58 protein-coding genes and 3 tRNA genes (1 of these 61 running past the window's edge) are annotated in these 55,342 nt (G+C 70.3%); 38 read left to right on the top strand and 23 right to left on the bottom strand.

Going from position 1 to position 55,342, the window contains the following annotated elements; genetic code table 11:
• Positions 1-45: 45 nt before the first annotated feature.
• Positions 46-1,224: a DNA polymerase III subunit delta' gene (locus tag Q9R08_RS20015; RefSeq protein WP_308869995.1), complete on the top strand. Its 1,179-nt coding sequence runs from the start codon at positions 46-48 to the stop codon at positions 1,222-1,224.
• Positions 1,221-2,807 (top strand): alpha/beta hydrolase, encoded by a 1,587-nt coding sequence (locus tag Q9R08_RS20010; RefSeq protein ID WP_308869959.1) that lies wholly within the window; start codon positions 1,221-1,223, stop codon positions 2,805-2,807. Before Q9R08_RS20015 ends, Q9R08_RS20010 begins: the two co-directional genes overlap by 4 nt.
• A gap of 82 nt (positions 2,808-2,889) precedes the next feature.
• On the opposite strand, the gene Q9R08_RS20005 is transcribed toward Q9R08_RS20010, so the two are convergent.
• The 3 genes from Q9R08_RS20005 to Q9R08_RS19995 all read right to left on the bottom strand — a co-directional run bounded on the left by Q9R08_RS20005 (position 2,890) and on the right by Q9R08_RS19995 (position 5,569).
• Complete coding sequence (locus tag Q9R08_RS20005; protein ID WP_308869958.1) at positions 2,890-3,549, bottom strand: methionine ABC transporter permease; 660 nt, start codon at positions 3,547-3,549, stop codon at positions 2,890-2,892.
• Entirely contained in the window at positions 3,542-4,579 is a 1,038-nt protein-coding gene (locus tag Q9R08_RS20000) for a methionine ABC transporter ATP-binding protein (RefSeq protein ID WP_308869957.1), read from the bottom strand. The genes Q9R08_RS20005 and Q9R08_RS20000 overlap by 8 nt, the downstream gene beginning before the upstream one ends.
• An 87-nt stretch (positions 4,580-4,666) precedes the next feature.
• Entirely contained in the window at positions 4,667-5,569 is a 903-nt protein-coding gene (locus Q9R08_RS19995) for a MetQ/NlpA family ABC transporter substrate-binding protein (RefSeq protein WP_308869956.1), read from the bottom strand.
• Between the two features lie 256 nt (positions 5,570-5,825).
• Here Q9R08_RS19995 and Q9R08_RS19990 point away from each other — a divergent pair.
• Positions 5,826-5,898: transfer RNA gene (locus tag Q9R08_RS19990), tRNA-Thr, on the top strand.
• Positions 5,899-5,957: 59 nt separating this feature from the next.
• On the top strand, positions 5,958-6,353 hold the full coding sequence (locus Q9R08_RS19985) for a hypothetical protein (protein ID WP_308869955.1): 396 nt from the start codon (positions 5,958-5,960) through the stop codon (positions 6,351-6,353).
• Between the two features lie 6 nt (positions 6,354-6,359).
• On the opposite strand, the gene Q9R08_RS19980 is transcribed toward Q9R08_RS19985, so the two are convergent.
• Complete coding sequence (locus Q9R08_RS19980; RefSeq protein WP_308869954.1) at positions 6,360-7,313, bottom strand: EamA family transporter; 954 nt, start codon at positions 7,311-7,313, stop codon at positions 6,360-6,362.
• A gap of 89 nt (positions 7,314-7,402) precedes the next feature.
• On the opposite strand from Q9R08_RS19980, the gene Q9R08_RS19975 reads away from it, so the two are divergent.
• The 5 genes from Q9R08_RS19975 to Q9R08_RS19955 are packed head-to-tail and all read left to right on the top strand — an operon-like array spanning position 7,403 to position 11,771.
• Positions 7,403-9,739, top strand: a complete 2,337-nt coding sequence (locus Q9R08_RS19975; protein ID WP_308869952.1) for an MMPL family transporter — start codon at positions 7,403-7,405, stop codon at positions 9,737-9,739.
• Entirely contained in the window at positions 9,736-10,326 is a 591-nt protein-coding gene (locus Q9R08_RS19970) for an isochorismatase family protein (RefSeq protein ID WP_308869951.1), read from the top strand. Before Q9R08_RS19975 ends, Q9R08_RS19970 begins: the two co-directional genes overlap by 4 nt.
• Positions 10,319-10,990, top strand: a complete 672-nt coding sequence (locus Q9R08_RS19965; protein WP_308869949.1) for a DNA alkylation repair protein — start codon at positions 10,319-10,321, stop codon at positions 10,988-10,990. The genes Q9R08_RS19970 and Q9R08_RS19965 overlap by 8 nt, the downstream gene beginning before the upstream one ends.
• Positions 10,991-11,019: 29 nt before the next feature.
• The gene (locus Q9R08_RS19960) at positions 11,020-11,469 is read left to right on the top strand and encodes a GNAT family N-acetyltransferase (protein WP_308869947.1); all 450 of its coding nucleotides are present in this window, start codon (positions 11,020-11,022) and stop codon (positions 11,467-11,469) included.
• A complete protein-coding gene (locus Q9R08_RS19955; RefSeq protein ID WP_308869945.1) occupies positions 11,466-11,771 on the top strand; it encodes a hypothetical protein in 306 nt (101 codons plus the stop codon). Before Q9R08_RS19960 ends, Q9R08_RS19955 begins: the two co-directional genes overlap by 4 nt.
• A 54-nt stretch (positions 11,772-11,825) precedes the next feature.
• Here Q9R08_RS19955 and Q9R08_RS19950 read toward each other — a convergent pair.
• From Q9R08_RS19950 to Q9R08_RS19940, 3 genes are all read right to left on the bottom strand, one after another.
• Positions 11,826-11,898: transfer RNA gene (locus Q9R08_RS19950), tRNA-Lys, on the bottom strand.
• A gap of 46 nt (positions 11,899-11,944) precedes the next feature.
• Positions 11,945-13,366 (bottom strand): serine/threonine-protein kinase, encoded by a 1,422-nt coding sequence (locus Q9R08_RS19945; protein WP_308869943.1) that lies wholly within the window; start codon positions 13,364-13,366, stop codon positions 11,945-11,947.
• A gap of 195 nt (positions 13,367-13,561) precedes the next feature.
• The gene (locus tag Q9R08_RS19940; RefSeq protein WP_308869941.1) at positions 13,562-14,224 is read right to left on the bottom strand and encodes a fasciclin domain-containing protein; all 663 of its coding nucleotides are present in this window, start codon (positions 14,222-14,224) and stop codon (positions 13,562-13,564) included.
• Positions 14,225-14,435: 211 nt separating this feature from the next.
• On the opposite strand from Q9R08_RS19940, the gene Q9R08_RS19935 reads away from it, so the two are divergent.
• The 7 genes from Q9R08_RS19935 (at position 14,436) to Q9R08_RS19905 (ending at position 20,441) form a co-directional block, all read left to right on the top strand.
• On the top strand, positions 14,436-16,166 hold the full coding sequence (locus Q9R08_RS19935) for a cytochrome c biogenesis protein DipZ (RefSeq protein WP_308869940.1): 1,731 nt from the start codon (positions 14,436-14,438) through the stop codon (positions 16,164-16,166).
• 37 nt (positions 16,167-16,203) lie between these two features.
• Positions 16,204-16,806: an ECF RNA polymerase sigma factor SigK gene (sigK, locus tag Q9R08_RS19930; protein WP_308869938.1), complete on the top strand. Its 603-nt coding sequence runs from the start codon at positions 16,204-16,206 to the stop codon at positions 16,804-16,806.
• Positions 16,806-17,615, top strand: coding sequence for an anti-sigma factor (locus tag Q9R08_RS19925; protein WP_308869993.1), 810 nt, complete (start codon positions 16,806-16,808; stop codon positions 17,613-17,615). The genes sigK and Q9R08_RS19925 overlap by 1 nt, the downstream gene beginning before the upstream one ends.
• Positions 17,616-17,663: 48 nt before the next feature.
• Positions 17,664-18,071 (top strand): helix-turn-helix domain-containing protein, encoded by a 408-nt coding sequence (locus tag Q9R08_RS19920; RefSeq protein WP_308869936.1) that lies wholly within the window; start codon positions 17,664-17,666, stop codon positions 18,069-18,071.
• A gap of 93 nt (positions 18,072-18,164) precedes the next feature.
• Positions 18,165-18,572 carry a VOC family protein gene (locus Q9R08_RS19915; RefSeq protein ID WP_308869935.1) on the top strand — a complete coding sequence of 136 codons (408 nt, stop codon included), beginning with the start codon at positions 18,165-18,167 and terminating at the stop codon, positions 18,570-18,572.
• A 79-nt stretch (positions 18,573-18,651) separates the two neighbouring features.
• Positions 18,652-19,290 (top strand): DNA-directed RNA polymerase subunit beta, encoded by a 639-nt coding sequence (locus Q9R08_RS19910; protein ID WP_308869934.1) that lies wholly within the window; start codon positions 18,652-18,654, stop codon positions 19,288-19,290.
• Between the two features lie 263 nt (positions 19,291-19,553).
• Positions 19,554-20,441: an aminodeoxychorismate lyase gene (locus Q9R08_RS19905; RefSeq protein ID WP_308869932.1), complete on the top strand. Its 888-nt coding sequence runs from the start codon at positions 19,554-19,556 to the stop codon at positions 20,439-20,441.
• A gap of 55 nt (positions 20,442-20,496) precedes the next feature.
• On the opposite strand, the gene pstB is transcribed toward Q9R08_RS19905, so the two are convergent.
• The 7 genes from pstB to Q9R08_RS19870 all read right to left on the bottom strand — a co-directional run bounded on the left by pstB (position 20,497) and on the right by Q9R08_RS19870 (position 28,656).
• Entirely contained in the window at positions 20,497-21,276 is a 780-nt protein-coding gene (gene pstB, locus Q9R08_RS19900) for a phosphate ABC transporter ATP-binding protein PstB (RefSeq protein ID WP_308869931.1), read from the bottom strand.
• Positions 21,277-21,308: 32 nt separating this feature from the next.
• The gene (pstA, locus tag Q9R08_RS19895; protein ID WP_308869930.1) at positions 21,309-22,415 is read right to left on the bottom strand and encodes a phosphate ABC transporter permease PstA; all 1,107 of its coding nucleotides are present in this window, start codon (positions 22,413-22,415) and stop codon (positions 21,309-21,311) included.
• Between the two features lies 1 nt (position 22,416).
• Entirely contained in the window at positions 22,417-23,361 is a 945-nt protein-coding gene (gene pstC, locus Q9R08_RS19890) for a phosphate ABC transporter permease subunit PstC (protein WP_308869929.1), read from the bottom strand.
• 75 nt (positions 23,362-23,436) lie between these two features.
• Positions 23,437-24,546, bottom strand: a complete 1,110-nt coding sequence (gene pstS / locus Q9R08_RS19885; protein ID WP_308869928.1) for a phosphate ABC transporter substrate-binding protein PstS — start codon at positions 24,544-24,546, stop codon at positions 23,437-23,439.
• A gap of 237 nt (positions 24,547-24,783) precedes the next feature.
• Entirely contained in the window at positions 24,784-25,722 is a 939-nt protein-coding gene (locus tag Q9R08_RS19880; RefSeq protein ID WP_308869926.1) for an NUDIX hydrolase, read from the bottom strand.
• Positions 25,719-27,881, bottom strand: a complete 2,163-nt coding sequence (locus tag Q9R08_RS19875; protein WP_308869925.1) for an RNA degradosome polyphosphate kinase — start codon at positions 27,879-27,881, stop codon at positions 25,719-25,721. The genes Q9R08_RS19880 and Q9R08_RS19875 overlap by 4 nt, the downstream gene beginning before the upstream one ends.
• Before the next feature lie 76 nt (positions 27,882-27,957).
• Positions 27,958-28,656, bottom strand: a complete 699-nt coding sequence (locus Q9R08_RS19870) for a response regulator transcription factor (RefSeq protein ID WP_308869924.1) — start codon at positions 28,654-28,656, stop codon at positions 27,958-27,960.
• Positions 28,657-28,795: 139 nt separating this feature from the next.
• Here Q9R08_RS19870 and Q9R08_RS19865 point away from each other — a divergent pair, with 139 nt between their 5' ends.
• The 4 genes from Q9R08_RS19865 (at position 28,796) to Q9R08_RS19850 (ending at position 32,097) form a co-directional block, all read left to right on the top strand.
• Positions 28,796-29,086 carry a hypothetical protein gene (locus Q9R08_RS19865; protein WP_308869922.1) on the top strand — a complete coding sequence of 97 codons (291 nt, stop codon included), beginning with the start codon at positions 28,796-28,798 and terminating at the stop codon, positions 29,084-29,086.
• Positions 29,087-29,221: 135 nt separating this feature from the next.
• Positions 29,222-29,824, top strand: a complete 603-nt coding sequence (locus Q9R08_RS19860) for a nitrobindin family protein (RefSeq protein WP_308869920.1) — start codon at positions 29,222-29,224, stop codon at positions 29,822-29,824.
• A gap of 42 nt (positions 29,825-29,866) precedes the next feature.
• Positions 29,867-30,973, top strand: coding sequence for a CAF17-like 4Fe-4S cluster assembly/insertion protein YgfZ (gene ygfZ / locus Q9R08_RS19855; RefSeq protein WP_308869919.1), 1,107 nt, complete (start codon positions 29,867-29,869; stop codon positions 30,971-30,973).
• An 11-nt stretch (positions 30,974-30,984) separates the two neighbouring features.
• Positions 30,985-32,097, top strand: a complete 1,113-nt coding sequence (locus Q9R08_RS19850; protein WP_308869918.1) for an FUSC family protein — start codon at positions 30,985-30,987, stop codon at positions 32,095-32,097.
• 8 nt (positions 32,098-32,105) lie between these two features.
• On the opposite strand, the gene Q9R08_RS19845 is transcribed toward Q9R08_RS19850, so the two are convergent.
• The gene (locus tag Q9R08_RS19845) at positions 32,106-32,924 is read right to left on the bottom strand and encodes a class I SAM-dependent methyltransferase (protein WP_308869917.1); all 819 of its coding nucleotides are present in this window, start codon (positions 32,922-32,924) and stop codon (positions 32,106-32,108) included.
• Positions 32,925-33,021: 97 nt separating this feature from the next.
• On the opposite strand from Q9R08_RS19845, the gene Q9R08_RS19840 reads away from it, so the two are divergent.
• Positions 33,022-33,771, top strand: coding sequence for a phosphoglyceromutase (locus Q9R08_RS19840; protein ID WP_308869916.1), 750 nt, complete (start codon positions 33,022-33,024; stop codon positions 33,769-33,771).
• Between the two features lie 79 nt (positions 33,772-33,850).
• Here Q9R08_RS19840 and phoU read toward each other — a convergent pair whose 3' ends face one another.
• Positions 33,851-34,528 (bottom strand): phosphate signaling complex protein PhoU, encoded by a 678-nt coding sequence (phoU, locus tag Q9R08_RS19835; RefSeq protein WP_308869915.1) that lies wholly within the window; start codon positions 34,526-34,528, stop codon positions 33,851-33,853.
• Between the two features lie 170 nt (positions 34,529-34,698).
• Between phoU and Q9R08_RS19830 the strand changes: the two genes are divergently transcribed.
• Positions 34,699-36,078, top strand: a complete 1,380-nt coding sequence (locus tag Q9R08_RS19830) for a sensor histidine kinase (RefSeq protein ID WP_308869914.1) — start codon at positions 34,699-34,701, stop codon at positions 36,076-36,078.
• Positions 36,075-36,758 (top strand): response regulator transcription factor, encoded by a 684-nt coding sequence (locus tag Q9R08_RS19825; protein ID WP_308869912.1) that lies wholly within the window; start codon positions 36,075-36,077, stop codon positions 36,756-36,758. Before Q9R08_RS19830 ends, Q9R08_RS19825 begins: the two co-directional genes overlap by 4 nt.
• Positions 36,759-36,827: 69 nt before the next feature.
• Here the strand turns inward: Q9R08_RS19825 and Q9R08_RS19820 are convergent, their stop codons facing one another.
• The gene (locus Q9R08_RS19820) at positions 36,828-37,358 is read right to left on the bottom strand and encodes a DNA modification methylase (protein ID WP_308869910.1); all 531 of its coding nucleotides are present in this window, start codon (positions 37,356-37,358) and stop codon (positions 36,828-36,830) included.
• 177 nt (positions 37,359-37,535) lie between these two features.
• Here Q9R08_RS19820 and Q9R08_RS19815 point away from each other — a divergent pair, with 177 nt between their 5' ends.
• Together Q9R08_RS19815 and ispD are read left to right on the top strand one after the other, a co-directional pair.
• Positions 37,536-38,018, top strand: coding sequence for a CarD family transcriptional regulator (locus Q9R08_RS19815; protein WP_045298114.1), 483 nt, complete (start codon positions 37,536-37,538; stop codon positions 38,016-38,018).
• Between the two features lie 105 nt (positions 38,019-38,123).
• Entirely contained in the window at positions 38,124-39,326 is a 1,203-nt protein-coding gene (gene ispD, locus Q9R08_RS19810; protein ID WP_308869909.1) for a 2-C-methyl-D-erythritol 4-phosphate cytidylyltransferase, read from the top strand.
• A 21-nt stretch (positions 39,327-39,347) separates the two neighbouring features.
• On the opposite strand, the gene Q9R08_RS19805 is transcribed toward ispD, so the two are convergent.
• Both Q9R08_RS19805 and Q9R08_RS19800 read right to left on the bottom strand, forming a co-directional pair.
• The gene (locus Q9R08_RS19805) at positions 39,348-39,815 is read right to left on the bottom strand and encodes a GNAT family N-acetyltransferase (RefSeq protein ID WP_308869908.1); all 468 of its coding nucleotides are present in this window, start codon (positions 39,813-39,815) and stop codon (positions 39,348-39,350) included.
• A gap of 49 nt (positions 39,816-39,864) precedes the next feature.
• Positions 39,865-40,815, bottom strand: coding sequence for a DMT family transporter (locus tag Q9R08_RS19800; protein WP_308869907.1), 951 nt, complete (start codon positions 40,813-40,815; stop codon positions 39,865-39,867).
• 58 nt (positions 40,816-40,873) lie between these two features.
• On the opposite strand from Q9R08_RS19800, the gene cysS reads away from it, so the two are divergent.
• From cysS to Q9R08_RS19785, 3 genes are all read left to right on the top strand, one after another.
• The gene (gene cysS, locus Q9R08_RS19795; RefSeq protein WP_308869906.1) at positions 40,874-42,331 is read left to right on the top strand and encodes a cysteine--tRNA ligase; all 1,458 of its coding nucleotides are present in this window, start codon (positions 40,874-40,876) and stop codon (positions 42,329-42,331) included.
• A 30-nt stretch (positions 42,332-42,361) separates the two neighbouring features.
• The gene (gene rlmB, locus Q9R08_RS19790) at positions 42,362-43,354 is read left to right on the top strand and encodes a 23S rRNA (guanosine(2251)-2'-O)-methyltransferase RlmB (protein WP_308869905.1); all 993 of its coding nucleotides are present in this window, start codon (positions 42,362-42,364) and stop codon (positions 43,352-43,354) included.
• Positions 43,355-43,456: 102 nt separating this feature from the next.
• Positions 43,457-44,098: an NAD(P)-dependent oxidoreductase gene (locus Q9R08_RS19785; RefSeq protein WP_308869904.1), complete on the top strand. Its 642-nt coding sequence runs from the start codon at positions 43,457-43,459 to the stop codon at positions 44,096-44,098.
• 78 nt (positions 44,099-44,176) lie between these two features.
• Here the strand turns inward: Q9R08_RS19785 and Q9R08_RS19780 are convergent, their stop codons facing one another.
• The gene (locus tag Q9R08_RS19780; RefSeq protein WP_308869903.1) at positions 44,177-45,484 is read right to left on the bottom strand and encodes a DUF4032 domain-containing protein; all 1,308 of its coding nucleotides are present in this window, start codon (positions 45,482-45,484) and stop codon (positions 44,177-44,179) included.
• A gap of 72 nt (positions 45,485-45,556) precedes the next feature.
• Positions 45,557-46,660 carry an ABC transporter ATP-binding protein gene (locus Q9R08_RS19775; protein ID WP_308869902.1) on the bottom strand — a complete coding sequence of 368 codons (1,104 nt, stop codon included), beginning with the start codon at positions 46,658-46,660 and terminating at the stop codon, positions 45,557-45,559.
• 222 nt (positions 46,661-46,882) lie between these two features.
• Here Q9R08_RS19775 and Q9R08_RS19770 point away from each other — a divergent pair, with 222 nt between their 5' ends.
• The 5 genes from Q9R08_RS19770 (at position 46,883) to bcp (ending at position 50,735) form a co-directional block, all read left to right on the top strand.
• Positions 46,883-47,833, top strand: a complete 951-nt coding sequence (locus Q9R08_RS19770; RefSeq protein ID WP_308869901.1) for a DsbA family protein — start codon at positions 46,883-46,885, stop codon at positions 47,831-47,833.
• Between the two features lie 38 nt (positions 47,834-47,871).
• Positions 47,872-47,947 (top strand) — tRNA-Thr (locus Q9R08_RS19765).
• Between the two features lie 103 nt (positions 47,948-48,050).
• Positions 48,051-49,007: a DMT family transporter gene (locus tag Q9R08_RS19760; RefSeq protein WP_418001383.1), complete on the top strand. Its 957-nt coding sequence runs from the start codon at positions 48,051-48,053 to the stop codon at positions 49,005-49,007.
• A gap of 301 nt (positions 49,008-49,308) precedes the next feature.
• On the top strand, positions 49,309-50,223 hold the full coding sequence (locus Q9R08_RS19755; protein WP_308869899.1) for an HpcH/HpaI aldolase/citrate lyase family protein: 915 nt from the start codon (positions 49,309-49,311) through the stop codon (positions 50,221-50,223).
• 38 nt (positions 50,224-50,261) lie between these two features.
• On the top strand, positions 50,262-50,735 hold the full coding sequence (gene bcp / locus Q9R08_RS19750; protein WP_308869898.1) for a thioredoxin-dependent thiol peroxidase: 474 nt from the start codon (positions 50,262-50,264) through the stop codon (positions 50,733-50,735).
• Positions 50,736-50,849: 114 nt separating this feature from the next.
• Here the strand turns inward: bcp and Q9R08_RS19745 are convergent, their stop codons facing one another.
• Both Q9R08_RS19745 and msrB read right to left on the bottom strand, forming a co-directional pair.
• Positions 50,850-51,386, bottom strand: coding sequence for a nitroreductase family protein (locus tag Q9R08_RS19745; RefSeq protein ID WP_308869897.1), 537 nt, complete (start codon positions 51,384-51,386; stop codon positions 50,850-50,852).
• Positions 51,386-51,802, bottom strand: coding sequence for a peptide-methionine (R)-S-oxide reductase MsrB (msrB, locus tag Q9R08_RS19740; protein WP_308869896.1), 417 nt, complete (start codon positions 51,800-51,802; stop codon positions 51,386-51,388). Before msrB ends, Q9R08_RS19745 begins: the two co-directional genes overlap by 1 nt.
• A gap of 191 nt (positions 51,803-51,993) precedes the next feature.
• On the opposite strand from msrB, the gene Q9R08_RS19735 reads away from it, so the two are divergent.
• From Q9R08_RS19735 to groL, 5 genes are all read left to right on the top strand, one after another.
• Positions 51,994-53,013: a DUF2332 domain-containing protein gene (locus Q9R08_RS19735; protein ID WP_308869895.1), complete on the top strand. Its 1,020-nt coding sequence runs from the start codon at positions 51,994-51,996 to the stop codon at positions 53,011-53,013.
• A 9-nt stretch (positions 53,014-53,022) separates the two neighbouring features.
• Entirely contained in the window at positions 53,023-53,271 is a 249-nt protein-coding gene (locus Q9R08_RS19730; RefSeq protein ID WP_308869894.1) for a DUF3263 domain-containing protein, read from the top strand.
• Positions 53,272-53,340: 69 nt separating this feature from the next.
• Entirely contained in the window at positions 53,341-53,910 is a 570-nt protein-coding gene (locus Q9R08_RS19725; protein WP_308869893.1) for a LytR C-terminal domain-containing protein, read from the top strand.
• A 130-nt stretch (positions 53,911-54,040) separates the two neighbouring features.
• The gene (locus tag Q9R08_RS19720) at positions 54,041-54,241 is read left to right on the top strand and encodes a cold-shock protein (protein WP_045298154.1); all 201 of its coding nucleotides are present in this window, start codon (positions 54,041-54,043) and stop codon (positions 54,239-54,241) included.
• 186 nt (positions 54,242-54,427) lie between these two features.
• A protein-coding gene (gene groL / locus Q9R08_RS19715) for a chaperonin GroEL (protein WP_308869892.1) crosses the window boundary here: on the top strand, positions 54,428-55,342 show its 5' portion. Its footprint extends 705 nt past the window's final position; the window shows 915 of its 1,620 coding nt (coding positions 1-915); it begins with the start codon at positions 54,428-54,430; the stop codon falls past the right edge of the window.

Raw genomic sequence — 55,342 nt, 5'->3', positions numbered from 1 at the left:
CGCATGGACCCGGTCGCCGATGTCACCCTTGCGGACGACGCGTCGATGACCGGTGCGCGAGGCGGAGACGACGCCGGCACGGCGGTCGCAGGCCTGCCGTGGGGCGATGTCTGGGGACAGCCCGAGGCGGTCGCCGCACTGCGCGAGGCGGCAACCGATCCCGCGTCGATGACGCATGCGTGGCTCATCACCGGCCCGCCGGGGTCGGGCCGCTCGACGCTGGCGCATGCGTTCGCGGCGGCCCTCATCGCCGAGCCGGGCGACGAGCGGGCGATGCAGCAGGTGCTGGCCGGCACCCATCCCGACCTGACGGCCTTGCGCACCGAAGGCGTCATCATCTCCATCAAGGACGCCCGGGCGCTTGTCGAGCGCTCGTACTTCTCACCATCGCTGGGCCGGTACCGCGTCATCGTCATGGAAGACGCCGACCGCATGGCGGAGCGCACGTCGAACGTTCTGCTGAAGGCGCTCGAAGAGCCTCCCGAGCGCACCGTGTGGGTGCTGTGCGCGCCGAGCGACGCCGACCTCCTCCCCACGATCCGCTCGCGCGTGCGCACCCTGCGGCTGCGGGAGCCCGACATCGCCGACGTCGCCGATCTCATCGTTCGACGCAGCGCCGTCGATCCCGTGATCGCCGAGCAGTCGGCGAGACACGCCCAGCGTCACATCGGCATGGCCCAGAGACTGGCGACGGATGCCGCAGCCCGCGCGCGCCGCGACGCCACGCTGCGGGGCGTCCTGGCGGTGCGTGGGGTCGGAGACGCCGTCGAGGTGGCGGGAGCGATCGTCGCCGCGGCGACCGACGACGCCAAGGCGCTCACGGCAGAGCGCGACGAGGCGGAGCGCGCCTCGCTCCTGCGCACCCTCGGCATCGCCGAAGGCGCCGCCGTCCCGCCGGCGGTGCGCTCACAGCTCTCCGCCCTCGAAGACGACCAGAAGCGCCGCGCCACCCGCAGTCTGCGCGACGGCATCGATCGCGTGCTCACCGATCTCGAGTCCATGTTCCGCGACGTGCTGATGCTGCAGTTCGGCCGCGACGGCGTCCTCATCAACCGCGAGCTCGAGCCCGAGCTGCGTGCGCTGGCCGCCGCCTGGACGCCTGAGCGCACCCTGACGGTCGTGGATCGCATCGGCGTCACCCGTGAGAATCTCGAACTGAATGCCGCGCCGGCGCTGGCGCTGGAGAGCATGCTCGTCACCGTCGCAAGCGGAAGGACCCCGTGAACCCCACCCCCGGCCGATCCCGGCCATCGCCGTTCTCCCGGCTCGGCACGCGCACGAGAGTCGCCGCCATTGTGGCCGGCCTCGCTGCGGCATCCGTCCTCCTGAGCGGGTGTCTCTCTGCGATGATCCCCGACGCGTCGCCGCGTCCGACGTCGAGCAAGGCGGCGGACGTCGACGGCGTGCCGGCCGACCTGCTCCCGTTCTACGAGCAGGAGCTCGCCTGGACCGACTGCGACGGCTTCGACTGCACGACGGTGACCGCTCCGCTGGACTGGACGGACCCGTCGAAGGGCGAGATCGAGCTGTCCGTCATCCGCAGCCGTGCCGAGGGAGGCGGCGAGCCCATCGGCTCACTGCTCACCAACCCGGGCGGACCGGGTGCGAGCGGCGTGGGACTCATCCGCGACTCGGTCTCGTTCGCCGTGAGCGACCCGGTGCGTCAGCGCTTCGACGTGATCGGGTTCGATCCGCGCGGCGTCGGCGAGTCGACCGCCGTCACGTGCTTCGACCCGGGCGCGATGGACGCGTACCTCTTCGATATCCCGCAGGCCGCACGGGGAACGGATGCCTGGAAGGACGAGCTGCTGGCCCGGCACCAGGAGTTTGGGGAGGCGTGCGAGGCGAACAGTGACGGCATCCTGCCCTACATCACGACCGACAACGCCGCCCGCGACATGGATCTGCTCCGCGCCGTGCTCGGCGACAAGGAGCTGAACTATCTCGGCTACTCCTACGGCACGTTCCTGGGCGCGACCTACGCGAAGCTGTTCCCCGAGAAGGTCGGGCGCCTCGTGCTCGACGGCGCGATCGATCCCTCGATCCCCGGGCTCGACGTCGGGATCACCCAGGGCATCGGCTTCGAGTCCGCCCTGCGCGCCTACATGGCCGACTGCCTCACCGACGACGAGTGCCCGTTCCGCGGCACCGTGGACGAGGCGATGGCCGATCTCGGGACGCTGCTGGCGAGCGTCGACCGCGACCCGATCCGCAACGGAGACGGGCGCATGCTCGGCGCCGACTCGCTCATGACGGCGATCGTCGCGGCCCTCTACTCGCAGGACAGCTGGGGCTACCTGACGACCGCGCTCAGCGACGTGCTCGAGGGCAACGCGGACGTGGCGTTCCAGCTCGCGGACTTCTACTACAACCGTCAGGACGGCGCCTACCTCGACAACCAGACCGAGGCCTTCCGCGCGTACAACTGCATGGACTACCCGGTGGATGCGACCGAGGAGGAGCAGGCTGCCGCGGAGGCACTGCTCGCTGCCGAGGCGCCGACCGTCGCCCCGTACTGGAGCGGGCCAGACCCCTGCGAGGTGTGGCCGTACCCGGCGACCGGCGTCCGCGAGCGGATCACGGCGGACGGCGCCGCGCCCATCGTGGTCGTGGGCACGACGAACGACCCCGCGACCCCGTACGAGTGGTCGGTCTCGCTGGCCGAGCAGCTGTCGTCCGGCGTCTTGGTCACCCGGGTCGGCGAAGGTCACACCGGCTACAACAAGGGCAATGCGTGCGTCGACTCGGCGGTGGAGACCTACCTGCTCGACGGCACGCCGCCCGAGGACGGCCTGCGCTGCGAGTGAATCCCGACGCATGAGAGAAGCGGATGCCGCAGCCGCGGCATCCGCTTCTCTCATGCCGCCGCGACCGCGACCGCCGCAGTGCTCAGCGTCGCAGCACTCTGCGGGCGAGCGCGTTGCCGATGAACTGCACAGCCTGCACGATCACGATGATGACGAGCACAGCCGCCCAGGTGACCCACGGGTTGAACTGCTTGAAGCCGTAGACGATCGCGAACTCGCCGAGGCCACCGGCCGCCACCGCACCGGCGATGGCGGTCATGTCGACGAGCGCGACGACGATGAACGTGTAGCCGAGGATCAGCGGGCCGAGCGCCTCGCGGGGGAGCAGGCGCAGGAGGATCCGCGAGCGGCTCGCGCCGGTGGCCCGGGCCGCTTCGATGACGCCGGGCCGGACCGTGAGCAGGTTCTGCTCGACGATGCGGCTGATCGCGAACAGCGACGCGATGGTGATCGCGAAGATGCCGAACTCCGGACCGATTCCCGGGATGCCGACGCTGCGGGCGATCGGCTGCACGGCGGCGAGCAGGATCACGAACGGGATCGGTCGGAAGAAGTTGACGATGACGTTGATGGTCCCGAAGAGGAACCGGTTCGGGAAGAGACTCCCCGGTCGCGTCGCGTACAGCGCCAACCCGACGAACAGGCCGGCGATGCCGCCGAACACGAGGCTCAGCGACACTACGTACAGCGTCTCCGCCGTCGCCGCCCAGAGCTCGGGAAGCAGATCGACGAGCCTATCCACGGGCGTCCTCCTCGATGAGCGGCGCGAACGCCGACGCGGCGTCGATCGCCTGCTGCACGGCATCCGCCTCTCCGGTCAGCGCCAGCGTGAGATGTCCGAACACGCGCCCGGCGATGTCGTTGATCCCGCCGTGGATGAGCTCGAAGCGCACGCCGTGCGACGAGAGTGCGGCGAACACGTCCGCCTGGGTGACGTCGCCCTCGCGCACCGTGAACGTCACGATCCGTCCGGGGTGGCGATCCCGCAGCGTGCGCAACTGGTCGCCGGCGGGCACGTCTTCGATGATGCTGGCGACGAACCGGCGCGTCGCCGCGTGACGGGGCGCCGACAGGACGTCGAAGACGGCGCCGCTCTCGATGATGCGGCCGTTCTCCATCACGACGACGCGGTCGGCGAGCGTGCGGATGACGTCCATCTCGTGCGTGATGACGAGGATCGTGACGCCGAGCTCCGCGTTGATGCGTGCGAGGAGGGCGAGCACCTCCTGCGTGGTGTCGGGATCGAGTGCGCTCGTGGCCTCGTCGGCGAGCAGGATGCGCGGGCTCGTCGCGAGCGCTCGAGCGATGCCGACGCGCTGCTTCTGCCCGCCTGAGAGCTGCTCGGGGTAGCTGCGCGCCTTGTCGGCCAGGCCGACGAACCGCAGCAGGTCGTCGACGCGCGCCGCGATCTCGGCCCGCGGGCGACCGGCGACCTCGAGGGGGTATGCGACGTTCTTGGCCACGGTGCGCGAGTCGAAGAGGTTGAACTGCTGGAAGATCATGCCGATGTCGCCGCGCAGTTCACGCAGTTCGCGCTCGCGGAGACGGGTGATGTCGCGGCCGTCGATCTCCACCGTGCCGCTGGTAGGAGTCTCCAGTGCGTTCACCAGTCGCAGCACCGTGCTCTTGCCGGCGCCGGAGTAGCCGATGATGCCGCAGACCTCGCCGGCCGCGACATCGAGCGAGACGTCGTCCACGGCGAAGATGGGTGGCGCATCCTTGGCGGACGCCGGGAAGGTCTTGGTCACGCCGCTCAGGCGGATGAGGGTCATGGGTGCTCCTCGGCGGAACGCGCGTGTGCGGCCCGCGCGCACGAGGCGCCGGCGGGCCGCACAGGCGAGTGCCGCGATGTGGCGGTCTTACGAATTGGCGCGGATGTCGTCCTCGACGTCGGTGAGCGACGTGAGGAGCTCGTCGACGGGCGTCTTGACGAGCACGGCGGTGCCGCCTGACGCCTCGACGACGCCGTCGAGGACGTCCTGCGTGTTCTGGTAGATCTCCACGAGCTTGAGGTACGTCGGGTTGTCGGCATCCTCCGCCTTGGCCGCGAAGATGTTGATGTACGGGAACGCGCTCGGGTCGGACGGGTCGTCGGTGGCGATCGCGTCGTCGAAGCTCAGGCCGGCGTCCTCGACGAAGTCGTTGTTGATGATCGCGGCCGCGACGTCGGGGAGCGAGGTCGCGGTGAACGCGGCGTCGAGCGCCTGCACCTTCACCTTCGACTCGGGCAGCACGTCGGCGACGGTGGAGAACACCGAGCCGCCCTCGGCGAGCTCGATGAGTCCGGCCGACTGCAGCACGAGAAGCCCACGTGCCTGATTCGACTCGTCGTTCGGCACGGCGACCGTGGATCCCTCGGGGATGTCGTCGACCGACGCGTACTGCGTCGAGTAGAGGCCCAGCGGGTAGATCGCGGTGGCGCCGATCGGCTGCAGGTCGTCGTCGCTCTGCACGTTGTACGTGGCGAGGTAGATGATGTGCTGGAACTGGTTCAGGTCGAGTTCATCGGCCGAGAGTGCGGGGTTGGGCTGCGTGTACTCGCTGAAGTCCACGAGCTCGACCTCGATGCCCTCTTCGGCAGCGGCCTCCTTGTAGGTCTCCCAGTACGGGTCGCCGGCGCCGACGACGCCGATGCGGACGACCTCGTCCTCGGCGGACCCGCCGGCCGCGGCATCCGTCCCGGTTCCCGCACAGCCGGCGAGGAGGAGGGCAAGGGGCAGCGCGAGCGCTGCCGTGGCGATGAGCTTCTTGGGCGTGGACATGTGCGTGCTCCTGTGGATCGAGGCCCGTGTCGGCGGGTGACCGCGCACACGATCCAGAGGACCGCGCACGCTTCGTCGCGGACCGCGTTCGAACCTACGTGGCGCGCGACGCTCGTTCGAACCGGACCGTAACACGTCGACACCGAGCGGGCGGCGACCCGCCCGAACACAGCGGGAGCGTCGGCGACCCTTCGTGTTCGCGAGCACTCGCGAGACCCTGTAAGATCGTTGCTTGTGCATCGCGCGAGCGACGCGCGCCACCTTAGCTCAGTCGGCAGAGCGATTCACTCGTAATGAATAGGTCAAGGGTTCGATTCCCTTAGGTGGCTCAGAACCGGAAACGGCCGCGGGCAGCGGCCGTTTTCCGTATGTGAAGGACGGTGGTGCGGTGTCCCAGGCGATCGACGCCCTCGCCGAGATCTTTTCGTGGATCGGGTTCGGCGTGGGCGCACTGCTCGCCGGGATCGCGCTGATCATGTACCTCTTCGACGGCACCTGGGTGCCGGTGCGAGCCGTCGTCGAGTCATCCGCCCACGGCCGTCTGGTCCGCTGGTTCGATGAGGACGGGGGCGTGGGGGAGGCGCACCTCACCCACGAGCAGGAGCACCACATCGGCGATGCCGACATGGCCGACATCTTCGTCCGTCGCGGATCCCTCAATCGGATGCGGCTGACGCAGGGCTCGCCGGCGGTGCGGGCCGTCGCCCTCCTCGCGGGCGGGATGCTCGCGCTCGGCGTCGTCGCGCTCGTCACGTCGCTCGTCATGCTCTTCGCGCGCGGCTGACCCCGCTCACGCGAGGGCGAGCATGCCTCCGGCGGCGAGGGCCAGACCGAGGCCCACCCACTGGATCGCGGCCACGCGCTCGCGCAGGACGATCGCGGCCAGCAGGATCGTGCCGGCGGGGTAAAGCGCCGTGAGCGCCGAGACCACCGCGAGGTCGCCGGTGCGCAGCGCGAGGAGCATGAGCGCGTTGGCGGCGGCGTCCGCGATCCCGCAGAGAACGGCGAGCGTCCAGGCCCGACGCGCTGTCGTCGTCATGCGGCCCGGCTCCGACGCGTGCTCGAGATCGGCGTGCCCGCTCGGCATCGCCCCGAGCGGCGGACCTGCGACCACGAGCACGGAGCGCGCCGGCGCGCCGCGGCGCCTGGCCATGAGTGCGAGGATCCCGACCACGCCGACCGTGACGACACCGCTGGTGGCGCGACTGGTCACGAGGGGCACGAGGCCGCTGTCGGCGGAGGTCTGGTCGACGATGATCAGGAATGCGCCGATCGCGAGGCCGGCGCCGACCGCCATGGCGAGGCCGCGCGGGTTCGGCCGAACGATCTTCTCGCCCGGGATGAAGCCGACGAGGACGACGGCGACCAGGGCCACCGCCAGCCCGGCGTAGCCGATGGGTGCCAGCGCATCGCCTTTGACGAGCAGACCCCACAGCATCGGCGCGATCGCCGAGACGACCGCGGTCAGCGGCGACACGATGCTCATCGGGCCGATCGCAAGGCAGGCGTACAGCAGCGCGACCGCGGCGACGCCGACGATCCCGGCAAGGACGCCCCACGCGACGTCGGCAGTCGTCCACACTCCGCCGACCAGCGGCTGCACGAGCGCGAGCGCGACCAGTCCTGACAGCGCCGCCACGGCGGTGACCACGATGGAGCGCAGCCGCCGCGCGGCCAGGCCGCCGAGGAAGTCTGCGGAGCCGTAGACGACGGCGCCGATGAGGGCGAGCGCGGCGGAGAGCATCGCGACCCAGCATAGGAGGCGTGCGGACGCCGTCGGTCGGCATCCGGGTTCCGTTTCACGAAACGCAGTTCGCTAGATAAGCTAGCGATATGTCCTCGGCTCACCACGCGAAACGCCGTCCCTCCGGTTGGCTGCGCATCGGCATCCCGGCCCTGCTCGTGCTGATCTGGCTTGCGGCCGGATCCATCGGCGGGCCGTACTTCGGAAAGGTCGACGAGGTCTCGACCAACGACCGGTCCAGCTTCCTGCCGGAGGGCGCCGACGCCACGCAGGTCAACGAGCGGCTGGCGGACTTCCTCGGCGAGGACAGCATCCCCGCCGTCGTGGTCGTCACCGGCGACGGCGAACTGTCCGAGGAGGACGTCGCCGACGTCCAGGCCCTCGCCGACGACATCGCCGGCATCGAGGGCGTGCAGGAGGGTGTGTCGCCGCCGATCCTGTCGGAGGACGGCGAGGCGGTGCAGATCTTCGTCCCGATAGATGCCTCCGGCGAGGTGGGCGAGACCGTGGACGCGATCCGGACGCTCGTGGCCGATGAGCTTCCGGACGGCTTCGAGGCGTGGGTCACCGGGCCGGCAGGCTTCACCGCAGACCTCGTCGAGGGCTTCCTGGGCATCGACGGACTTCTTCTCGGCGTGGCGCTGATCGCGGTGTTACTGATCCTCGTGATCGTCTACCGCTCGCCGCTGCTGCCGATCCTCGTGCTCCTCACGTCGGTGTTCGCGCTCTGCGCGGCGCTCCTCACCGTGTGGTGGCTCGCCTACGCCGGCATCGTGGTGCTCAACGGGCAGGTGCAGGGGATCCTCTTCATCCTCGTCATCGGCGCCGCGACCGACTACGCGCTGCTCTACGTCGCGCGCTTCCGAGAATCCATCGCGAGCGGTGCGTCGAAGTGGGATGCGACGCTCTCGGCCTGGCGAGGGGCGTTCGAGCCGATCCTCGCGTCGGGCGGCACGGTGATCGCCGGCCTCCTGTGCCTGCTGCTCTCGGATCTCGCGACCAACCGCGCCCTCGGGCCGATCGCCTCCATCGGCATCGCGTTCTCCGTGCTGTCGGCGCTGACGTTCCTGCCGGCGCTGCTCGCCCTCTGCGGTCGCGCCGCCTTCTGGCCCTTCATACCCAAGCAGCCGCTGGCCATGATCCCCGACGACCTGACGCAGCCCGTCAAGGGTCTCTGGCCGCGGCAGGCGCGGTTCGTGGCGCGAAACGCGCGCGTCGTGTGGATCGCGTGCACCATCGTCCTGCTCGCCGGCGCGATCGGGATCACACAGCTCAAGGCGGACGGGGTGCCGACGAGCGACCTCGTGCTCGGATCGTCCGAGGCGCGAGATGGGCAGGAAGTGCTCGCCGAGCACTTCCCGGCGGGGTCGGGATCGCCGGCCTACGTGATCGTGCCCGAAGAGGACCTTGCCGACACGGTCGAGGTGCTCGAGGCGTCGGAGGGCATCGAATCCGTGGCCGTCTCCTCGGAGGATTCGCCGACCGGGCAGGCCGCCGTCGAGGTCCAAGACGGCGAAGCGGTGCTCACGGCGGTCGGCCCGCCCGGCACGCCTGCTCCTGAGGCGACCGTCGCCGACGGCGACGTCCTCGTCATCGGGACGCTGACGGATGCCGCCGACTCGGTCGCGGCTGAGGACACGGTCCGCCAGCTCCGCGCCGACCTCGACGACATGCTCGGCGCGGGGACCGCGGTCGTCGGCGGCGAGACGGCGACCGACATCGACACCAACGACACGTCGACGCGCGACCGGACCGTCATCATCCCGGTCATCCTGCTGGTGATCCTGCTGATCCTCATGCTGCTGCTGCGGTCCATCCTGGCGCCGGTGCTGCTGATCGCGACGGTGATCCTGTCGTTCGCGACGGCGCTCGGCGTGAGCGCGCTCGTGTTCAACGAGGTGTTCGGGTTCCCCGGCGCCGACCCCGCAGTGCCGCTGTACGGGTTCGTCTTCCTGGTGGCGCTCGGCGTGGACTACAACATCTTCCTGATGTCGCGCGTGCGCGAAGAGTCGCTCGCGCACGGCACCAGGCCAGGCATCCTGCGGGGCCTGGTCGCGACCGGCGGCGTCATCACCTCGGCGGGTCTCGTGCTGGCGGCGACCTTCGCGGCACTCGGCGTCATCCCGATCCTCTTCCTGGCGCAGCTCGCCTTCATCGTGGCCTTCGGCGTGCTGCTCGACACCTTCGTCGTGCGGTCGCTGCTCGTGCCGGCGCTGTCCTACGACATCGGCCGGGCGATCTGGTGGCCGTCGAAGCTGGCGCGGCGCGACGGCACCGCATCGACCGGTCACGGTCCTGGCGCTGCCGAGAGCGCACTCGCCGCGCCGGCCGACCAGCCGCTGCTCGCGGAGACGGAGGCCGAGCTCGTCGCGGACGACGGACACCCTCTCACTCGCGAGGAGTACAGGCGTACGCTCGAATCATGAGCAAAGCGCTGTTCATCGTGGACGTCCAGAACGACTTCACCGAGGGCGGTGCGCTCGGCGTGGAGGGCGGGGATGCCGTCGCGCAGCGCATCACGGAGTACCTGGTCACGCACGCCGAGGAGTACGCCGTGATCGTCGCCTCGCGCGACTGGCATCACGCTGAGGGCGACAACGGCGGGCACTTCAGCTCCGAGCCCGACTTCGTCGAGACCTGGCCCGTCCACTGCGTGGTCGGCACCGAGGGCGCGGAGTACGACCCCGGCCTCGACACCTCCGCGGTGACGCATCACGTCAAGAAGGGGCAGGGGGCGCCGGCCTACTCGTTGTTCGAGGGGACCACAGACGACGGTGCTACCGTGGCGCACCTGCTCGAAGAGCACGGGGTCGTGGACGTCGACGTCGCGGGCATTGCGACGGACTACTGTGTGCGCGCCTCCGCCCTCGACGCCATCGAGCACGGCCGGCATGTGCGGATCCTCACCGACCTCGTCGCCGGTGTCGCGACGGAATCGAGCGACGCCGCACTGGCCGAGCTCGCGCACGCCGGGGCGGAACTGAGCCACTCCGGTCTCTCCGGCGGTGACTGAGCCCGCCGACGTGTCGCCGACGGCAGAGGGTGTGCGCACGGCGCTCGAGGCCGCGGCATCCGCCGACGAACGGGCCAAGATCCAGCAGCGCATGACCGATGATCGCACCGAGGTGATCGGCGTGCGCATGGGCGCGGTTTTCGACATCGCGAAGACGAATGCACGGATGCCACTGCCCGAGGTCGACCGGCTCCTCGACGCGGACGCCTATGAGATGCGGATGGTGGCCGTGGCCATCCTCGACTTCCGGGCGCGCACGAAGGACGCCGACCGTGCTGCCCTGTACGAGCTCTGGATGCGGCGTATGGACCGCATCGACACGTGGGATTTCATCGACCGCGCCGCTCCCCGCGTGCTGGGCGGGTACCTGCTCGACCGGCCGCGGGACGTGCTGTTCGACCTCGCGCGCTCCGATGACTGGCTGCGGCGTCGTACGGCGATCACGGCGGCGTTCTGGATCATCCGCTCCGGCGACCTCGACGACCCGCTGGCACTCTGCGAGTTGCTCGCGGCCGATCCCGAGCACCTGGTGCAGACGAACGTGGGGGTGGCGCTGCGCGAGATCGGACGGGTCGATCGCGGCCGGCTCGAGGAGTTCCTCGGCCGTCGGGGAGCGGATCTCAGTACCCACGCGCGGCGAACCGCGCTCACCGCGCTCACCTGAGCGCCGGCTACCCGCTAGCCTCGGGTCTCGTGACCGCGATTCGTCCCCTCGCCCCCGCCGACCACGACGCCTGGCTGCCGCTGTGGCGCGGCTACCTGACGTTCTACGAGGCCGAGCTCTCCGACGAGCAGACCGCGCTGACTTGGCATCGGATCCTGGACCCGCAGTTCCCGATCCACGGTGCGCTCGCGACCGACGATGCCGGGAACGCGATCGGCTTCGTGCACTGGCTGACGCACGCCGCCACCTGGTCGGCCCTCCCGTACTGCTACCTCGAGGATCTGTTCGTCGCTCCGGACACCCGGGGGACCGGCGCGGGTCGCGCACTCATCGCCCACGTCACGGGGTGGGCGCGCGAGTACGGCGCGGCGAAGGTGTACTGGCTCACGCATGAGACCAACACCACCGCCCGAACGCTCTATGACCGCGTGGCCACCGGCACGGGGTTCGTCCACTACGAGATCGGGTTCGACTCATGACCGCCGGCGCGGCTGCCGCCGAGCGCCGTACGGGGGACCTCATCGCCACGCTGCTGCTCATCGGCTTCTCGGTGGGCGCGGCCGTGATGCTCTTCTTCGTCTCGCTGCTCTGGGCCATCGGCACCTACGACAACACGCTCGCCATCGTGCTCGGCGGCTATCTGCCGCTGGCACTCGCGGTCCTCGGCGCGGTCGCGGGGATCGTCGCACTCTCGCGCAAGCACACCGCGTTCTGGTACCCGCTCATCGCACTCGTGCTGAGTGCCGTGGTCTGGCTCATCGCCGCCGCCATCGCCCGCTGAGAAGAGGCTGGCGACAGATAACACAGCCGCAGGACTGCACTTCGACACTGTGAGTGGGCCCCGTGGGGCTCGAACCCACGACCCGCGGATTAAAAGTCCGATGCTCTACCGACTGAGCTAGAGGCCCTCGGATACCAGCCTACTTGCCGACAGGCGTGGTTCCGTTCGCGGGCTCAGCCCTTCCCATTCCCGTTGCCACGCCCGCTGTTACCGCTGCCGTTGCCATTGCCGTTGTTGTTCCCCGGGCCCCGGTTGTCGTTGACGTCGCCTCCGCCGCCGGTGTCCGCCGGCGGCACCTCGTCGGCCGGGAGCTGCTCGGCGGGCACGCTCGCCGGCGCTTCCTCGACCGGGGCCTCCTCCGTGGGAACCGGCGGAGCCTGTTCCTCCGCGGGCGGGGTGGATGCGGGGTCCGCTTCTGCAGACCAGCTGTTCGCCAGCAGCACCGTGCCGAGCGCGAGTCCGACCGCCAGGAGTGCCGCGGCGACCACACCGATCACCAGCGCACGGCGCGACGGCCGCCGCTGCTCGTCCGGCACAACGGGGAGGACCTCTTCCGCCTCATCCGTGCCGGCCGAAGCTTCCGACGTCAGCGCGGCCGCGCGCGCATCGCGGCGGAGCATTCCGCGCTCGACCGCGCCCTGAGGGCCCGGCACGAGCGCCGCCCCGGGAAAGACCTGGGTAGGGGCGGTTGTCGGCGCCGCGAAAGGCGCCGTCGAGGGGTCGGCTCTCTCACGGGCGATACTGTTCTCCATCGCTGCCAAACGGGAGGCCGCCGTCACGACCTCGAGCGCGGTGGGTCGGTCATCGGGCCGGATCGCTGTCATGCCGCGCAGCAGGCCCTGCCACGACGGGTGCAGCGACTCCGGGATCTCGGGCGCCGCCGACAGCCGTGCCACAACAGTGCCGATGCCCTCCGCGTCGCCGAACGGGCGTTCGCCGGTCAGCGCCTCGATCAGCAGGAGACCGAACGCATAGATGTCGGCGGCCGGCGCCGGCGGCACGCCTCGCGCCTGCTCCGGAGCGACGTACGCCATCGTGCCGACGATCACTCCTGGTGTCGTCACTCGGGCCGAGTCCATCAAGTACGCGATGCCGAAGTCCGCGAGCTTGGCTCGCCACTCCCATCCCGGCCGAGGAGATGCCCACAGGAGCACGTTCGAAGGCTTTATGTCGCGATGCACGACCCCGTGCTCGTGCGCGACGTGCAGGCCCTCGGCGATGTCGATGGCGATCGATGCGACGATCTTCGGGTCGACGGGCCCGCGGGCGATGAGATCGCGCAGGGTGATGCCGTCGACGTGCTCCATGACCAGGTAGTTGGGCTCACCGGTGCCCACGCGGGCATCGAACACGGTGACGAGGGAATGGTGACTCAGAGAGGCGAGAAGGGTCGTCTCCGACAGCGCACGCTCCACCGAGTCGATGCCGTCGGTGGGCTCGCGGAAGATCTTGACCGCCACCGAGCGCTGGAGGTGGGTGTCTTCGGCGCGATATACGCGCGCCATCCCACCTTCGCCGATCCGCTCATGCAGGACGTAGCGATCGTCCAAGATCTCGCCGGTGGACAACTCCGCCGACTCGCGCAGGTATGTCACGTCTCCTCCCACCTGGTGTCCGCACCCCTCCGGCGCAACCCCAGGCCCAGCATCACGTTAGACAGCGAGCCTGATCAGGCCCACACCCTTGACTCCGCAGCGACCGCGTGCAAGGGGCGACAAGGCCGCCGGCGTCACCTCGCAGACGCCGGCGGCCTCGCCGCCCCCCTTGGTGCCGGCCGAGGCCGGCGTCGGTCACTGTGCCGGAGGCATCAGGACCGAGTCGATCAGATACACGGTGGCGTTGGCCGTCTGCACGCCGCCGCAGATCACGTTCGCGTCGTTGACCATCCAGGCGTCGCCGCCTCCGGTGACCTCGACGTCGGCGCCCTGCACGGTGGTGTGCATGCCGGCGATGTCGGCGGGCTCGATGCGGCCCGGCACCACGTGGTAGGTGAGGATCGACGTCAGCGTCGCGGTGTCGGTCTTGAGCGCTTCGATCGTGGTGGGGTCGATCGCCGCGAACGCGTCGTCGACCGGCGCGAAGACCGTGAACTCGTCACCGTTGAGAGTGTCGACGAGGTCGACCTCGGGGTTCAACTGGCCGCTCACGGCAGCGGTGAGGGTCGTCAGCATCGGATTGTTGGATGCCGCCACCGCCACGGGGTCGGCGGACATTCCCTCGATCGAGCCGGCGCCGTCCGGGACGGCCTCGGCATAGGCGGCGCAGCCCGGACCGACGAGGTCTGCGGCGGGGTCGGCCGCCATCGGCTCCTCGCTCGACTCCATGGCGGGTGCCGACGGTTCGGTCGACGGTTCGGCAGCCGAGCCGCCCATCGAACAGGCGGACAGCGCGAAGGTCGCGGCGACGGCGAGAGCGAGCCCGGCCGACAGACGCTTCCTGGTGATGCGAGACATGTCTTCCTCCTCCATGCGGTCGTGCGACCGCGGTCTGGTGGCCCCCGGTGCGGGGAGCGTGCCGCAGGAGCGGCTACACGGACTGTTCGGAGGGCTCGCCCGAATGGATTGGAAGAATCGGATGCCGATCGCGAGCACGCCCGCATCCCGTGCGGCCGACCAATCCGAATGGAGCTCCGGAGCGAACAACCCGTGACACCTAGGGGGACGCATGGAGCTCGTCATCATCGGTCTGCTCGGCGGACTCATCACGGGGATCTCGCCGTGCATACTGCCGGTGCTGCCGGTCATCTTCCTGACCGGGGGCGCGCAGTCCGCCCGGTTCTCGTCCGACGCCGCCGACGTACCTGCTCCCGCATCGCGGTGGCGGCCGTACCTCGTGATCGCGGGTCTGGTCACGAGCTTCACTCTGGTGACCCTCCTGGGCTCGCTCCTGCTCGGAGCGCTCGGACTCCCGCAGGACGTCCTGCGGTGGGCGGGCATCGCGGTGCTCGTCCTGATCGGGGTCGGGCTTCTCGTGCCGCGGTTCGAGCGGCTGCTCGAGAAGCCGTTCCAGAGGCTTGCCCGCCGCTCGGAGGTGCAGAACGGCGGGAGCGGCTACGGCGTCGGGCTGGCGCTCGGCACTGTGTTCGTACCCTGCGCCGGACCCGTACTGGCGGCCATCATCGTCGCCGGTTCGACCGGCCGCATCGACTTCGGCACCGTGGTCCTGACGCTGTCCTTCACTGTCGGAGTCTGCATCCCGCTGCTCTTCTTCGCCCTCGCAGGCCGCGGGCTCGTGGAGCGCATCCGCGCGTTCCGCACGCACGAGCGCGGCCTGCGGATCGCTGCCGGGGTGGCGATGCTCGCGCTCGCCGTCGGCCTGGTGTTCGATGTGCCGCAGCTGCTGCAGCGGCTCGTGCCCGACTACACCGCCGGCGTCCAGCGTCAGCTCACCGACAACCCCGACGCGCGACGGGCACTCGACCTCGGCGGCCTCGTCACCGACGAGAACCGGGATCTCGACAAGTGCACCAACGGTGCGGCGGAGCTCGAGTCCTGCGGTGCGGCGCCGAGCATCCGAGGAATCGACGAGTGGCTGAACACGCCCGCCGGAGCGCCTGTCGACCTCGCGGATCTTCGCGGGGAGGTTGTGCTGATCGACTTCTGGGCGTACTCGTGCATCAACTGCCAGCGCAGCATCCCGCACGTCGTCGCCTGGGACGACGCGTACCGCGATGCGGGGCTGCGGGTGATCGGCATCCACTCGCCCGAGTACGCGTTCGAGAAGGACGCCGCCAACGTGGCTGCAGGCGCGCGCGACTTCGGCATCACGTACCCGGTGGCCCTGGACAACAGCCTGTCGACCTGGACGAACTACCGGAACCGCTACTGGCCCGCGCACTATCTGATCGACGCCGACGGGACGGTCCGCCACATCGCCTTCGGCGAGGGCAACTACGCCGCGACCGAGATGCTCATCCGCGAGCTGCTGCAGGATGCCGAGCCCGGCGTGACGCTGCCCGATCCGACCGAGGTCGCCGACGACACTCCGGATGCAGGCACCCGCACACGCGAGACGTTCCTGGGGTCGGCGAAGGACGTGAATTACGGAGGTGAGCCCGCGTACCGGGCGGGCGAGGGCGAGTACCGGGTCCCCGACGAGCAGCCGGGGGATTCGTTCGCCTTGGACGGTGCGTGGCGGGTGGAGACGCAGTTCGCCACGCCTTCGGGGGCGGCGGGCGGCGGCATCCGTCTGCAGTTCCATGCCGAGCACGTGCGCATGGTGCTCGCCGGCGAGGGCGAGGTGCGCGTCCGCCTCGACGACGGCCGTGAGCAGACGCTGGCCGTATCCGGAACGCCGCGCTCGTACGCCGCGGCGGAGACGAACGATGCGGCGGCTCACGTGCTCGACGTGGTCGTCTCGCCGGGCGTCGAGGTCTACTCGTTCACGTTCGGCTGACACGGGTGCGAGAAGTCGCGGGGAGGTGACGTAGGGCATGCTGGTGGACATGGTGATCGACGGGATCGACGTGCCGGAGGACGGCACGGAGCCGGTCGACCGCATCGGAGAGCTGCTGCTGCAGGTCGCGGCCGGCGACCAGGCGGCCTTCGCGCGCGTCTACGATCTGCTCTCGCCTCGCGTCTTCGGGCTGATCCTGCGCGTGCTCGTCGACCGGGCGCAGAGCGAAGAGGTGCTGCAGGAGGTGTTCCTCGAGGTGTGGCAATCCGCATCGCGGTTCGCTCCGAACAGAGGTCAGGGAAGATCGTGGGTGCTCACGATCGCTCACCGCCGGGCTGTGGACCGTGTGCGGGCCTCGCAGTCGAGCACGGATCGCGACGTGCGGGCGGGATTCCGAGACCTCGGAGTAGCCCATGACGAGGTGGCGGATCAGGTCGAGCTGCGCATCGAGGGGGAGAGGGTGGCGACCGCGCTGTCGGCGCTGCCGGACGCCCAGAAGGAAGCGCTGACCCTCGCGTATTACGGGGGTTACAGTCAGAGCGAGATCGCGGCACTGGTGGGAGCGCCGCTGGGGACGATCAAGACGAGGATGCGGGACGGCCTGTCCCGCCTGAGAGCAGAGATGGGGGTGACCGCGTGATGAACGAGGAGGAGTTCGCCGAGCTCGCCGCAGGCGCTGCGCTGAACGCGCTGTCGCCCGCCGACCGCGAAGCGTTCGAGGCAGCCCGCCGCCGGCACCCCGAGTGGGAGGAGCTGGTGGACGCGGATGCCGCGACCGCCGCCGCGCTCGCCGACGCCGTCGCCGATGCCGTGCCCCCACTGACGCTGCGCTCGACGCTGCTGTCCCAGATCACCGCGACCCCCCAGCTGCCGGCCATGCCCGCCTCGGCCGCCGCGGTCGCCGAACCGGGCGCCGCGTGGTCCGAGAGCAGCGATCGGCCGGCCCCAGAGCCGCCGCCGCCCACCGCGGTCATCCAGGCCGTCTCCCGGCGCCGCTGGACCCGTGGCATCGTCGCGCTCGCCGCATCGCTGGTGCTGCTCGTCGCCCTCGGGCTCGGCGCAGCCACGATCAACGACTATCTGAACCGGCCGGCCGAGGTCGTCGCGCTTCAGCAGATCGAGGATGCCCCCGACGCGCAGTCGGCCACGGTCGAGGTGACCGACGGAGGCACCGCGACGGCGCACTGGTCGGAATCCCTCGGCAAGGTCGTGCTGGTCTCACAGGGCCTCCCGCAGATCGCCGACGACGAGAGCTTCGAGCTGTGGTTCGTGCGCGACGGGGGTCCTGTCTCGGCGGGCACATTCGACTCCGCCGACGGTGAGGCGACGGCATTGCTCGACGGCGCGATGCAGCCGGGCGACGTCATCGCGGTGACGATCGAGCCGCAGGGCGGGTCGCCCACCGGCGAGCCGTCGACGGATCCGATCGTGGCCATCCCGACGGCCTGAGCCGGGATCGGGGTCGCGGGCAGGCGTCATCCCGGTAGCGTGAAGTCCGTGGTTTCCGCTCCGCAGACGACCCAGACCCTCGCGCACCTGCGCCGCGCGCGCGACCTCATCGACCGCGATTACGCCCAGCCCCTCGACGTGCCGACGATGGCGACCAAGGCCCTGATGTCGCCCGCGCATTTCTCCCGCGAGTTCAAGGCCGCCTACGGCGAGACCCCGTACGCGTACCTCATGACGCGGCGGATCGAGCGCGCCATGGCCCTGCTCCGCGAGGGGGTCTCGGTGACGGATGCCTGCACCGCCGTCGGTGCGACATCGCTCGGCTCTTTCAGCTCGACGTTCTCGGAGATCGTGGGGGAGACCCCGAGCTCGTACCGCTCGCGGCCGCACAACGCCGCCGAGGCCATGCCGCTGTGCGTCGCCAAGATCCTCACGCGGCCGACTCGGTACGTGTGACGCGAAACGGTTCAGTGGGGAGCCTGTGCGCGGCTCGTGAACCGAGCAGGATCGGAGAAGCGCGCGTTCGTGCGGGATCGTAGCGTGGCAGACATGACGAACATCGCGCTGGCCTACAGCCCCATCACCGTCGACGATGTCGACGCCGCCATCCCCTTCTACCGCGACGGTCTCGGCCTCGAGGTCGTCAACGACGTCGCCTACGACGGTCACCGCTGGGTGAGCTTCGGCTTCCCCGGCCAGCCCGGCCTGTCGCTCGTGGTGTCCGATCCGTCGGCGGGCCGTTCGCCCGACGACGGCGAGGCGCTCCAGCGCCTGATCGTGAAGGGGTCCGGTCCCGGACCCTACGTCTTCACGACCAGCGACCTCGACGCGACGTTCGAGAAGCTGCGTGCCTTCGGCGCAGAGGTGCTCCAGGAACCCAAGGAGCAGGGCTGGGGACCGCGCGACTGCGCCTTCCGCGACCCCGCCGGCAACCACATCCGCATCAACCAGGTCTGAGAACCGGGTCATGTGCCTGCCCTGGGCGGCCGCCATGCAGCGCGAGCAGGTGCTCGTGGCGGCGAGTAGCCTGGACGGAATGAGCGATTCGTCCAGGGAGTTCCACAAGCCCGTCCGGCGTCCGGCCGAAGTGTTCGACCGGGCGTTCGCGGCCGAGGACCCGGCTGAGGTCTCGCGCGTCGCGCACACCACCGCGCACGCCCTGCTCGCCAGGGTCCGCGCCGACCCGGACGGCCGCGTCGTCGACCGCCTCGTCTCGTTCACCGACGAGCACGGCATCGACGACCTCGCCGAGCTGTGGTCGCGTTCGCCCGCGAAGACGCTGCCCGGCGCGCTATGGCGGCTGTACCTCGTGCAGCTCATGATCCACGACGATCCGCGCACGGCCGCGCTCCTGTACGAGCGCGGCCGTGCCGAGCTCGCCTCCGTCGACGACGTCGTGGCCGGCGCGCCGTCGCCCGCCGGTCCCGACGAGCTCGTCGCGCTGGTCGACACCATCCTGCGCGGGCTCTTCGAGGGCGACTTCGCCGTGGCCCTCGACCGCGCCGCGGCCTTCTGCCGCGTGCAGGCATCGGGTGCCACGCATCTCGCCGACGACTACGAGACGACCGAGCCCGACCGCGCGTCCGCGTTCACCACTCGGGCTCTGCGCCTGTCGGACTACGGCGCCGACCTGTCGGCCTGCGCCGCCCTCTGGCGCCGTGATGCGCTGACCTGAGATCCGCTGGCCGCCGCAGGGCGTGGGTACGAAAGTGCCGGGCCGCAGAACGCCGCAGTGCGGATTCCGCTGCGCGGCAGAGGCGTTCCCGCTCGATCGGCCGCGCGCATCGCTCAGGTACAAGAGTGCCGGGCCGCAGAACGCCTCTCGGCGCGAGGCCGCTCGCAGCGGCAGAAGATGGAGCCCGGGGTTACTGCGGCCCGGCCGATCCAGTGTAACCGAGACGAGGGGCGTGGCATTCCCGAGAGCTTAGGCTCGGGGGCATGGCACTGCTCTTCGCGCTCGTCATCGACCCGGCGACATCCGACGATCCTCGCTCCGATTTCGCCGATACCTTCCGGGTCATCGACCCGTCGGCGCCGGCGCTGAGCGTCGGCGAGCTGAGCACGCAGCGCGGGGACGGCATCTTCGAGTCGATCGGCGTCGTGGACGGCCACGCGCAGGAGACGCAGGCACACCTCGAGCGGCTCGCGCACTCCGCGCGCATCTGCGACCTGGCGGCCCCGCACCTGGAGCAGTGGCGTCAGGCCGTCGACGCCGCCGCGCAGCACGCGCCGCGCCACGGGGAGGGCGTCATCAAGCTCATCCTGAGCCGCGGAGTCGAACACGGGCCCGCACCGACGGCGTGGGTGACGGTGGCAGCCGCCGCCGACAACACCGCCGTCCGCGAGCACGGCATCCGGGTCGTGACGCTCGATCGCGGCTACGGCATCGACACCCCTGCGAAGGCGCCCTGGCTGCTGCTCGGCGCCAAGACCCTGTCGTACGCGGTCAACATGGCCGCGATCCGCGAAGCGAAGCGCCGTGGCGCCGACGACGCCGTCTTCGTCACGTCGGACGGCTTCGTGCTCGAGGCGCCCACCGCCTCGCTCATCCTGCGCATCGACGGCCGCTTCGTCACGCCCGCGCCGAACGGCGGCATCCTCCACGGCACGACCCAGCTGAGCCTCTTCGCCCACCTCGAGGAGGAGGGCCACGACACCGGCTACGCCACACTGCCGACGAGCGCTCTGACGGACGCGGATGCCGCGTGGCTGGTGTCGAGCGTGCGTCTGGCGGCGCCCATCACCGCGATCGACGGCTCTGTGATGCCGGTGGACGCAGAGCTCACGGCATCCTTCAACCGCTATCTGCTCAGCCCGCGCGACTGACCCGACGACGAAGCCCCCGCCGATCGGCGAGGGCTTCGTGCAGCGATCCTGCGGATCAGCCGAATCGACCCGAGACGTAGTCCTCGGTCGCCTGCACCGACGGAGTCGTGAAGATCGACCGCGTGTCGTTGTACTCGATGAGCTTGCCGGGCTTTCCCGTGCCCGCGATGTTGAAGAAGGCGGTCTTGTCGCTGACGCGTGACGCCTGCTGCATGTTGTGCGTCACGATGACGACCGTGTAGTCGTTCTTGAGCTCGCCGATCAACTCCTCGATCGCGTAGGTCGAGATCGGGTCGAGGGCGGAGCAGGGCTCGTCCATGAGGATCACCTCGGGCGAGACGGCGATGGCGCGGGCGATGCAGAGGCGCTGCTGCTGGCCGCCCGACAGACCCGATCCGGGCTTGTCGAGGCGGTCCTTGACCTCGTTCCACAGGTTCGCGCCGCGGAGCGACTTCTCGACGAGGGCATCCGAGTCGGACTTCGACATCTTCTTGTTGTTGAGCTTGACGCCCGCCAGCACGTTCTCCTTGATCGACATCGTGGGGAACGGGTTGGGGCGCTGGAACACCATGCCGACCTGGCGGCGCACGAGCACCGGGTCGACGTTGGCGCCGTAGAGGTTGTTTCCGTCGAGCAGCACCTCGCCCTCGACGCGCGCGCCGGGGATCACTTCGTGCATGCGGTTGAGCGTGCGCAGGAACGTCGACTTGCCGCAGCCCGACGGGCCGATGAAGGCGGTGACGCTGCGCGGCTCGATGCCGAGCGAGACGCCTTCGACGGCCTTGAAGTCGCCGTAGAAGACGTTGAGGTCGTTGACTTCGATGCTCTTGGACATGGTTCCTGTCAGTGCTTTCGGGTGGAGGCTGCTCAGCGGCCGAGCTTGGGGGAGAACACCTTCGCGACGAGGCGCGCGATGAGGTTGAGGAGCATCACGATGACGATGAGGACCAGGGCGCAGGCCCAGGCGCGGTCGATGTAGGCCTGGGCTGGAATGCCCTGGTTCATGTACTGCGAGTAGGCCATGACCGGCAGGGTCATCATGCGGCCCTGGAAGAGGTTGTAGTTCATCGAGGTCGCGACGCCCGCCGTCAGCAGCAGCGGAGCCGTCTCTCCGATCACGCGGGAGATCGAGAGCATGACGCCCGTGGTGATGCCGGCGAGCGAGGTCGGCAGGACGATCTTCGCGATCGTGCGCCACTTGGGCACGCCGAGCGCGTACGACGCCTCCCGGAGCTCGTTCGGCACGAGGCGCAGCATCTCCTCCGTCGAACGCACGACGACCGGGATCATCAGCACCGAGAGCGCGACCGAGCCCATGATGCCCATCCGGATGCCGGGACCGAGGAACAGGGCGAACAGAGCGTAGGCGAACAGACCGGCGACGATCGACGGGATGCCGGTCATGACGTCGACGAGGAATGTGATGCCGCGGCTCAGGCGTCCGCCGCGGCCGTACTCGACAAGGTAGATGGCGGTGAAGATGCCGATCGGGATCGAGATCACCGCGGCTGCGAGTGTGATGAGGACGGTGCCGACGATCGCGTGGAGCGCGCCGCCGCCTTCGCCCACGACGTTGCGCATCGAGGAGGAGAAGAACTCGGCCGAGATGCCGGCGACGCCGTTGACGACGACCGTGATCGCCACCGAGACCAGCGGGACCATGGCGATGAGGAACGCGATGGTCACGACGCCGGTCACCAGGCGGTCCATGCCCTTGCGGCGACCCTCGACGAGGGACGAGATCGTCGTGATCAGCGCGAGGTACACCAGCGCCGCCACGACCGCCCAGCCGGCGACGTTGAAGCCGTCCCCGGAGCCCATCGCGACGATCGCGAAGAGGATGCCGCTGATGACGAGGCTGCCGACGAGGATGGCCCACGGCGCCCAGAAGGGGAGGTGGCCGCTGGTCAGCCGCGGGGTCTCGCGCACGGGCGCCGACTGCGGAGCCCGGGGAGGAGCGGTCGTCACGGTCATGTCAGTTCGCTCCCGAGAATTCCTTGCGGCGGCTGACGATCCATCGGGCGATGGCGTTGACCGCGAAGGTGACGATGAAGAGGATGAGGCCGGTGGCGATGAGGACGTTGATGTTGACGCCGTACGCCTCGGGGAAGGTCAGGGCGATGTTCGCGGGGATCGTGCCGGGGTTCTCGGCCGTGAACAGCTGGAAGGTCACCATGTTCGCGACTGAGAGCACCATGGCGACCGCCATCGTCTCGCCGAGTGCGCGTCCGAGGCCCAGCATCGAGGCCGAGACGATGCCGCTGCGGCCGAACGGGAAGACGGCCATCTTGATCATCTCCCAGCGCGTGGCGCCGAGCGCGAGCGCGGCCTCCTCGTGGAGCACCGGGGTCTGCAGGAAGATCTCGCGGCAGATGGCGGTGATGATCGGGACGACCATCACCGCGAGGACGATCGCGGCGGTGAAGATGGTGCGGCCGGTGCTGGAGACGGTGCCCGAGAAGAGCGGGAACCATCCCATGTTGGCGTTGAGCCATGCGTAGATCGGCTGAACGGCGGGGGCGAGCACGAGGATGCCCCACAGGCCGAAGACCACCGACGGAACGGCGGCGAGCAGGTCGACGATGTAGCCGAGCCCCTGGGCCAGCCGACGCGGTGCGTAGTGCGAGATGAAGAGGGCGACCGAGACAGCCAGAGGCACCGCCATCAGCAGGGCCAGGAAGGACGCCCATACCGTGCCGAAGGCGAGCGGCCAGACGTACTCCCAGAAGTTCCCCGACAGGATGCTGGCGGTGGCCGACGTGGCGGTGAGACCGGGGACGGACTGGATGAGGAGGAAGATGGCGACGGCGGCCAGCGTGACGAGGATCATCACGCCGGCGCCGAGCGCGGTTCCCGAGAACCAGCGGTCGCCCGGCCGCTGCTTGACCTTGCCCGGCGCGGGGGCGGTCGTCGTGGTCATGGTGTCCTTCTGGATTCGGGATCTCTCAGGGTGATACCCGGCCCGATCGTGACGACCGGGCCGGGTATCGGGGTCTTACTGGGTGACGATCAGGTCGATCGCGGCGTTGACCTGCTCACGCAGCGAGTCCGAGATCGGCGCGCTGCCGGCTGCGGCGGCAGCGGCATCCTGGCCCTCGGCGCTGGCGACGTACTGCAGGTAGCCCTTGACGATGGGCGCCACGGCCGCGTCGGCGTACTCCTGGCACGCGATCATGTAGCTCACGAGCACGATCGGGTAGACGCCCGCGACGTCGGAGGTGCGGTGCAGCTCGATGGCGAGGTCGCCCTCGCCGCGGCCCTCTTCGAACGGCGACTCGTCGACGATGGCGGCGGCCGCCTCCGGCGAGTACTCGACGAACTCGTCGCCGACCTTCACCGCGGCGGTCGAGAGGCCCTCTTCAGCCGCACGCGACGCGTCGGCGTAGCCGATGGTGCCGTTGCCGCCCGCGACGGCGGAGACGACGCCGGAGGTGCCCTGCGCGGCCTCACCGCTGGACAGCGGCCACACGCCGTCAGCCTCGTTCGTCCACACGTCGCCCGCCGCCTGGTAGAGGTAGTCGGTGAAGTTCTCGGTGGTGCCCGAGTCGTCGGCGCGGTGCACCGGCGTCACGGCCAGGTCGGGGAAGGTCACGTCGGGGTTGAGCGCGGCGATCGCCGGGTCGTTCCAGTTCGTGATCGTGCCGGCGAACAGGCCGGCCATGGTCGCCGCGTCGAGGTTGAGCGCGTCGACGCCCTCGACGTTGAAGATCACGGCGATCGGCGAGATGTACGTGGGCAGCTCGATGATGCCGGAGTCCTCGACGCAGCCGTCGAACGGTCCGGCCTCGATCTCCTCGATCTTGAAGGCGCGGTCGGAGCCCGCGAACGGGAACGCTCCGGCCTGGAACGACTCGCGTCCGGCGCCCGAGCCCGACGGGTCGTACGTGATCGTCACGTCGGGGTTGGCGGTCTGGAAGCCGGCGGTCCACGCCTGGACGGCGACCTCCTGAGCCGAAGAACCGCCGCCCGCGATCTCGCCGGAGAGGTTCGACTCGGGTGCGTCGGTGGTCTCGCCCGAGGGGGTCTCGTTGGAGGCGCAGCCTGCGAGGGCGAGGGCCGCGATTGCGGCGACAGCGCCCACCTGGGCGATGCGAGAGATCTTCACTGTGTGAATCCTTCACGTGTCAGGGAAAGAGGCCCGGGAAGGCCTTCGGGTTCGAACCCGGTGCGGGGTTCGTTCTGAAACGTAGGCTCGGACTCTTAAGAGAGTGCGCTGCGCGGGTGAACGGAAGGTGAACGGGATGCCGACATCCATGCGTCGGCATCGACACCGTCGCCCCTCCGTCCGCGGAATTCCGCGGCACCCGGTGGCTGTTGTTCACGCACCCGGCTGAGGCGCGAATCAGACCTTGGGGATGTGGGTCTCGATGGCGACGATGCCCGAGCCGGGATTGTCCACCGACATGTGAACGACCGAGAAGGCTGCCGGCTCGAGCGCCGAGGCGCTGCCGAGGTACGACCCGCGCAGTGTCCCGGTCGCGAGTGCGAGCTCACTGAGGATGTCGGGCAGCACCGGCCCATGACTGCACAGCACGGAGGGCTTGCGGGCGCGGACGCGTTCGCCGACGACGGTGCGCGCGTCGGACTTGCCTTCCTCCCACGCGTCCTGACCGATCAGCTTGGTGGTGTCGATCTTGCGGCCGAGTGCGGCCGACAGCGGCGCGACGGTCTTGACGCAGCGCACCGCGGGGCTCGACACGATCTTGCGGACGCCGAACGCGACCAGGGGACCGACGATCGAGTTCGCCTGCTTGCGGCCGCGCGCCGCCAGCGGACGCGCGGCATCACTGCCGTCCCACTCCTCGCGGCCGACGGCTTTGGCGTGACGCAGGGCGACGATGGGGAAGGTGCGCAGCACGCCCTCGTCGATCAGCCGGATGAAGTACTCCAGGATCTCGGCGTCGACGGGATAGCTGAGCCGGCGGAGGGCCTTCTTCGGCGAGACCCATTCGATCGCGGCGATCTCCTTGTTCGGGACGAACGCGGAGGCCCGGATCGCCGGCTCCGTCGCCTCTGCCGCCCAGTAGTGCACGATCTTGGTGCGCTTGCTGGGCAGCCGATAGCGCGAGACGCCGACGGGCACGCCCAGGGCGACGCGGATGCCGGTCTCTTCGTGGATCTCGCGGACGGCCGTCTCGGCGAGCATCTCGCCGGGATCGACCTTGCCCTTGGGCAGCGTCACATCGCGATACTTCGTGCGGTGGATCAGGAGCACGCGCAGCTTGCCATCGACGACACGCCAGACGACGCCCCCGGCCGCGTAGACGGCCGTCTCGGTCATCGCACCGCCCGTGCCCGCCGGCGGCGCTGCACGTTGGTCATGGTCCGATCCTGGAGGTCCAGAAGCAGCTTGCCGTCCTCGCCGACGTTGTGGCGCACCCATTCGCCGTCGGGTCCCAGATGCCACGAGCTGGTGGTGTCGCTCATCGACAGGGTGAAGAGGTCGTTGAGCTCCTTGATATGGGCGGGTGTCGACACGCGCACGAGCGCCTCGACCCGGCGGTCGAGGTTGCGGTGCATCATGTCGGCGCTGCCGATGTAGACCACAGGGTCGCCGTCGTTGTGGAAGGCGAAGATGCGCGAGTGCTCCAGGTAGCGGCCGAGGATCGAGCGGACCGTGATGTTCTCGCTCATGCCCTCGACGCCCGGCTTCAGCGCGCAGATGCCGCGCACCCACACCTCGACCTTCACGCCGGCCTGGCTGGCGCGGTAGAGGGCGTCGATGATCTGCTCGTCGACCATGGAGTTGACTTTGATGCGCACGCTCGCGGGCTTGCCGGCGAGCGCGTTGCGGCGCTCCTTCTCGATGAGCCGCAGCAGCCCCTTGCGAAGGTGGAGGGGCGCGACCAGGAGGCGCTTGAACTTCTTCTCGATCGCGTAGCCGCTCAGCTCGTTGAAGAGGCGGGTGAGGTCGCGACCCACGACGTCGTCGGCCGTGAAGAGTCCGAAGTCCTCGTACACGCGGCTGGTCTTGGGGTTGTAGTTGCCGGTGCCGACGTGGCTGTAGCTGCGCAGCACGCCGTTCTCCTCGCGGATCACGAGCGCCAGCTTGCAGTGGGTCTTCAGGCCCACCAGGCCGTACACGACGTGCACCCCAGCCTTCTCGAGCTTGCGCGCCCAGACGATGTTGTTCGCCTCGTCGAAGCGCGCCTTGATCTCGACGAGCGCCAGCACCTGCTTGCCGGCCTCGGCGGCGTCGATGAGCGCCTCCACGATGGGGCTGTCACCCGACGTGCGGTAGAGGGTCTGCTTGATGGCGAGGACGTGCGGATCCTTCGCCGCCTGCTCCAGGAAGGCCTGCACGCTGGTCGCGAAGGACTCGTACGGGTGGTGCACGAGCACGTCGCCCTTGCGGATGGACGCGAAGATGTCGGGCCGCTCGTTGTTGTCGCCGGGCTGGAAGGCGAGCGCGGTCGTCGGCAGGTGCGGCGTGAAGCGCAGGTCGGGGCGATCGATGCGCAGATCGAAGAGGCCGCGCAGGTCGAGCGGACCGGGGAGGCGGTAGACCTCCTGCTCGGTGACGTCGAGCTCTTTGACGAGGAGGTCGAGCGTCACGTCGTCCATGTCGTCGGTGATCTCGAGCCGGATCGGCGGGCCGAAGCGGCGTCGCAGCAGCTCCGCTTCGAGCGCCTGGATGAGGTTCTCGGTCTCGTCCTCCTCGATCGCGACGTCCTCGTTGCGCGTGAGGCGGAACGCGTGGTGGTCCAGCACCTCCATGCCCGGGAACAGGTCGTCGAGGTGGTTCGAGATGAGGTCCTCGAGCGGCAGGTAGCGCACCGTGCCCGCAGCCGCCGGAAGCTCGACGAACCGGGGGAGCATCGGCGGCACCTTCAGGCGCGCGAACTCCTGACGGCCGGTGCGGGCGCTTCTGATGCGGATCGCGAGGTTCAGCGACAGCCCCGAGATGTACGGGAACGGGTGGGCCGGGTCGACAGCGAGCGGCATCAGGACGGGGAAGACCTGCGCCTGGAAGTAGTCGTACAGCCGAGCCCGCTCGTCCTCGTCGAGCGTGTCGTACGAGACGATCTGGATACCGGCGTCGGCGAGTGCCGGCTTGACGAGCGACGTCCACGCCTCGGCGTGACGCAGCTGCAGGCGGCGGACCTCCGCCGAGATGTCGGCGAGCACGTCGGCGGGGGAGCGGCCGATGTTCGTGGGAAGCGCCAGACCGGTGACGATGCGGCGCTTGAGCCCCGCGACGCGCACCATGAAGAACTCGTCGAGGTTGTTCGCGAAGATCGCGAGGAAGTTCGCGCGCTCCAGCGTCGGCAGGTTCGGATCCTCGGCGAGTTCGAGCACGCGCTGGTTGAAGGCGAGCCAGCTGAGCTCGCGGTCCAGGTAGCGATGGTCGGGAAGCTGCGAGTCGAAGACCTCCGAGAGGTCGAAGTCGTCGTCGTCCGCATCGCCCAGGCCGGCGTCGAGCACCTCGGGTTCGATCATCCCCTCATCATTGCAGGGTCACGTGACGAGAGTGTGAACGGGGTGACGGATGCCGCGGGTCGAGCCCCGTCGCGCTTTACGCCTGAGTGCGCTCGCGCGGTGCGGGCTCGGGCTCGTCCTCGTACACGTTGAAGCGGTAGCCCACGTTGCGGACGGTGCCGATGAGCTGCTCCATGTCGCCGAGCTTGGCGCGCAGACGCCGGACGTGCACGTCCACCGTGCGGGTGCCGCCGAAGTAGTCGTAGCCCCAGACCTCGCTCAGCAGCTGCTCACGCGTGAACACCCGCGACGGGTGCGTGGCGAAGAAGTGCAGGAGCTGGAACTCCTTGTAGGTGAGGTCGAGCGGCCGGCCGTGCACCTTCGCGGAGTAAGAGGACTCGTCGATCGTGATACCCGACGTCTGGATGCGGGTCGACACCTGCTCGGCCGACTGGCGTCCGACCGCCAGCCGGATGCGCGCATCCACCTCGGCAGGGCCGGCGGTGAAGAGGATCACGTCGTCGACGCCCCAGTCCGGCGAGACCGCGGTGAGACCGCCCTCCGTGACGATCAGCAGGAGCGGGGCGTCCAGACCCGTCGTGTTGAGGATCTTGCACAGCGACTTCGCCCCGACGAGATCCACACGGGCGTCGACGAAGATGATGTCGGCGCTCGGCGCGTTGACCAGCTGGGCAGGCTCGGCGGGGATCAGGCGCACGCGGTGGCTCAGCAGCTCGAGCGAGGGCAGCACGGGACCGCCTCCGTGAGTGGAACTGAGAACCAGGAGCTGTGCCAATGGATCGCCTTCCCGGCGCGTGGGGGCGCGCCGCGAACCCCAGTGTAGGGCGTGGCAGGGTGGTGGTCCGCTCTCATGACCATCGTCGACGACGTCGGGACGCGTGCGCCGTAGGGCCCGATGGGCGATGATGGGAGGCATGGCCCTGCCAGAACTCGCCCCTCGTCGCACCTTCGGGGGCATCGTCGCCGTGTGGGTGCTCGCGGCGCTGATCGCGATCGTCGTCGGCGTCTTCGCGGCGCCGGACTGGCGCGCGGCCTGGCTGGGCGTCGGACTGGGCGGATGCCTCATCGTGGCGTTCGCCACCCAGCTCTGGTCGGGCCGCTCTCAGGGGTTCACCGAACGGGTGGCGGCGAGCATCCTCGGTGCGGCGCTGGTCATGGGCGTCATCAGCCTCGGCTTCGGTCTGGCCGCCCTGGTTCCCGGCTAGACTCGATCTCATGGATCTCGTCGCGCTCGAACTGTTCTTCGTGGGCCTGCTCGGTCTGGCGTCGCTCGCGATCGTCTTCGTCTCCGCGGTCGTCGTCAAGAACCTGTACCGCGGCCAGCGCTGACGGGGCGCCTCGTGCTCGAGATTCCGACCGACCTTCCCGCAGAGCTCGTGCCGCTGTCGTGGCTCATCGGCGTGTGGGAGGGAACCGGCGTCATCGATTACGGTGACCACGCCTACACGGGCGAGTTCACGCATCGCGTGAGCTTCAGCCACGATGGCGGCGACTACCTGAACTACTCCGCCGAGGCGTGGCTGCACGACGCGGACGACCCGGAGGCGCGCACGCGACTGGTGGCCGAGCTGGGCTACTGGCGTCTCGCCCTCCCCGCGACCGACGCGGATGCCGGCCCCGGTCTGCTTCCGGCCGTCGCGGCTTCGGCCACGCGCACCGCCGACGACATCGAGGGGCTGCGCAACAGCGACGGCGGGTTCGACCTCGAGGTCGCGCTCGTGCACGCCGACGGCGTGAGCGAGCTGTATCTCGGTCAGATCAAAGGCCCCCGCATCGACATCGCCACGGACGCCGTGGTGCGCCCGGCCAGCGCCAAGGCGTACGCCGCGGCGACCCGCATGTACGGTCTGGTCGACGGCCATCTGCTGTGGGCGTGGGACATCGCCGCGCTCGGCTTCGAACTCGGCGCGCACGCCTCGGCACGCCTCGCCAAGCTGGAATGAGCGCCGTGACGTGGGCACGCCCCGAAATGAGCAGAGGGATCGATGACTGACCCGTTCGCCCCGGTCCCCGGCGCCGTCGTCGACGACGCCGGCCTGCAGCACGTGGGCAGCCCCCTCGTCGAGCAGCGTCGTCTCGCCGCCGGCGCCGCGATCGCGCCGCGCCGCGACCGCGCGGTGATCGCGGTGCCCGGTGCGGACCGCCTGACGTGGCTCGATTCGTTGTCGTCGCAGGCGCTGGCGCGCCTTCAGCCCGGCGTGAGCACGGAGCTGCTCATCCTCGATCCGCAAGGGCACGTCGAGCATGGGGCATCCGTCCTCGATGACGGCGAGACCACCTGGCTGATCGCCGATCGGGCCGACGTCGACGGCCTGTTCGGCTGGCTGCGCAAGATGCGCTTCCGGCTGCGCGTCGACCCGCGCATCGCCGACGACGAGTACGCGGTCATCGGCGGCACCGCCGCAGCCCTCGAGCGCATCTCGCCCGCCACGCCATCGGGGATGCCGCTCGTGTGGCGCGACCCGTGGCCGTCCGTCTCGCCCGGCGGGTACGCCTACGCCCCGGTCGAGCCGCATCCCGGTGCCGACCGCGACTGGGCGGAGGCGATCGTGACCCGGGACGAGGAGCAGCGGATCGCGGATGCCGCCGTCGCCGGTGACCTCGAACTCGCCGGGCTCGCAGCGGTCGACGCGCTCCGCGTCGCCGCGTGGCGCCCGCGCTGGACAGCCGACGTCGACGAGCGCGCTCTGCCGCATGAGCTGGACTGGCTGCGCACCGCCGTGCACCTCGACAAGGGGTGCTACCGCGGGCAGGAGACCATCGCGAAGGTCCACAATCTCGGCCACCCGCCGCGACGCCTGGTGGCGCTCCAGCTCGACGGCTCGGACAGCGTCCTGCCCGAGCACGGTGCCGCTGTGCGGATCGGCGACGACGCGGTCGGCATCGTGACGTCGGCGGCGCTGCACTACGAGGAGGGGCCCATCGCCCTGGCGATCGTGCGCCGCACCACCCCGGTCGACGCGCCGCTCACGGTGGACACCGCCGACGGTTCCGTCGCCGCGGCGCAGGAGGTCGTGGTGCCGCCCGACGCCGGCGCCACGGCGAACGTTCCCCGGATCACCCGGCTGTCGCGCCGCGCGGCAGCGCAGTAGGAGCGGCTGCGGTGAGCGGCGACGGCGACACCGCCGCGATCACCCAGACCGTGCCCACGGGCTGGCGCGCCCGGCTCGATGTGCGGCCGCAGCTGGCGCGCGTGCGCGGATCCGCGATCGCGATCCTGCAGATCACGGTGGCCGCGACCGCGGCATGGGCCTTCGCGCATTACGTCGTGGGACATCCGGCGCCGCTGCTCGCGGCGACCGTCACGATCTCGAGCCTCGGCCTCGTACGCGACGCCCGTCCTCGCCGCGTGCTCGAGACGGTCGTCGGGATGCTGGTCGGCATCCTCGTCGCCGAGGGCTTCGTCGTGGTCGTCGGGCCGGGGTGGTGGCAGCTCGCCCTCGCGCTGGGTGTCACGCTGCTGGTCGCCAGGTTCCTGTCCCCGTATCCGCCGTTCGCGATCATGGCCGGCATCCAGGCGTCGATCGTGATGTCGCTTCCCGCCTCGCAGCCCTTCTCGCGGCTCATCGACGGGATCGTGGGCGGTGTGGCCGCCCTCGTCGTGACGGCGCTCATCCCGCGCAACCCCCGCAGCGAGGAGGCGCGCGACGGACATGCCGTGTTCGCGGCGGCCGATGCCGCCGCGAACACCATCGTGCAGGCGCTCCGCCGCGGCGATGCGCTGCGGGCGACGCGTGGACTCGAGAAGGCGCGCGCGATCGGCCCCCGGATCGACGAATGGCGCGCGTCGCTGGAGTCGGGGCTCGCGGTGGCGGGATTCTCGCCCTGGCTGCGTCCCCAGCGCGCCGAGCTGCGGCGCCATCAGGCCGTGCTCCAGGCGATGGACTTCGCCACGCGCAACCTTCGCGTGGTCGCGCGCCGCGCGGTGTACCTGTGCGACGACGGCCAGCGCCGCCCCGTGCCGGCGGAGCTTCTGGCCGAGCTGATGCGCGGCGCAGCCCTCGTCGGGGAGAGCCTCGACGACATCTCGTTCCAGCCCGCGGCCCAGGAGGCGGTGCGGGCGGTGGCGGTCCGCCTCGACCCGGCGCAGATCCTGCCCGACGGGTCGCAGGGCGAGCAGTACCTCATCACGGCGCTGCGGCCGCTCGCGGTCGACCTGCTCACCGCGACCGGCATGCCGTCGGCCGATGCCCGCGCCCTGTTGCCGCGGTTGTGAGGTGGGCGTCAGCGCGGCGCGACGGCCTCCCACGGGACGGTGACCTCACCCAAGCGCCACCGCGAGCGCTCGCGGATCGGCCAGCCGCCGGCGGCGAGCGCCGACAGCGCCGTGCGCCAGCGATGCACCGGGCCGAACGGCGAGACGCTCGCCGCGCGCTCCCACTCGGCGTCGAGGGCGGCCAGGAACGCGTGCACGCGCTCGCCCGGCACGTTCCGGTGGATGAGGGCCTTGGGAAGCCGCTCCGCGGCGACCGACGGATGCTGCAGCCCGGCCAGTCGCAGTGACACCGTGAGGGTCCGGGGCGCCGCGTCAGGGTCGATCGCCACCCAGGTCGCGATCCGCCCGATCTCGTCGCAGGTCCCCTCGACGAGAAGCCCGTCGGGCGTGAGACGCCCGGCCATCGTCGCCCAGGCCTCCGCGACCTCTGCTTCGCCGTACTGGCGCAGCACGTTGAACGCCCGCACGACGGCGGGCCGGCGGCCGCCCGCCACCGGCACCTCGAACCCGCCGCGTGCGAACGAGACCCGGGCGCCGGGTGCGAAGGACGTGCCGCCGCTGCGAACCTGCTCGAGCTGCGCGCGGGCGTGGACCACCCGCGCGGGGTCGATCTCGAGACCCAGCACCTCGACGTCGGGGCGCACACGGGCCAGCCGGGAGTGCAGCTCCAGCGCCGTGACGCCGCTCGCTCCGTAGCCGAGGTCGACCACGAGCGGGTCTGAGGCCCGGCGGAGGGCGGGCTGTCGTGCGATCCAGCGATCCACGCGCCGCAGCCGGTTGGTCCCGGTCGTGCCGCGCGTGATCTGCCCGACCGGTCCCCGCGCCATCCCCCCATGATGCCAGGCGTCGCACGAGCGGGCTGACGGGTCTCGCCCGCCGTCACAGCGCCGGGGCGGGCGTGATCGCCCGGATATCATGGGGCGCATGACCGCGCCCTATACGCTGATCCTCCTCCGTCACGGCCAGAGCGAGTGGAACAAGACCAACCAGTTCACGGGCTGGGTCGACGTCCGCCTCACCGACCAGGGCAAGGCCGAGGCTGCGCGCGGCGGCGAGCTGCTCGCCGAGTCCGGCATCCTGCCCGACGTCCTGCACACCTCGGTGCTGAGCCGCGCCATCCAGACCGCCGACATCGCCCTCGACGCGGCCGACCGCCTCTGGATCCCGGTGAAGCGCTCGTGGCGCCTGAACGAGCGGCACTACGGCGCCCTCCAGGGCAAGGACAAGGCGCAGACCCTCGAAGAGTTCGGCAACGAGCAGTTCATGCTGTGGCGCCGCTCGTTCGACGTGCCGCCGCCGCCGCTGGCCGCCGACGACCAGTACAGCCAGGTCGGCGACCCGCGGTACGTGGGCATCGACGGCGAGGTGCCCGGCACCGAGTCGCTGAAGATCGTGATCGACCGCATGCTGCCGTACTGGCACAGCGACATCGTGCCCGACCTGAAGGCCGGCAAGACCGTGCTCGTGACCGCCCACGGCAACTCGCTGCGCGGGCTGGTCAAGCACCTCGACGGCATCAGCGACGCCGACATCGCCGAGCTCAACATCCCCACCGGCATCCCGCTGGTGTACCGCCTCGACGAGAACCTCGAGCCGCTCAGCCCCGGAGAGTACCTCGACCCCGAGGCCGCCGCCGCCGGGGCCGCCGCGGTCGCCAACCAGGGCAAGGCCTGACCCAGACGCACAGAGAAGAGCGGATGCCTCCCCCCGAGGCATCCGCTCTTCTTGTTTCTGCGCAGCGGCAGCGCCCGCGCTACTGCGGGGTCACCACGTCGATGGTGTCGGTGCTCGTGGTCCAGTCGCCCGTCGACAGGTAGGCGACCTTCTTGGCCACCGAGACGGCGTGGTCGCCGAAGCGCTCGTGGTAGCGGCTGGCGAGGGTCGCGTCGACGGTGGCCGACGGGTCGCCCTGCCAGCTGTCGCTCAGCACCTTCTCGAAGACCGAGACGTGCAGCTCGTCGAGCTTGTCGTCGGCGTTGCGGATCTCGTCGATGAGGTCCCCGTCCTGCGTGCGCAGCAGCTCGGTCAGCTGCCGTGCCGCCTCGACGTCGAGCTCGCCCATCTTCAGGAACGTCGACTTCAGGCCCTTGGGGATGGCTCGCTCGGGGAAGCGCATGCGGGTGAGCTGCGCGATGTGCTCGGCGATGTCGCCCATCCGCTCGAGCGATGCGCTCATGCGCAGCGCGCTCACGACGATGCGGAGGTCGCGGGCCACCGGCTGCTGACGCGCGAGGATCTCGATGGCCAGCTCGTCGAGCTCGACGGCCTTCTCGTCGATGACCGCGTCGGCTTCGATGACCTCCTCCGCGAGGGCGACGTCGCTCGTGCCGAACGCGCGCGTCGCCTTGTCGATGGCGACCGTGACGAGTTCGGCGATCTCGACGAGACGCCCCTGCACGTCCTCGAGGGACTGGTGGAAGACTTCGCGCATTCCGACGCACCTTTCATGGGTTTCGGGGGAGAGGCTCGGCCCCGCGCCCCGCCGATTGTCGCCAGGGAAGGTTAACGGATGGTGCCTCCGCGGTGAACAGTACCCGGCCGATGCGGTGCCCGGTCCGTTCCCGTCGGATCCCACCGTGAGCGTGGCTCTACGCTGGTCGCATGGACACGACGCAGCTCGCGCTGCTCGCCCTCCTCGCGGGGATCATCATCGGCGGTTCGATCTCCGCCGTCGTCGTCGCGGCGATGCGGGCGCGCGATCGTGCGCATGCGGAGATGTCCGTCGAGATCCCCGACGGCGTCCGCGGCGTGCTCCACGGCATGGATGATGCCGCGCTCGTCGTCGACGCGTCTTTCACGGTCCTGGCGGCGTCCGCCGCGGCCGCCGCGTTCGACCTCGTGGAGGGCGGCACGCTCCCGAATGACGAGCTGCGTGCCCTGGTGCGCCGCGTGCGCACGAGCGACGCGGTCGTGACCGAGACAAGTGCCACCGAGACCATGCGGATGCGCAGAGGCGCCCCGCCGGCGGAACCCCGCCTGGTGGTCGTCCGGGCCTCGCGGATCTCGCCGCGCCTGACCCTGTTCGTCCTCCGCGACATCACCGAGCGCGAGCGCGTCGAAGAGATGCGCCGGGACTTCGTCGCCAACACGAGTCACGAGCTCAAGACGCCGGTGGGCGCGGTGAGCCTGCTCGCCGAGGCGATCGAGTCGGCATCCGACGACCCGCCGCAGGTGCGCATCTTCGCGACCCGGCTGCAGGCCGAGGCGAACCGGCTCGCCCTGCTCACGTCGCGCATCATGAACCTCTCGCGCCTGCAGGCATCCGACGAGCTGCCGCAGCGGGACGTCTCGATCGACGAGGTGATCGCCTCCGCGCTCGACGCGCACGCCATCCAGGCCGATTCCGCCGGCGTCGAGGTGGTGCGAGGCGGCGCCCGCGGCCTCTATGTCCATGGCGACGCGCAGATCCTGAGCGAGGCCGTCGGCAACCTCATCGCGAACGCCATCGCCTATTCGCCCCGCGGGTCGAGCGTGGGAGTCGGCATCAAGGCGGTGGACCGGGTCGTCGAGATCGCCGTGACCGACCGCGGGATCGGCATCGCCGAGGGCGAGCAGGACCGAGTGTTCGAGCGCTTCTACCGCGCGGATCCGGCACGAGCGCGCCGCACGGGCGGCAGCGGCCTCGGGCTGTCGATCGTCAAGCATGCGGTGCAGCGACACGGCGGTGAGGTGCGGCTGTGGTCACGACCGGGCCGCGGGTCGACGTTCACGATCCGCCTGCCGCAGATCGACGCCCCTGACATCGAGCCCGCACCCAAGCGCGGACGCAAGAAGAAGCGGCCGACCGCGACGTCCGCTGGAGCGGCTTTCGCCGGCGCTGCCGGAGCGGCCTCCGCCGGCACGACCTCCGCCGCTGCCGGCGCGACCTCCGCCGCTGCCGGCGCGTCCTCCGCAGGCGAAGGCGCGACCGCCCCCCGAACCACCGTCGGCCCTGCTGCCGGCAAGAACCTCGCCTCCGGCAGGAATGGAGACCCCGCATGACCCGCGTCTTGATCGTCGAGGACGAACCCGATCTCGCCGACCCGCTCGCCTACCTCCTGCGTCGCGAGGGGTACGACGTCGAGATCGCCGAGGACGGCCCGGCGGCCCTCGCCTCGTTCCGAGAGCGCGGTGCCGACATCGTGCTGCTCGACCTCATGCTGCCCGGGATGCCGGGCACCGAGGTGTGCCGGCAGATCCGGACCACCTCGGCGGTGCCGATCATCATGCTGACGGCCAAGGACTCCGAGGTCGACATCGTCGTGGGGCTCGAGCTCGGCGCGGACGACTACGTCACCAAGCCCTACTCGGCCCGTGAGCTGCTCGCGCGCATGCGTGCGGTGCTGCGGCGCTTCTCGCAGATCGACGCCGACCTCGAGGATCGCGTCCTCGAGGGCGGGCGGGTGGTACTCGACATCGACCGGCACACCGTCGCGGTCGAGGGCGGGGAGATCAACATGCCGCTCAAGGAATTCGAGCTGCTCGAGGTCTTGATGCGCAACGCCGGCCGGGTGCTCACCCGAGGGCAGCTCATCGACCGCGTGTGGGGGAGCGACTACTTCGGCGACACCAAGACGCTCGACGTGCACATCAAGAGGATCCGCTCGCGCATCGAGCGGAATCCGGGATCGCCCGAGATGCTGGTCACCGTCCGCGGCCTCGGCTACCGCTTCGAGGGCTGAGCGCCGCCCACATGCGGAGAGGGCGCCCCGACCGGGGCGCCCTCTCCGTCGTTCGTGCGACGCGTCCGCTCAGGGAGCGAGCGCGGAGAGATAGTCGAGCGAGCCGTCGAGGACCGGCACGGATACCAGCGTTCCCTCGGCGTCGCCCGACTGGAAGAAGGTGGTGACGTCGGTGCCGGGGAGTGCGTCGAGCTCTTCGATCAGCAGCGGCTCGTCCTCTTCGGAGCCGAGGCTCACGGTCGTGTTGGCGGGTACGCGCACCGTCAGCGAAACGCCGTCCTCGCCGATCTCGACGTTCAGGGTGTGCGAGTCGTCGGTGCGGTTGATGATCGCGGCCACGAAGTTGCCCTCGGAACCGTCCTCGTTCGCCACGATGAGGGCATTGCGCACCTCGAGCGGGCCGGAGCCGTAGACGTTCGTGCCCTCGGCGGCCGAGTACGCGATCGTCGTCGCCTGGGGCGAGATCATGCTGCACCCGGTGGCCGTGAGGACGAGGGCGCCGCCGATGGCCAGCGAGGCGATCAGCCGGCGGTTGCGGGTGCCGAGTGCCGCCGCGGACCGGCCGCGCGTAGAACCGCTGCGGCGGTGTATCGAGATCACGGATCCTCCTAGACGGATGACGGTTCTCCAGCATTCTAGGGGCTCCCCGCCGAGTGCGCGGAGCGCCTCGGCGGCCGATGCCCGGTGGGGGATGTGTCGCCGTCCGACCGGTGGGGCGGAGAACCTTAGCGTATTTCTCCTGTGGTATCCTGGAGGTTGCCGAAAGGACATAACTCCATGCTTTTTGAGGTTGGCGAGACGGTCGTCTACCCCCACCACGGGGCGGCAACGATCATCGAGGTCAAAGACCGGATCATCAAGGGCGAGACGAAGAAGTACCTGAAGCTCAACGTCACGCAAGGTGATCTCATCATCGAAGTCCCCGCAGAGAACGTCGACCTTGTCGGCGTCCGAGATGTCATCGGCAAGGAGGGTCTCGACAAGGTCTTCGAGGTGCTGCGCGCTCCCTTCACAGAGGAGCCGACCAACTGGTCGCGCCGCTACAAGGCCAACCTCGAGAAGCTCGCCTCCGGTGACGTCATCAAGGTCAGCGAGGTCGTGCGCGACCTCTGGCGCCGCGATCAGGACCGCGGCCTGTCGGCCGGAGAGAAGCGCATGCTCGCCAAGGCGAAGCAGATCCTGATCTCCGAGCTGGCCCTCGCCGAGAAGACCGACGAGGAGAAGGCGAGCGTCCTCCTCGACGAGGTCCTCGCAAGCTGAGACTCCCAGAACGGCGCCCCAAGGGGGGCGCCGTTCTGCTGTGTGCGCCGTCCGGTGGCGGAGGCCCTGCGCAGCGCTCGCGGCCGATCGCGATAGCGTGAGCGGGTGAGCATCACCCCCGTGCCGCGCATCGGCATCGTCGTCGTGGCCGCAGGTTCCGGCACACGCCTCGGGGCGGGTGCGCCGAAGGCCTTCGTCGGCATCGACGGGGGCAGCATACTGCGCCATGCGCTCGAGGGCGTGTTCGCCGCCCCGGCCGCACAGGTCGTGATCGTCGCGCCGGCAGGGCGCGAAGGCGATGCCTGGAGCGAGGCGCTCGCGACGGCAGGTGACCGCCGTGACCTCGTCTCGGTGGTCCCCGGCGGCGAGACCCGCCAGGCCTCCGTGGCCGCCGGGCTCGACGCGCTCTGGGCCGACGTCGAGATCGTCCTCGTACACGACGCGGCCCGCGCTCTGACCCCGCCCGAGGTGTTCGAACGCGTCGTCGCCGCCATCGACGCCGGCGCGTCCGGCGCGATCCCCGTGCTCCCGGTCATCGACACCATCAAGCGGGTCGTGGCGGACGAGATCGTGGCTGTCGTCGACCGCTCAGAGCTCGCCGCCGCGCAGACGCCGCAGGGATTCCGCCGTGACGTGCTCGACGCGGCATATGCCGCGGCCCGCGCCGAATTCACGGACGACGCCGCGCTCGTCGCCGAGGCCGGTCATGCCGTCGCCGCCGTGCCGGGGCATCCGCTCGCTTTCAAGATCACGACGGCCGCCGACCTCGACCGTGCCCGCCATCTGCTCGCCCAGCCGGCCCCGCACGGTGCCCCGCACCTGGAGAACCCGCACCCGGTCCCTCGCGTCGGTGTCGGCACGGATGTGCACGCGTTCGGCGGCGACGGGACGCTCTGGCTCGCGGGCCTCGAATGGCCGGGAGAGATGCCGTTGTCGGGACACTCCGACGGGGATGCCGTCGCCCACGCCATCGTCGACGCGCTGCTGTCCGCCGCCGGCCTGGGCGACATCGGCACGCACTTCGGCACGGCTCACCCGGAGTACGCGGGCGCGCACGCGGAAGTCTTCCTCAGCCGCACGGTCGCCCTCCTCGGCGAGGCGGGCTGGCGCGTGGGCAACGTGTCGGTGCAGGTGCAGGCGAACCGCCCCCGGTTCTCGAGCCGCCGTGCCGAGGCCGAACGGGCGCTGTCGGATGCGCTCGGGGGAGCGCCCGTGGCGGTCTCGGCGACGACCACCGACGGCCTCGGGTTCACCGGGCGCACCGAAGGCGTGTCGGTCTTCGCCGTCGCCGTCGTGGTCCCCGCCTGACGCCAGGAGCGTCTGGGGTCGTCAGAGCGCGCGCGTCATGAAGACCGAGAACGGATCGAGCGCGTAGCCCTCGAACGGTCCGCACAGCACGAAGCCCTCGCTCTCGTACAGCCGCTGCGCCGGCACGAAGTCGGCGGTGGAGCCGGTCTCGAGCCACAGGCTCGACATGCCCCGTCGCCGCGCCTCGTCGACGATGTGGCGGAGCAGCGCTCGCCCCACCCCGCTGCCGCGGAACCGGTCGTCGACCCGCATCGACTTGATCTCGCCGCGGGTGGCGTCGATCGCCTTGAGCGCACCGACACCCGCGAGCTCGCCGTCGATCCAGGCCGACCACACCGAGAGCGATGGATGCCGGAGCGCATCGATGTCGAGCGCGTGCACGCTCTCCGCCGGAGAGGTGTCGTGCATGCCTGCCAGGTGGAACGCGATGAGGTTCCGTGTGGCCGCGCCGCTCAGGTCGTCGGTGCGGATGTCGATGGTGCGCTGCATGTCGCGCCCAGTGTGCCACGCCGCTGTTGCCGGCGTGTTTCGAGGGCTCTCAGGCCTCGACCGCGAACGGCGCGGGGTCGCGCGGCGCGCGCGATCCCCAGGCCAGCAGAGCGAGACCCGCTGCGAGCACGACCAGGCCGATGATGGCGAGCGCCGAGAGCCGCTCTCCGAGCACGGCGATCCCGAGCACGCTCGCGGTGAGCGGTTCGCCCAGCGTGAGGGTCGCCGCGGTGGCGGCCGTCAGCCCGCTCAGTCCCCACGTGAACAGGACGTAGGCGATCGCGATCGTCGCGAGGCCCAGCCACAGCGCCATCGCGACGCCGGCCGGCGTACCCAGCCATGCCAGGTCGACGAAGGGCAGCGCGCAGGCGCAGATGAGCGCCGAGCTGGCCCCCATCGCGCCCACGACCGTGAACGGATCCCAGCCGTCGTCGAGCAGTCGCCGCTGGGCGTTGGCGATCACCGCGAACGAGGCGCCGGCGCCCACCGAGCCGACGAGTCCGAGCGGATCGGTCCCTCCCGCTGAGCCTGCTTCGCCGCCGAAGCCCAGCAGCACGACGCCGATCGTGGCGAGGGCGGTCGCCGCCATCCACGTGGGGCTCGGCATCCGTCGTGTGAGCGCCCATTCCAGCAGGCCCGCGAGGATCGGGGCGGACCCGAGCGCGACGACGGTGCCGACGGCCACGCCGTTGCGGCCGGTCCCGAGGAAGAAGAGGGGCTGGTACACCGAGATGCAGACGCCGGTGAGCACCATGAGCGCGAGAGGACGGATGCCGCCCTGCGAGAGGCTCAGCGAGCGGAGGCTCTTCGCGGCGGCGTCCGGGCGTCGGCGGGCGTGGCGGGCGGCGAGGGCGAACGCGATGACAGCCAGACCGGCCCCTCCGATGACCATGCGCATGACGCCGATCGACAGCGGGGTCGTCCCGTCCGGGCCGAGGGCCTGCGACGTCCCGGTCGTGCCGAACAGCACGGCGGCGGCGAGGACGGCGAGGACATGCACCCTCTAGTTCTACCGGGCTCCCAGGGGTCGCCGTGGCACCCGCCGGTAGGCTGGTGCGGTGACGGTTCAGTTGTATGACACCAAGGCGCAGGCCCTGCGCGACTTCGTGCCCCTCGACCCCGGAAACGTCACGATCTACGTCTGCGGTCCGACCGTGCAGTCGGGCCCGCACATCGGGCACCTCCGTGGCGCACTGAGCTTCGACATCCTGCGGCGCTGGCTCACCCACCGCTACGGCCGCGTCACGTTCGTCCGCAATGTCACCGACATCGACGACAAGGTGCTCGCGAATGCGAGCGACGGCGAGCCCTGGTGGGCGCTGGCCTACCGGATGGAGCTGGAGTTCACGCGGGCGTACACGGCCATCGGCATCCTCCCGCCCACGTACGAGCCGCGCGCGACGGCCTCGATCCCGCAGATGCAGGAGCTGATCGCGCGGCTGATCGCCGCGGGGCACGCGTACGCCGCCCCGTCCACAGGGCCGGAGGCGGTCGATGCCGCCGGCGACGTGTACTTCGACGTCCGGTCATGGGAGTCCTACGGCTCGCTCACCCGGCAGAGCCTCGACGCCATGGAGCCCGCCGCCGACGCGGACCCGCGCGGCAAGCGCGACCCCCGGGACTTCGCGCTGTGGAAGGGCGCGAAGGCCGACGAGCCCGCATCCGCGACGTGGGACTCGCCGTGGGGCGCCGGACGCCCCGGCTGGCACATCGAATGCTCCGCGATGGCGCGACGCTACCTCGGCAGCGAGTTCGACATCCACGGCGGCGGTCTCGACCTGCGCTTCCCGCACCACGAGAACGAGCTGGCCCAGTCGACGGCCGCCGGCGACGGCTTCGCTCGCTACTGGGTGCACAACGGCCTCGTGACCGTGGGCGCCCAGAAGATGTCGAAGTCGCTGTTCAACTTCGTCCTCGCCGAGGACGTGCTGCGCGAACGCGACCCGCTCGTCGTGCGCTACGCGCTCGCCGCGGCGCATTACCGCTCGAGCCTCGACATCACCGGCTCGACGTTCGACGAGGCCGAGGCGGCGCTCGACCGCATCCGCACGTTCCTCGAGCGCGCGATCCGCACGCTCCGCGGCACCGAGGACGTGCGCGTGGATGCCGCGGTCCCGGCCGCCTTCGCGGAGGCCCTCGACGACGACCTCGGTGTGCCCCAGGCGCTCGCCGTGCTGCACGACGCCGTGCGCGAGGGCAATTCGGCGCTGGACGCCGGCGACCGCGACGGCGCGCTGCGCGCGTTCGCCGACGTCGCCGTGATGACCGGGGTGCTCGGTATCGACCCCCTCGACCCGCACTGGCGCTCGACGGACGTCTCGGCCGAGGCAGCCGCGCTCGACGCCCTGGTGCAGACGATGATCGCGCAGCGCGCCGACGCGCGTGCCGCGAAGGACTGGGCGGCGGCCGACCGCATCCGCGATGCCATCGCGGCGGCCGGCATCGCCCTCGAAGACGGACCCGACGGGACGCATTGGAGTGTCGCCGACACGCCTCGCCCCGCGGAGAGCGACTGACGGGGCGGCGCCCCGCATGAAGGAGAACTGATGGCCAAGCCAGGACGCCCCGGCGCGAGCAAGGGCAACAAGAAGGGCCCCACCAAGGGCACGGGCGGCAAGAACAAGCGGTCGCTCGCCGGTCGTGGGCCGACCCCCAAGGCCGAGGACCGCGCGTGGCACCCCGCCGGCAAGCGAAAGGCGGCCGCCGAGCGGTACGCCGCCGCGGGCGGCACCGGCAAGCCCGCACAGCCGGCGCCGCGGTCGTCGCGCCCCGGCAAGAAGGACGATGACACCGAGACCGTCACCGGTCGCAACTCGGTGCTCGAGGCGCTGCGGGCGAAGATCCCGGCGACCGCGTTCTACATCGCGCAGCGCGTCGAGATGGACGACCGCGTGAAGGAGATGCTGGCGATCGCCACTCATCGCGACATCCCGGTGCTCGAGGTCACGCGGCCCGAGCTGGATCGCATGGCCGGCTTCGACGGTGTGCACCAGGGCGTCGCGCTCAAGGTGCCGCCGTACGAGTACGCCCACCCGCAGGACCTGCTGGAGCAGGTGATCGACAAGGGGCAGACGCCGCTGTTCGTCGCACTGGACGGCATCACCGACCCTCGGAATCTCGGAGCCATCCTCCGATCGACCGCGGCATTCGGCGGCCACGCCGTCATCGTGCCGCAGCGCCGCTCGGCGAGCGTGAACTCGGCCGCGTGGAAGACGAGCGCCGGCGCGGCCGCGCGCATCCCAGTCGCGATCGCGGCCAACCTCACGGCGATGCTCAAGGACTTCAAGAAGCAGGGCGTGTTCGTGCTCGGGCTCGACGGCGGGGGAGAGGTCTCGCTCCCGGAGCTCCAGCTCGCCGATCGCCCGGTCGTGATCGTCGTCGGCTCCGAGGGCAAGGGCCTCTCGCGGCTGGTCACCGAGACCTGCGACCAGATCGTCTCGATTCCGATCTCCTCGAGCACGGAGTCGCTCAACGCGGGCATCGCGGCATCCGTCGCGCTCTATCAGGTCGCGACTCTGCGGACGGCTCCGCCCGCCTGAGTCGCCGTATGACGCATTCATGGGAATGAACCGCCCCGTGGGGCTCTTGTCCCACCCAGAGCCGGCCGGCGTTGGGCGGTACGACAGATCGAAAGGCACAGCATGGCACGCATCGCCGTCATCGGAGGCTCCGGTTACGCCGGACGTCACATCGTCGCCGAGGCGGTGAATCGGGGTCACAGCGTGCTCGCGATCGCGCGCCGCATCCCGAGTGAGCGCCTGCCGGGCGCGGTGTACATCGAGGGCTCGCTCACAGACGTGCCCGACCTGCTCACCCAGCTCCAGGGCGTCGACGTCGTCGTGTCGGCCGTCGCGCCGCGCGGCGACATGCAGGGTCTGGTTCGCCCGAACATCGCCGCGCTCGCCTCGCTCCTGCCCGAGGGCGTCCGGCTGGGCGTCATCGGGGGTGCCGGGGGCAGCCTCGTCACCGAGGACGGGCAGCGGGTCGTGGACCTGCCGTCGTTCAGCGAGGACTACAAGCCCGAGGCCCTCGAGGCGATCGGCATCCTCGAAGACCTGCAGGCAGGGCCGGAGTCGCTCGACTGGTTCTACATCCACCCTGCCGGGGGATTCGGCGCCTTCAACCCGGGGGAGCGCACCGGCTCTTACCGCACCGGCGGCGATGTCATCGTGACCGACGCCGAGGGCGAGTCGTACATCTCGGGCGAAGACCTCGCCGTCGCCATCCTCGACGAGATCGAGAACCCGCAGCACCCCCGCAAGCGGTTCACCGTCGGCTACTGACTCGGAGTCGCGAGAGGGTGTGTCTCCGCACGGATGGCGTGCGGACAGATCTTCGCGCACATGGCGGCGAGGGAGCGGTCAGACCAGGTCGCGCCAGTCGATGTCGGCCTCGTCGTCATCGACGACGGGGGTCGGCGACGTGATGACCGACAGCGACACCGTCTCTGTCGGCGGACCCATCAGCGTCGCCTCGTCGCGGCGGTGGCGGAGCACGTTGTCGATGTAGCTCGTGAGCGACTCGGCGAGGGGCACCGACTTCCCCTTCGCCTGCGAAAGGTACCAGCGGTGCTCGAGCAGCTGGTGGAACACCTCGGCGGGCTCGAGCTTGGACCGCAGGTCCCAGGGGATCGCCTTGACGACCGGCTCGAACACGCGTGTGAGCCACTCGTGCGCGACCATCTCCTCGTCGTCGCCCAGGCGCGAGATGCGCGCGCGGAACTCGTCGAGGTCGTTGAGCAGGCGGCGGGCCTGGTTCTCCTCGACGTCGAGGCCGGTCAGGCGCAGCAGCCGCCGCTGATGGTGTCCCGCATCGACGACCTTGGGCTGGATGGAGACCCTGGCGCCGTCGGCCGTGGCCTGGATCGACATCTCGCCGATGTCGAACCCGAGGTCGTTGAGCCGCTGCACGCGCTCGGTCAGGCGCCAGGCCTCGTCGGCGCGGAAGCTCTCCTCGTCGGTCAGTGCCGCCCAGAGCGCGTGGTACGCCGACACGATGCCGTCCGCCACCGCGATCGCGTCGACGCCGCCCTCCAGGCGCCCACCGGCCTCGAGATCCATGATCTCGCCCGCGATGTTCGTACGGGCGACATCGAGGTCGTGCGCGCGCTGACCGGGCGTCAGACCGCTCTCGTGCAGCTCGCCGGTCTCGGCGTCGACCAGGTACGCGGCGAACGCGCCGGCATCGCGGCGGAACAGGGTGTTCGACAGCGAGACGTCGCCCCAGAAGAACCCGACGTTGTGAAGGCGCACCAGCAGCAGCGCGAGCGCGTCCACGAGGCGCGTGGCCGTGTCCGGTCGCAGCACCTGCGTGAAGAGCGCTCGGTAGGGGAGCGAGAACTTCAGGTGCGCGGTCACCAGCGCGGCCGGGAGCGGCTCGCCCGCGGCATCCGTGCGTCCGGCGATCACCGCGACCCGCTCGACGCAGGGGACGTCCAGACGCGCGAGGTTGCCGAGCATGTCGTACTCGCGCTGCGCCATCGCCTGCGTCGTCTCCTTGATGGCGACGACGCGGCCCGAGAGGTTGGCGAAGCGCACCAGGTGGCGTGAGATGCCCTTGGGGAGGAACACGATGTGCTGCGACGGCCAGTCGCCGAGCGGTGTCGACCAGGGCAGCGTCAGCAGCCCGGGATCCACACTGCTGGCCGTGATGTTCAGGGCGTCAGGCACGTTCCCTCCGGAAAAGACAGCGACGGCGCGGGGGAATTGCTCCCACCCGCGCCGTCGCGATGCGAAACGGTGTTACGCCGCGGCGATCGCCCGGTCCGTGAGGCGCTCGCCCGACTCGATGTCGAAGACGTGGACGTGTCCGGGGACCGGAGCCAGCGCCACCTTGTCGCCCGCGATCGGGTGACGGCGGCCGTCGACGCGCGCGACGATGTCGGTGCGCTTGCCGTTGACGTCCGCGTGTCCGTAGAGGTAGCCGTCGGCGCCGAGCTCCTCGACGAGGTCGACCGTGACCGTGAGGCCCTTGCCGTCCGCCGGAGCGACCTGGATGTCTTCCGGACGAACGCCGATCGTGACGTCGGAGCCGTGCGCCTTGCCAAGCGTGTCGGCCTCGATGCCGACGACCGTGTCGCCGAACTGCACGCCGCCCTCGGCGAGGTGCGCCGGGAACAGGTTCATGGCGGGCGAGCCGATGAAGCCGGCGACGAACACGTTGTTCGGCTTCTCGTACAGGTCGCGCGGGGTGCCGACCTGCTGCAGGAGGCCGTCCTTGAGGACCGCGATGCGGTCACCCATGGTGAGGGCCTCGGTCTGGTCGTGCGTCACGTAGACGGTGGTGACGCCGAGGCGGCGCTGCAGCGACGCGATCTGCGTGCGCGTCTGGACGCGGAGCTTCGCGTCGAGGTTCGACAGCGGCTCGTCCATGAGGAACACCTGCGGCTGGCGGACGATCGCGCGGCCCATGGCGACGCGCTGACGCTGACCACCCGAGAGGGCCTTCGGCTTGCGGGTCAGGTACTCCTCGAGGTCGAGGAGCTTCGCGGCCTCGAGGACGCGAGCGGCGCGCTCCTCCTTGCCGACGCCGGCGATCTTGAGCGCGAAGCCCATGTTCTCGGCGACCGTCATGTGCGGGTACAGCGCGTAGTTCTGGAAGACCATCGCGATGTCGCGGTCCTTCGGGGGGACGTCGGTGACGTCGCGGTCGCCGATCAGGATGCGGCCCGAGTTGACCTCTTCGAGGCCGGCCAGCATGCGCAGCGACGTGGACTTGCCGCAGCCCGAGGGGCCGACGAGAACCAGGAACTCGCCATCGGCGACCTCGAGGTTGAGCTTGTCCACAGCGGGGCGAGTGCCCCCGGGGTACAGACGAGTTGCGTTGTCAAACGTGACGGACGCCATGTTCTCTTCTCCTTCACCGGCAGGTACGTGCCGGACGATCCGTAGTGATGGAATGAGCGGGGGCTTTCCCGCACGCCCTTCATCGGGCGCAGGAACAGTATGACACGGCGCGCACGGAGGTTGCGTCTGGGCATTTCCCAGGGTGGCTGACTAGCATCGTGGACGGCCGTTTTCCCGTTCGGCCCCGCCGGAAGCCGGCTGATTTCCGCCCCGAGAGGTTCCATGTCGAGCGACGAGTCACAGAACGCCGCGTCCAGCGAGCGCCGCGACGCCGTGCGTGAGAAGGCGCAGCAGGTGAAGGTGCGACAGTCGCGGGCGCGTCTGATCCGACGCACCTCGCTCGCCGTGGTGGCGATCGCGTTCGTCGCCGTCATCGCCGTCGTCGTGACCTGGACCGTGTCGTCGAGCGCATCGAAGCCGATGATGAGCCCCGCGAACGTCGTGAACGACGGCTTCGTGGTGAAGGACGTCAGGGGCGGTGGCGTCGACTCGGTGGACCCCGACGCGAACGGCTCGCTCGAGGGCGAGGCGGCCACCCCGAGCCCGACCCCGACCCCGGAGCCCGAGCCGACACCGACCGCCAGCCCCACCGAGGCGCCGGCCGTCGAGATCCGTGTCTACGTCGACTACCTCTCGACCGGCTCGCGCGACTTCCAGCTCGCCAACACCAAGCAGCTGTCGGAGTGGGTGGGTGACGGCGCTGCGACGCTGACCTACTACCCGGTGGCGATGCTGACGGCGAAGTCCAACGGCACCAAGTACTCGCTGCGCGCGGCCGGGGCCGCGGCCTGCGTCGCGCAGCACGCACCCGACTACTTCTTCGCGTTCAACGACGCCCTCCTGCGCCAGCAGCCCGAGGTGGACTCCGACGGCTACAGCGACAGCGAACTCGCGGCCCTCGCGATCGCGACCGGCCTGGACGGCCCCAAGGTCGTGCGGGCGTGCATCGAGGACCAGTCCTACGCCTCGTGGGCGAAGACGGCCACCGAGCGCGCCTTGCAGGAGCTGCCCGGCACCGACGGCGCATCCCTCACCGGCACGCCGATGGTGCTCGTCAACGGCACCCAGTACGTCGGCAAGCTCGACGACCCCAAGGAGTTCGCGCAGTTCGTCCTCACCATTGCGAGCGACGCGTACTACAAGGCGACGCCGACCCCGACGACCGCCCCTTGATCGGGTGCCCGCGCGGGCGCCGCTAGACTGGGCGCTCTGCCGACTTGGCGCAATTGGTAGCGCACCGTACTTGTAATACGGGGGTTACGGGTTCAAGTCCCGTAGTCGGCTCCAAGAACCGGATGCCGCTGGATTCACCTGTCCAGAATTGATTCCAGCGCCGGGATGCCGCCGCGTTGCCGCCCTGGAATCGGCTCCGGTGCCGCCAACAGGCAAGATGGATCGGGTGACCGCATCCCGCCCGCCCGTCTGGATCGGCCTGGGCGGAGCGGCGCTCATCGGCATCCTCACCGCAGTGCAGGCCCGCATCAACGGTCAGCTCGGCGTCCGCATCGGCGACGGGTTCGCCGCGGCCGTGATCTCGTTCGGCTCCGGGCTGATCGTGCTCCTTGTGCTCTCGGCAGCGCTGCCGCAGGGGCGCAGAGGGTTCGCCACGCTGGTCACCGGCGTCCGCGGACGCCGCATCCCGATCTGGATGCTGTGCGGCGGCGTCGCCGGCGCACTCTCCGTCGCGACCCAGTCGCTCGCGGTCGGCATCATCGGCGTCGCGCTGTTCACGGTCGGCGTGGTCGCGGGGCAGACGGTGAGCGGCCTGCTGCTGGACCGCGCGGGAGTCGGTCCCGCGGGCATCGTCGCCGTGACGCCGGCACGACTCGTGGGCGGTGCGCTCGCGATGCTCGCCGCGGGCGTGTCGCTGGCCGGGGGCGTGAACGCGCCGCCCGTGCTCCTCGTGCTGCCGTTCCTGGTCGGAGCCGGCATCGCCTGGCAGTCGGCGGTCAACGGGCGGCTGCGTCAGCGTGTGGGCACGCCGCTGACCGCGACGCTCGTGAACTTCATCGGCGGCACGGCGGTGCTCGGTGTGGCCGAGCTCATCCACACCGCGGTGGCGGGCGCCCCGACGTCGTACCCGTCGGATCCATGGCTGTACCTCGGCGGCGTGATCGGTGTGGCCTACATCTTCCTCGCCGCAGCGCTCGTGCCCTTCACCGGGGTGCTCCTCCTCGGCCTCGGCACCGTCGTGGGGCAGGTCGTGACGTCGGTCCTGATCGATGCGATCTGGCCCGCGGCTGGCGGACCGGGGCTCGGCGCGTCGCTGCTGATGTCGACGCTGGCGATCCTGTCGGTCGTGGTGGCGGCCGTGCCCTGGCGACGGATGCCGCGGCCTCGGCTCTGATGCCTGCTGTCCCGAACCGGCGCCTCTCCCCAGGGAACGACGGCGCGCCTGGCCGGAGTTCTCACCGCCTCAGCCGCCGTCATGTGCGCTGTCGCGCTCGAGAAGGTGATGGAATGGATGGCGGCGCGACCGCCGGACCCGGCGTCAGCCGCACAGATGCGTCGTGCTCCGCGTGGAACCCCGCGAGTGCGTACCCGACGCGGTGGGCCGGAGAATCCGGCCGGCTGCCTGTCGCGCCCCGCGTGGCCGAGACCCCGACGGCCCGGGCCGCGCGTGACCTGAAGCACGGAAGAAGAGTGAGATGTCGGCAGATCCCTATGGCAACGGTGCAGAGGTCCTCGATCCCGAGGAGGATCTGCGCACCCTGATCTCGACCCGTCCGGGGCGCCATCGCGCCGTCGACCCGTCGATCGCCCGCTCCTGGCTGTTGGTACCCGGAACGCGCCCCCAGTCCTTCGACGACATGGCGGCCTCCCGTGCCGATGCCGTGGTCCTCGACATCGAGGACGCCGTCGATCCGAGCAACAAGCCGCAGGCGCGTCAGGACGTGGTCGACTGGCTCACGGCCGGCGGCCGCGCGTGGGTGCGCGTGAACGACGCGGCGAGCCCCTTCTGGGCCGATGACCTCGCGGCGCTCGCCGGGGCGCCCGGGCTGCTGGGGATCATGCTCGCCAAGACCGAGTCGCCGGACCAGGTGACGAGCTCGTTCGACCGCCTGCGCGCCAGCGTGCCCGTGGTGGCGCTCATCGAGTCGGCGCTGGGAATGGAGGACGCCGCGCACATCGCCCGCGCGCGCGGCGCATTCCGGCTCGCCTTCGGCAGCGGCGACTTCCGGCGCGACACGGGCATGAGCGCGGATGCCGAGGCCATGGCCTACCCGCGCGCCCGCCTGGTCGTCGCCAGCCGGGTCGGCGATCTCCCCGGCCCGATCGACGGCCCGACCGTGGGCAACAGCATGCCGACGCTGCGCGAGCACTCCGCGATCACCGTGTCGATGGGCATGACCGGAAAGCTGTGCCTGGCCGCCGAGCAGGCGCCGGTCATCAACGAGGTGATCTGCCCCACACCCAGCGAGGTGGAGTGGGCGCTGGACTTCCTGGCCGATTTCGAGGGACGGGGCCGCGTCATCCGCGACGGCAGCGACTTGCCTCGCCTCGGTCGGGCGCAGAAGATCGAGAAGCTCGCGATCGCATTCGGCGTCCACCCGACCTCGTGACCACCGCACCACCCCCGACCCTCGAAGGGATGCATGACATGGCTGACGACATCCGCCTGCACGAAGGCGACCGGAACCCCGGCTTCGCCCTTCCCGACTCCACCGGCACCGTCGTGCGGCCGGAGGACTTCGCCGGCCGCCGCCTGATCGTGTACTTCTACCCGGCTGCCTTCACGCCCGGCTGCACGACCGAGGCCTGCGACTTCCGCGACAACCTCGCCTCGCTCCAGGCTGCCGGGGTGGCCGTCGTCGGCATATCGCCCGATCCGGTCGAGCGGCTCGCCGAGTGGGCGAAGGCCGAGCAGCTGGAGTTCCCGTTGCTCTCGGACGAGGACCACGCCGTCGCCGAGGCGTGGGGCGCATGGGGCACCAAGGTCGTCAACGGAGAGGAGCGCGTGGGTCTCATCCGCTCGACCTTCGTCCTGGGCGCCGACGGCACGGTGGAATCGGCGGAGTACCGCGTCGACCCGCAGGGGCACGTCGACCGGCTGCGGGCACAGCTCGCCGCCTGAGCCGGGTTCGGCCCGACCGCCGGACAGCGTTCCGGGCAGGGGGGCGCGTCGCGGCATCCGTCGCTCGCTCCGCCTCGGCGCACGCGTCACGACGTCGCCGTCGCCGCGCGTGCGTCAGGGCATGCGACTGACGAAGGGGCGGGCGTCGACGGCCTTGCGCCGTTCCGGCCGCGAGCTCGCCGGCTTGCCGCCGACATAGAGCCAGCCGAGCAGCTCCTCGTTCTTCTTGAGACCGTGAGCCTTCGCGACGGCCTTGGCGCGCGTGTAGTGCCCGGTGCGCCAGATGACGCCCCAGCCTGCCTCGTCGAGCAGCAGGCTCAGCATGTGCGCGACGCCCGAGGCGACGGCTTCCTGCTCCCAGCGCGGCACCTTGTGGCTCTTGCGGTAGCTCGCCACGACCGCGATGAGCAGCGGTGCGCGCAGCGGCTTCGACGAGACGCCTTTGTCGCCCTGCGCCTTGTTGATCGCGCGGCCGAGCCGCTCGCGGTCCTCGCCGCGGAGCTCGATGAGCCGCCACGGCCGCAGCGACGAGTGGTCGGCGACCCGACCGGCAGCCGCGACGAACTGCAGCAGTTCGTCGTGGGTCGGTGCCGCGTCGGTCACCTTCGACCACGACCGTCGTGCGAGCGCGGCGTCCAGCGCTCCGGGCATCAGGCGGTTCCTGCGTCGTCGCCCGGCGTGAACTGCAGCGAGATCGAGTTCATGCAGTAGCGGTCGCCCGTCGGGGTGCCGAAGCCGTCGGGGAACACGTGGCCGAGGTGCGAGCCGCAGTTCGCGCAGCGCACCTCGGTGCGCACCATCCCGTGACTGTTGTCCTCGATAAGCTCGACGGCCTCGGGACGGATCGACTCGTAGAAGCTCGGCCAGCCGCAGTGCGAGTCGAACTTCGTGCCGCTCTGGAACAGCTCGGCGCCGCACGCCGCGCACGTGTACAGGCCGGCGCGGCTCTCGTCGAGCAGCTCGCCGGTCCACGGCCGCTCGGTGCCGGCCTCGCGCAGCACCGCGTACTGCTCGGCGGTCAGGTCTGCACGCCACTGGGCGTCGCTCTTGTCGACGGCGTAGGTCATGGTGTCCTCCTGGGGCACGGCATCAGGGCCCGTGCTCTCGAGGTTCCATTCAACCTCAGCCGGTGGGGTAGCGGGTCGTCGGGTGTCGGGGTCTGAGGCGCGCCACGAACGTTCGGGGCGCGTCGCGTCCGCCCGGACGGTCACCGGGCGCCCCGAACCCGAAGGGCTGGACAGTGGGGGAGGATGGCGGGATGACCGAGGACCCGCAAGCCGAGACCGCTGCGGTCGTGGAGCGCTATGGGCGCTTCGCGCGGGACGAGGCACCCGGGCGCTCTGACCTCTACGCGGGCTGGGCCCGCGGGGTGGTCGCCGACCCGGCGGTCGCCGCTATCCTCGCGCGCATCCCGGCCACGCGCCGGCAGCCGCCGCTCGTCTTCGCGGTCACGCGCATGCTCGGCGCGCCCGAGGAGGATTTCGCGGCGTGGGCAGCGTGGCTGCGTGCCCACGCCGACCGGACGGTGGCCGAGGCATCCGCGCGGCGCCTGCAGACCAACGAGCCGATGCGGTGCGCCGTCCTCCTCCCCGCGTTGGCCACCGTCCCCGGGCCGATCGCGCTGCTGGAGGTCGGCGCGAGTGCGGGGCTGTGCCTGTATCCCGACCGCTACTCGTACCGCTACCACAGTGGCGATGGCGTCGTGGCGCTGGATCCGGCCGACGGGAACTCGACGGTGGTGCTGGAATGCGAAGTCACCGGCGACCCGCCCCTGCGCATGCCTGAGGTGGTGTGGCGCGCCGGGATCGACCTCGATCCGCTGGACGCCGCCGACGCCGGCGACCGTCGCTTCCTCACGAGCCTCGTATGGCCGGGGGAGACGGGCCGTACCGACCGCATCGCCGCCGCCCTCGACATCGCTGCGGCGGATCCACCCCTGCTCCGCGCCGGTGACGCATCGGACCCCGACGTCCTGCACGCGGCCGCCGCGCTCGCGCCGGCCGACGCGACGCTCGTCGTGACGACGCCCGGCGTCCTCCCGCACATCGCTCGCGCCGGACGCGAGCGTCTCGTCGAGGCCGTGCGACGACTGGACGCCGTGTGGATCACGATCGATCCGCCGGGCCTGCACGAGGGGTGGCGACCGCCCGTCGATCCCGACGCGTGGGGCGGCTTCGTGCTCGGCCGCGACGGCGAGGCGCTCGCCGCGGTCGATCCGCTCGGCTCGTTCGTGCACTGGCGCGCGTGGCGCACCGGAGAGACGGATGCCGCGGGCTAGCGTGGACGCGTGCCTCTGACCGACCGCGATCGCGCCATCCTCGACTTCGAGGTCGAGTGGCGCCGGCACGCGGGGGCCAAGGAGGAGGCGATCCGGGCCGAGCTCGGGATATCGCCGGCACGGTACTACCAGCTGCTCGGGCGGCTCATCGACACGACCGAGGCGCAGGAGCACGATCCGATGCTCGTCAAGCGACTGCGCCGGCTGCGTGAGGTCCGCCTCCACGAGCGCGCCGCCCGCGCCGCCGACGCGCGCTGAGTCGCGGTTCCAGCCCGGACGGGACTGTCGCAGACGGAACGCGCGGCGTTCGCCGGGTAGCATCGACGGGTGCCGACCACCAGCTTCCCTCGGGATCGTTTCGACGATGTGCCGGAGACGGACCGCGTCGGCGCCCACCGGGCGGAGAACCCGCGCATGCGCGGATGGGTCGTGCTGCTGTGGGCGGCGCTGGCCACCGTCGTCCTCATCGTCATCGGGATCTTCGGCACGCTCCTGGCGTCCGGCCGGATCGAGCTCGTGCCGACGCCGACTCCCACGGTGGCCCCCGTTCCCGAGGTCACTCCGGTCGTCGACCTCAACTACGACGTCATGATCCTCAACGCGACGCCCGAGCAGGGACTGGCCACGCAGATGAAGGACGTCGTCGTCGGCGCCGGATGGGCCGACGAGAAGGTGACGGCGGGCGAGGCAGGCTCGCAGGACTTCCCGACGACCACCGTCTTCTACGTCGACCCGGCCGACGAAGCGGCTGCCGCGGGCCTCGCCGACGTCATCGGCGGCGCGGAGATCGAGCAGAGCGAGGCCTACCCGGCGACCTCGCCCGATGTCCCTCAGCTGACCGTCGTGATCGGCCTCGACCGCACCGCCGCCGGGCAGACGCCCGCGCCCACGCCCTGATCGCGGGGCGTCGTGTTTCGCGCCGGTAAACACTTGTATTCCTGCGTGTCAACAAGTGACGAATCGCGCCGAGGCGGAGTTTTCGCCTGCATACGATGAAGCCCTGCACCGCCGGCTACAGGAGATTCGCATGACCCAGGGCACCGTCAAATGGTTCAACGCCGAGAAGGGATTCGGCTTCATCACCGTCGCCGACGGCCAGGACGTCTTCGTCCACTACTCGAACATCGACATGTCGGGCTTCCGCGTGCTCGAAGAGGGTCAGACCGTGGAGTTCACGGTCGGCTCCGGCCAGAAGGGCCCTCAGGCGGAGTCGGTGCGCGTCGTCTGACACCGACCCAGCGCCCGGCGCTGACCTACCCAGGAGACGGGATGCCGCAAGGCATCCCGTCTCTTCGTATGTCGGCATCCGTCACCGCGGCTTGCACTCGATAGGGTCGAGTGCCAGAATGATTTAGCACTCGTGTTTGTTGAGTGCTAATACCCAAAGCCAACGTTCCGGAGGGACGACACACACATGGCAAAGATCATCGCTTTCGACGAGGAGGCCCGCCGCGGCCTCGAGCGCGGCCTCAACACGCTGGCCGACGCCGTCAAGGTGACGCTCGGCCCGCGCGGTCGCAACGTCGTGCTCGAGAAGAAGTGGGGCGCACCCACGATCACGAACGACGGTGTCTCCATCGCCAAGGAGATCGAGCTGGACGACCCGTACGAGAAGATCGGTGCGGAGCTCGTCAAGGAGGTCGCCAAGAAGACCGACGACGTCGCCGGTGACGGCACGACCACCGCGACCGTTCTGGCCCAGGCGCTCGTGCGCGAGGGCCTGCGCAACGTCGCAGCCGGCGCCGACCCCATCTCGCTCAAGAAGGGCATCGAGAAGGCCGTCGCCGCCATCACCGCCGAGCTGCTCGAGTCCGCCAAGGAGGTCGAGTCCAAGGAGCAGATCGCTGCCACGGCATCGATCTCGGCCGCTGACCCCGAGATCGGCGCGCTGATCGCCGAGGCCATCGACAAGGTGGGCAAGGAAGGCGTCGTCACCGTCGAGGAGTCGCAGACGTTCGGCACCGAGCTCGAGCTCACCGAGGGCATGCGCTTCGACAAGGGCTACATCAACCCCTACTTCGTCACGGACCCGGAGCGCCAGGAGGCGGTCTTCGAGGACCCGTACATCCTCATCGCGAACCAGAAGATCTCGAACATCAAGGACCTTCTGCCTGTCGTCGACAAGGTGATCCAGGACGGCAAGGAGCTCGTCATCATCGCCGAGGACGTCGAGGGTGAGGCTCTCGCGACCCTCGTGCTCAACAAGATCCGCGGCATCTTCAAGTCGGTCGCCGTCAAGGCCCCCGGCTTCGGCGACCGTCGCAAGGCGCAGCTGCAGGACATCGCGATCCTCACCGGCGGCCAGGTCATCACCGAGGAGGTCGGTCTC

The organism is Microbacterium psychrotolerans (genome assembly GCF_031085295.1).
GTDB lineage: Bacteria > Actinomycetota > Actinomycetes > Actinomycetales > Microbacteriaceae > Microbacterium > Microbacterium psychrotolerans.
The sequence above is the reverse complement of the archived record's forward strand: the minus strand, read 5'-3'. Positions and strand labels throughout refer to the sequence as shown.

Coding starts and splice junctions, on each gene's coding strand:
- msrB (WP_308869896.1), bottom strand. CDS start 51,802: ATGACCTACGCCGTCGACAAGAGCGACGCCCAGTGGCGTGCAGACCTG.
- Q9R08_RS19970 (WP_308869951.1), top strand. CDS start 9,736: ATGAGCAAAGCGCTGTTCATCGTGGACGTCCAGAACGACTTCACCGAG.
- Q9R08_RS19935 (WP_308869940.1), top strand. CDS start 14,436: ATGGAGCTCGTCATCATCGGTCTGCTCGGCGGACTCATCACGGGGATC.
- pstB (WP_308869931.1), bottom strand. CDS start 21,276: ATGTCCAAGAGCATCGAAGTCAACGACCTCAACGTCTTCTACGGCGAC.
- Q9R08_RS20015 (WP_308869995.1), top strand. CDS start 46: ATGACCGGTGCGCGAGGCGGAGACGACGCCGGCACGGCGGTCGCAGGC.
- sigK (WP_308869938.1), top strand. CDS start 16,204: ATGCTGGTGGACATGGTGATCGACGGGATCGACGTGCCGGAGGACGGC.
- bcp (WP_308869898.1), top strand. CDS start 50,262: ATGGCTGACGACATCCGCCTGCACGAAGGCGACCGGAACCCCGGCTTC.
- Q9R08_RS19785 (WP_308869904.1), top strand. CDS start 43,457: ATGGCACGCATCGCCGTCATCGGAGGCTCCGGTTACGCCGGACGTCAC.
- Q9R08_RS19865 (WP_308869922.1), top strand. CDS start 28,796: ATGGCCCTGCCAGAACTCGCCCCTCGTCGCACCTTCGGGGGCATCGTC.
- Q9R08_RS19805 (WP_308869908.1), bottom strand. CDS start 39,815: ATGCAGCGCACCATCGACATCCGCACCGACGACCTGAGCGGCGCGGCC.
- Q9R08_RS19760 (WP_418001383.1), top strand. CDS start 48,051: ATGGATCGGGTGACCGCATCCCGCCCGCCCGTCTGGATCGGCCTGGGC.
- Q9R08_RS19955 (WP_308869945.1), top strand. CDS start 11,466: ATGACCGCCGGCGCGGCTGCCGCCGAGCGCCGTACGGGGGACCTCATC.
- Q9R08_RS19745 (WP_308869897.1), bottom strand. CDS start 51,386: ATGCCCGGAGCGCTGGACGCCGCGCTCGCACGACGGTCGTGGTCGAAG.
- Q9R08_RS19720 (WP_045298154.1), top strand. CDS start 54,041: ATGACCCAGGGCACCGTCAAATGGTTCAACGCCGAGAAGGGATTCGGC.
- Q9R08_RS19840 (WP_308869916.1), top strand. CDS start 33,022: ATGACCGCGCCCTATACGCTGATCCTCCTCCGTCACGGCCAGAGCGAG.
- Q9R08_RS19975 (WP_308869952.1), top strand. CDS start 7,403: ATGTCCTCGGCTCACCACGCGAAACGCCGTCCCTCCGGTTGGCTGCGC.
- Q9R08_RS19905 (WP_308869932.1), top strand. CDS start 19,554: ATGGCACTGCTCTTCGCGCTCGTCATCGACCCGGCGACATCCGACGAT.
- Q9R08_RS19980 (WP_308869954.1), bottom strand. CDS start 7,313: ATGCTCTCCGCCGCGCTCGCCCTCATCGGCGCCGTCGTCTACGGCTCC.
- Q9R08_RS19755 (WP_308869899.1), top strand. CDS start 49,309: ATGTCGGCAGATCCCTATGGCAACGGTGCAGAGGTCCTCGATCCCGAG.
- phoU (WP_308869915.1), bottom strand. CDS start 34,528: ATGCGCGAAGTCTTCCACCAGTCCCTCGAGGACGTGCAGGGGCGTCTC.
- pstC (WP_308869929.1), bottom strand. CDS start 23,361: ATGACCACGACGACCGCCCCCGCGCCGGGCAAGGTCAAGCAGCGGCCG.
- Q9R08_RS19735 (WP_308869895.1), top strand. CDS start 51,994: ATGACCGAGGACCCGCAAGCCGAGACCGCTGCGGTCGTGGAGCGCTAT.
- Q9R08_RS19830 (WP_308869914.1), top strand. CDS start 34,699: ATGGACACGACGCAGCTCGCGCTGCTCGCCCTCCTCGCGGGGATCATC.
- Q9R08_RS19775 (WP_308869902.1), bottom strand. CDS start 46,660: ATGGCGTCCGTCACGTTTGACAACGCAACTCGTCTGTACCCCGGGGGC.
- Q9R08_RS19845 (WP_308869917.1), bottom strand. CDS start 32,924: ATGGCGCGGGGACCGGTCGGGCAGATCACGCGCGGCACGACCGGGACC.
- Q9R08_RS19875 (WP_308869925.1), bottom strand. CDS start 27,881: ATGATCGAACCCGAGGTGCTCGACGCCGGCCTGGGCGATGCGGACGAC.
- Q9R08_RS20000 (WP_308869957.1), bottom strand. CDS start 4,579: ATGACCCTCATCCGCCTGAGCGGCGTGACCAAGACCTTCCCGGCGTCC.
- Q9R08_RS19995 (WP_308869956.1), bottom strand. CDS start 5,569: ATGTCCACGCCCAAGAAGCTCATCGCCACGGCAGCGCTCGCGCTGCCC.
- Q9R08_RS19915 (WP_308869935.1), top strand. CDS start 18,165: ATGACGAACATCGCGCTGGCCTACAGCCCCATCACCGTCGACGATGTC.
- Q9R08_RS19880 (WP_308869926.1), bottom strand. CDS start 25,722: ATGACCGAGACGGCCGTCTACGCGGCCGGGGGCGTCGTCTGGCGTGTC.
- Q9R08_RS19925 (WP_308869993.1), top strand. CDS start 16,806: ATGAACGAGGAGGAGTTCGCCGAGCTCGCCGCAGGCGCTGCGCTGAAC.
- pstA (WP_308869930.1), bottom strand. CDS start 22,415: ATGACCGTGACGACCGCTCCTCCCCGGGCTCCGCAGTCGGCGCCCGTG.
- Q9R08_RS19770 (WP_308869901.1), top strand. CDS start 46,883: ATGTCGAGCGACGAGTCACAGAACGCCGCGTCCAGCGAGCGCCGCGAC.
- ygfZ (WP_308869919.1), top strand. CDS start 29,867: ATGACTGACCCGTTCGCCCCGGTCCCCGGCGCCGTCGTCGACGACGCC.
- Q9R08_RS19910 (WP_308869934.1), top strand. CDS start 18,652: ATGAGCGATTCGTCCAGGGAGTTCCACAAGCCCGTCCGGCGTCCGGCC.
- Q9R08_RS19815 (WP_045298114.1), top strand. CDS start 37,536: ATGCTTTTTGAGGTTGGCGAGACGGTCGTCTACCCCCACCACGGGGCG.
- Q9R08_RS19940 (WP_308869941.1), bottom strand. CDS start 14,224: ATGTCTCGCATCACCAGGAAGCGTCTGTCGGCCGGGCTCGCTCTCGCC.
- Q9R08_RS19825 (WP_308869912.1), top strand. CDS start 36,075: ATGACCCGCGTCTTGATCGTCGAGGACGAACCCGATCTCGCCGACCCG.
- rlmB (WP_308869905.1), top strand. CDS start 42,362: ATGGCCAAGCCAGGACGCCCCGGCGCGAGCAAGGGCAACAAGAAGGGC.